The organism is Paenibacillus sp. NAIST15-1 (assembly GCF_001894745.1).
In the GTDB taxonomy this organism is placed as follows: domain Bacteria; phylum Bacillota; class Bacilli; order Paenibacillales; family Paenibacillaceae; genus Paenibacillus_B; species Paenibacillus_B suaedae.
The window spans coordinates 1-57,671 of sequence record NZ_BBYF01000022.1 but is presented as its reverse complement, the minus strand read 5'-3'; the positions used below and the strand labels follow the sequence as shown (position 1 = coordinate 57,671).

At 47.2% G+C, this 57,671-nt stretch carries 55 protein-coding genes, 1 tRNA gene, 1 rRNA gene and 1 riboswitch (1 of these 58 running past the window's edge); of the genes, 21 read left to right on the top strand and 36 right to left on the bottom strand.

Going from position 1 to position 57,671, the window contains the following annotated elements:
• Window positions 1–1,056 carry the 3' portion of a transglycosylase domain-containing protein gene (locus PBN151_RS27535; RefSeq protein ID WP_072731839.1) on the top strand. 1,014 nt of this gene lie to the left of the window's left edge, so only the last 1,056 of its 2,070 coding nucleotides appear in the window; the start codon falls outside the window, past its left edge; its stop codon occupies window positions 1,054–1,056.
• 210 nt (window positions 1,057–1,266) lie between these two features.
• Here PBN151_RS27535 and abc-f read toward each other — a convergent pair whose 3' ends face one another.
• Together abc-f and PBN151_RS31580 are read right to left on the bottom strand one after the other, a co-directional pair.
• Window positions 1,267–3,249 carry a ribosomal protection-like ABC-F family protein gene (abc-f, locus tag PBN151_RS27530; RefSeq protein WP_072731837.1) on the bottom strand — a complete coding sequence of 661 codons (1,983 nt, stop codon included), beginning with the start codon at window positions 3,247–3,249 and terminating at the stop codon, window positions 1,267–1,269.
• Window positions 3,250–3,353: 104 nt separating this feature from the next.
• Entirely contained in the window at window positions 3,354–3,506 is a 153-nt protein-coding gene (locus PBN151_RS31580) for an RAxF-45 family protein (RefSeq protein ID WP_161627129.1), read from the bottom strand.
• Window positions 3,507–3,762: 256 nt separating this feature from the next.
• Between PBN151_RS31580 and PBN151_RS27525 the strand changes: the two genes are divergently transcribed.
• Both PBN151_RS27525 and PBN151_RS27520 read left to right on the top strand, forming a co-directional pair.
• Window positions 3,763–4,647, top strand: coding sequence for a LysR family transcriptional regulator (locus PBN151_RS27525; RefSeq protein WP_021253452.1), 885 nt, complete (start codon window positions 3,763–3,765; stop codon window positions 4,645–4,647).
• Between the two features lie 186 nt (window positions 4,648–4,833).
• Window positions 4,834–6,042 (top strand): NAD(P)-dependent malic enzyme, encoded by a 1,209-nt coding sequence (locus PBN151_RS27520; RefSeq protein WP_021253453.1) that lies wholly within the window; start codon window positions 4,834–4,836, stop codon window positions 6,040–6,042.
• Window positions 6,043–6,170: 128 nt separating this feature from the next.
• Here the strand turns inward: PBN151_RS27520 and PBN151_RS27515 are convergent, their stop codons facing one another.
• A complete protein-coding gene (locus tag PBN151_RS27515) occupies window positions 6,171–6,671 on the bottom strand; it encodes a YwhD family protein (RefSeq protein WP_021259752.1) in 501 nt (166 codons plus the stop codon).
• Window positions 6,672–6,787: 116 nt separating this feature from the next.
• On the opposite strand from PBN151_RS27515, the gene PBN151_RS27510 reads away from it, so the two are divergent.
• The 3 genes from PBN151_RS27510 (at window position 6,788) to PBN151_RS27500 (ending at window position 10,510) form a co-directional block, all read left to right on the top strand.
• A complete protein-coding gene (locus PBN151_RS27510; protein ID WP_072731836.1) occupies window positions 6,788–8,764 on the top strand; it encodes a M1 family metallopeptidase in 1,977 nt (658 codons plus the stop codon).
• A gap of 4 nt (window positions 8,765–8,768) precedes the next feature.
• Entirely contained in the window at window positions 8,769–9,590 is an 822-nt protein-coding gene (locus tag PBN151_RS27505) for a hypothetical protein (RefSeq protein WP_021253456.1), read from the top strand.
• A 295-nt stretch (window positions 9,591–9,885) separates the two neighbouring features.
• Window positions 9,886–10,027, top strand: a riboswitch (cyclic di-AMP (ydaO/yuaA leader).
• 3 nt (window positions 10,028–10,030) lie between these two features.
• Window positions 10,031–10,510, top strand: a complete 480-nt coding sequence (locus PBN151_RS27500) for a C40 family peptidase (protein WP_072731834.1) — start codon at window positions 10,031–10,033, stop codon at window positions 10,508–10,510.
• Window positions 10,511–10,809: 299 nt separating this feature from the next.
• Here the strand turns inward: PBN151_RS27500 and PBN151_RS27495 are convergent, their stop codons facing one another.
• From PBN151_RS27495 to PBN151_RS27475, 5 genes are all read right to left on the bottom strand, one after another.
• A complete protein-coding gene (locus PBN151_RS27495) occupies window positions 10,810–11,325 on the bottom strand; it encodes a serine protease (protein WP_072731833.1) in 516 nt (171 codons plus the stop codon).
• Between the two features lie 180 nt (window positions 11,326–11,505).
• Window positions 11,506–12,111 carry a response regulator transcription factor gene (locus tag PBN151_RS27490; RefSeq protein ID WP_065292500.1) on the bottom strand — a complete coding sequence of 202 codons (606 nt, stop codon included), beginning with the start codon at window positions 12,109–12,111 and terminating at the stop codon, window positions 11,506–11,508.
• The gene (locus tag PBN151_RS27485) at window positions 12,108–13,289 is read right to left on the bottom strand and encodes a sensor histidine kinase (RefSeq protein ID WP_072731831.1); all 1,182 of its coding nucleotides are present in this window, start codon (window positions 13,287–13,289) and stop codon (window positions 12,108–12,110) included. The genes PBN151_RS27490 and PBN151_RS27485 overlap by 4 nt, the downstream gene beginning before the upstream one ends.
• Entirely contained in the window at window positions 13,290–14,024 is a 735-nt protein-coding gene (locus PBN151_RS27480) for an ABC transporter permease (protein ID WP_072731829.1), read from the bottom strand.
• Between the two features lie 69 nt (window positions 14,025–14,093).
• Entirely contained in the window at window positions 14,094–15,008 is a 915-nt protein-coding gene (locus PBN151_RS27475; RefSeq protein ID WP_072731828.1) for an ABC transporter ATP-binding protein, read from the bottom strand.
• A gap of 336 nt (window positions 15,009–15,344) precedes the next feature.
• On the opposite strand from PBN151_RS27475, the gene PBN151_RS27470 reads away from it, so the two are divergent.
• From PBN151_RS27470 to PBN151_RS27460, 3 genes are all read left to right on the top strand, one after another.
• On the top strand, window positions 15,345–16,709 hold the full coding sequence (locus PBN151_RS27470; RefSeq protein ID WP_072731826.1) for an ABC transporter substrate-binding protein: 1,365 nt from the start codon (window positions 15,345–15,347) through the stop codon (window positions 16,707–16,709).
• Window positions 16,710–16,804: 95 nt separating this feature from the next.
• A complete protein-coding gene (locus PBN151_RS27465) occupies window positions 16,805–17,389 on the top strand; it encodes an RNA polymerase sigma factor (RefSeq protein ID WP_072731824.1) in 585 nt (194 codons plus the stop codon).
• Window positions 17,370–18,515: a DUF4179 domain-containing protein gene (locus PBN151_RS27460; RefSeq protein WP_072731823.1), complete on the top strand. Its 1,146-nt coding sequence runs from the start codon at window positions 17,370–17,372 to the stop codon at window positions 18,513–18,515. The genes PBN151_RS27465 and PBN151_RS27460 overlap by 20 nt, the downstream gene beginning before the upstream one ends.
• Before the next feature lie 49 nt (window positions 18,516–18,564).
• Here the strand turns inward: PBN151_RS27460 and PBN151_RS27455 are convergent, their stop codons facing one another.
• Window positions 18,565–19,311, bottom strand: a complete 747-nt coding sequence (locus PBN151_RS27455) for a YggS family pyridoxal phosphate-dependent enzyme (protein WP_072731821.1) — start codon at window positions 19,309–19,311, stop codon at window positions 18,565–18,567.
• 259 nt (window positions 19,312–19,570) lie between these two features.
• Here PBN151_RS27455 and PBN151_RS27450 point away from each other — a divergent pair, with 259 nt between their 5' ends.
• Both PBN151_RS27450 and PBN151_RS27445 read left to right on the top strand, forming a co-directional pair.
• Window positions 19,571–19,861 carry an ArsR/SmtB family transcription factor gene (locus PBN151_RS27450; RefSeq protein WP_072731820.1) on the top strand — a complete coding sequence of 97 codons (291 nt, stop codon included), beginning with the start codon at window positions 19,571–19,573 and terminating at the stop codon, window positions 19,859–19,861.
• Entirely contained in the window at window positions 19,858–22,338 is a 2,481-nt protein-coding gene (locus tag PBN151_RS27445; RefSeq protein ID WP_072731818.1) for a DsrE/DsrF/DrsH-like family protein, read from the top strand. The genes PBN151_RS27450 and PBN151_RS27445 overlap by 4 nt, the downstream gene beginning before the upstream one ends.
• 104 nt (window positions 22,339–22,442) lie before the next feature.
• On the opposite strand, the gene PBN151_RS27440 is transcribed toward PBN151_RS27445, so the two are convergent.
• From PBN151_RS27440 to PBN151_RS27430, 3 genes are all read right to left on the bottom strand, one after another.
• Window positions 22,443–22,994 carry a GNAT family N-acetyltransferase gene (locus PBN151_RS27440; protein ID WP_072731817.1) on the bottom strand — a complete coding sequence of 184 codons (552 nt, stop codon included), beginning with the start codon at window positions 22,992–22,994 and terminating at the stop codon, window positions 22,443–22,445.
• A gap of 274 nt (window positions 22,995–23,268) precedes the next feature.
• The gene (locus PBN151_RS27435) at window positions 23,269–24,708 is read right to left on the bottom strand and encodes an alpha/beta hydrolase family protein (protein WP_072731815.1); all 1,440 of its coding nucleotides are present in this window, start codon (window positions 24,706–24,708) and stop codon (window positions 23,269–23,271) included.
• Between the two features lie 126 nt (window positions 24,709–24,834).
• Complete coding sequence (locus PBN151_RS27430; protein ID WP_072731813.1) at window positions 24,835–25,422, bottom strand: NAD(P)H-dependent oxidoreductase; 588 nt, start codon at window positions 25,420–25,422, stop codon at window positions 24,835–24,837.
• Window positions 25,423–25,546: 124 nt separating this feature from the next.
• On the opposite strand from PBN151_RS27430, the gene PBN151_RS27425 reads away from it, so the two are divergent.
• A complete protein-coding gene (locus PBN151_RS27425) occupies window positions 25,547–25,984 on the top strand; it encodes a MarR family winged helix-turn-helix transcriptional regulator (RefSeq protein WP_072731812.1) in 438 nt (145 codons plus the stop codon).
• Window positions 25,985–26,089: 105 nt separating this feature from the next.
• Here the strand turns inward: PBN151_RS27425 and PBN151_RS27420 are convergent, their stop codons facing one another.
• Entirely contained in the window at window positions 26,090–26,506 is a 417-nt protein-coding gene (locus PBN151_RS27420) for an NUDIX hydrolase (protein ID WP_072731810.1), read from the bottom strand.
• A gap of 162 nt (window positions 26,507–26,668) precedes the next feature.
• On the opposite strand from PBN151_RS27420, the gene PBN151_RS27415 reads away from it, so the two are divergent.
• From PBN151_RS27415 to PBN151_RS27405, 3 genes are all read left to right on the top strand, one after another.
• The gene (locus PBN151_RS27415; RefSeq protein WP_072731808.1) at window positions 26,669–27,595 is read left to right on the top strand and encodes a phosphotransferase family protein; all 927 of its coding nucleotides are present in this window, start codon (window positions 26,669–26,671) and stop codon (window positions 27,593–27,595) included.
• An 89-nt stretch (window positions 27,596–27,684) separates the two neighbouring features.
• On the top strand, window positions 27,685–28,590 hold the full coding sequence (locus tag PBN151_RS27410; RefSeq protein ID WP_072731806.1) for a Gfo/Idh/MocA family protein: 906 nt from the start codon (window positions 27,685–27,687) through the stop codon (window positions 28,588–28,590).
• A gap of 677 nt (window positions 28,591–29,267) precedes the next feature.
• A complete protein-coding gene (locus PBN151_RS27405) occupies window positions 29,268–29,798 on the top strand; it encodes a hypothetical protein (RefSeq protein ID WP_139295438.1) in 531 nt (176 codons plus the stop codon).
• Window positions 29,799–30,032: 234 nt separating this feature from the next.
• Here PBN151_RS27405 and PBN151_RS27400 read toward each other — a convergent pair whose 3' ends face one another.
• Window positions 30,033–31,139, bottom strand: a complete 1,107-nt coding sequence (locus PBN151_RS27400; protein WP_083545356.1) for an alpha/beta fold hydrolase — start codon at window positions 31,137–31,139, stop codon at window positions 30,033–30,035.
• A gap of 93 nt (window positions 31,140–31,232) precedes the next feature.
• Window positions 31,233–31,823: a TetR/AcrR family transcriptional regulator gene (locus tag PBN151_RS27395; RefSeq protein ID WP_072731803.1), complete on the bottom strand. Its 591-nt coding sequence runs from the start codon at window positions 31,821–31,823 to the stop codon at window positions 31,233–31,235.
• Between the two features lie 233 nt (window positions 31,824–32,056).
• Here PBN151_RS27395 and PBN151_RS27390 point away from each other — a divergent pair, with 233 nt between their 5' ends.
• Both PBN151_RS27390 and PBN151_RS27385 read left to right on the top strand, forming a co-directional pair.
• Window positions 32,057–33,007 carry a sigma-70 family RNA polymerase sigma factor gene (locus tag PBN151_RS27390; RefSeq protein ID WP_072731801.1) on the top strand — a complete coding sequence of 317 codons (951 nt, stop codon included), beginning with the start codon at window positions 32,057–32,059 and terminating at the stop codon, window positions 33,005–33,007.
• 71 nt (window positions 33,008–33,078) lie between these two features.
• Complete coding sequence (locus PBN151_RS27385; protein WP_072731800.1) at window positions 33,079–33,519, top strand: VOC family protein; 441 nt, start codon at window positions 33,079–33,081, stop codon at window positions 33,517–33,519.
• Window positions 33,520–33,691: 172 nt separating this feature from the next.
• On the opposite strand, the gene PBN151_RS27380 is transcribed toward PBN151_RS27385, so the two are convergent.
• Window positions 33,692–34,144, bottom strand: a complete 453-nt coding sequence (locus PBN151_RS27380) for a GNAT family N-acetyltransferase (RefSeq protein WP_072731798.1) — start codon at window positions 34,142–34,144, stop codon at window positions 33,692–33,694.
• Window positions 34,145–34,639: 495 nt separating this feature from the next.
• On the bottom strand, window positions 34,640–35,491 hold the full coding sequence (locus tag PBN151_RS27375; protein WP_072731796.1) for a sulfurtransferase: 852 nt from the start codon (window positions 35,489–35,491) through the stop codon (window positions 34,640–34,642).
• A 210-nt stretch (window positions 35,492–35,701) separates the two neighbouring features.
• Between PBN151_RS27375 and PBN151_RS27370 the strand changes: the two genes are divergently transcribed.
• The gene (locus PBN151_RS27370) at window positions 35,702–36,223 is read left to right on the top strand and encodes a GNAT family N-acetyltransferase (RefSeq protein WP_072731870.1); all 522 of its coding nucleotides are present in this window, start codon (window positions 35,702–35,704) and stop codon (window positions 36,221–36,223) included.
• 98 nt (window positions 36,224–36,321) lie between these two features.
• On the opposite strand, the gene PBN151_RS27365 is transcribed toward PBN151_RS27370, so the two are convergent.
• The 5 genes from PBN151_RS27365 to PBN151_RS27345 form a co-directional block, all read right to left on the bottom strand.
• Window positions 36,322–36,615 carry a hypothetical protein gene (locus PBN151_RS27365; protein ID WP_072731795.1) on the bottom strand — a complete coding sequence of 98 codons (294 nt, stop codon included), beginning with the start codon at window positions 36,613–36,615 and terminating at the stop codon, window positions 36,322–36,324.
• Window positions 36,616–36,999: 384 nt separating this feature from the next.
• Complete coding sequence (locus PBN151_RS27360; protein ID WP_072731793.1) at window positions 37,000–38,259, bottom strand: acyl-CoA dehydrogenase family protein; 1,260 nt, start codon at window positions 38,257–38,259, stop codon at window positions 37,000–37,002.
• Between the two features lie 133 nt (window positions 38,260–38,392).
• Window positions 38,393–39,205, bottom strand: a complete 813-nt coding sequence (locus tag PBN151_RS27355; RefSeq protein ID WP_072731792.1) for an ATP-binding cassette domain-containing protein — start codon at window positions 39,203–39,205, stop codon at window positions 38,393–38,395.
• Window positions 39,206–39,311: 106 nt separating this feature from the next.
• Window positions 39,312–40,112 (bottom strand): ABC transporter permease subunit, encoded by an 801-nt coding sequence (locus PBN151_RS27350; RefSeq protein ID WP_072731868.1) that lies wholly within the window; start codon window positions 40,110–40,112, stop codon window positions 39,312–39,314.
• A gap of 205 nt (window positions 40,113–40,317) precedes the next feature.
• The gene (locus tag PBN151_RS27345) at window positions 40,318–41,442 is read right to left on the bottom strand and encodes a sulfonate ABC transporter substrate-binding protein (RefSeq protein ID WP_083545354.1); all 1,125 of its coding nucleotides are present in this window, start codon (window positions 41,440–41,442) and stop codon (window positions 40,318–40,320) included.
• A 407-nt stretch (window positions 41,443–41,849) separates the two neighbouring features.
• Here PBN151_RS27345 and motA point away from each other — a divergent pair, with 407 nt between their 5' ends.
• Together motA and PBN151_RS27335 are read left to right on the top strand one after the other, a co-directional pair.
• Window positions 41,850–42,641 carry a flagellar motor stator protein MotA gene (gene motA, locus PBN151_RS27340; protein WP_021253492.1) on the top strand — a complete coding sequence of 264 codons (792 nt, stop codon included), beginning with the start codon at window positions 41,850–41,852 and terminating at the stop codon, window positions 42,639–42,641.
• Window positions 42,634–43,470 carry a flagellar motor protein MotB gene (locus PBN151_RS27335; RefSeq protein ID WP_021253493.1) on the top strand — a complete coding sequence of 279 codons (837 nt, stop codon included), beginning with the start codon at window positions 42,634–42,636 and terminating at the stop codon, window positions 43,468–43,470. The genes motA and PBN151_RS27335 overlap by 8 nt, the downstream gene beginning before the upstream one ends.
• A 94-nt stretch (window positions 43,471–43,564) precedes the next feature.
• On the opposite strand, the gene PBN151_RS27330 is transcribed toward PBN151_RS27335, so the two are convergent.
• The gene (locus PBN151_RS27330; protein ID WP_072731791.1) at window positions 43,565–45,907 is read right to left on the bottom strand and encodes a PAS domain S-box protein; all 2,343 of its coding nucleotides are present in this window, start codon (window positions 45,905–45,907) and stop codon (window positions 43,565–43,567) included.
• Window positions 45,908–46,331: 424 nt separating this feature from the next.
• Between PBN151_RS27330 and tadA the strand changes: the two genes are divergently transcribed.
• On the top strand, window positions 46,332–46,820 hold the full coding sequence (tadA, locus tag PBN151_RS27325) for a tRNA adenosine(34) deaminase TadA (RefSeq protein WP_072731789.1): 489 nt from the start codon (window positions 46,332–46,334) through the stop codon (window positions 46,818–46,820).
• Between the two features lie 161 nt (window positions 46,821–46,981).
• Here the strand turns inward: tadA and PBN151_RS27320 are convergent, their stop codons facing one another.
• The 13 genes from PBN151_RS27320 to rrf form a co-directional block, all read right to left on the bottom strand.
• Window positions 46,982–47,362, bottom strand: a complete 381-nt coding sequence (locus tag PBN151_RS27320; protein ID WP_175560814.1) for a GntR family transcriptional regulator — start codon at window positions 47,360–47,362, stop codon at window positions 46,982–46,984.
• Window positions 47,363–47,542: 180 nt separating this feature from the next.
• Complete coding sequence (locus tag PBN151_RS27315) at window positions 47,543–48,601, bottom strand: hypothetical protein (RefSeq protein WP_072731788.1); 1,059 nt, start codon at window positions 48,599–48,601, stop codon at window positions 47,543–47,545.
• Between the two features lie 147 nt (window positions 48,602–48,748).
• Window positions 48,749–49,753 (bottom strand): YitT family protein, encoded by a 1,005-nt coding sequence (locus PBN151_RS27310; RefSeq protein ID WP_021253498.1) that lies wholly within the window; start codon window positions 49,751–49,753, stop codon window positions 48,749–48,751.
• 201 nt (window positions 49,754–49,954) lie between these two features.
• Complete coding sequence (locus tag PBN151_RS27305; RefSeq protein ID WP_028532403.1) at window positions 49,955–50,107, bottom strand: small acid-soluble spore protein P; 153 nt, start codon at window positions 50,105–50,107, stop codon at window positions 49,955–49,957.
• 21 nt (window positions 50,108–50,128) lie between these two features.
• A complete protein-coding gene (locus PBN151_RS31575; protein WP_162833944.1) occupies window positions 50,129–50,299 on the bottom strand; it encodes a hypothetical protein in 171 nt (56 codons plus the stop codon).
• A gap of 11 nt (window positions 50,300–50,310) precedes the next feature.
• Window positions 50,311–50,667: a hypothetical protein gene (locus PBN151_RS27300; protein ID WP_021253500.1), complete on the bottom strand. Its 357-nt coding sequence runs from the start codon at window positions 50,665–50,667 to the stop codon at window positions 50,311–50,313.
• Window positions 50,668–50,773: 106 nt separating this feature from the next.
• A tRNA-Ser gene (locus tag PBN151_RS27295) sits at window positions 50,774–50,862 on the bottom strand.
• A gap of 78 nt (window positions 50,863–50,940) precedes the next feature.
• Window positions 50,941–52,221: a serine--tRNA ligase gene (serS, locus tag PBN151_RS27290; RefSeq protein ID WP_072731787.1), complete on the bottom strand. Its 1,281-nt coding sequence runs from the start codon at window positions 52,219–52,221 to the stop codon at window positions 50,941–50,943.
• Window positions 52,222–52,380: 159 nt separating this feature from the next.
• Window positions 52,381–52,974, bottom strand: a complete 594-nt coding sequence (pdxT, locus tag PBN151_RS27285; protein WP_021253502.1) for a pyridoxal 5'-phosphate synthase glutaminase subunit PdxT — start codon at window positions 52,972–52,974, stop codon at window positions 52,381–52,383.
• A gap of 120 nt (window positions 52,975–53,094) precedes the next feature.
• Window positions 53,095–53,976 carry a pyridoxal 5'-phosphate synthase lyase subunit PdxS gene (pdxS, locus tag PBN151_RS27280; protein WP_021253503.1) on the bottom strand — a complete coding sequence of 294 codons (882 nt, stop codon included), beginning with the start codon at window positions 53,974–53,976 and terminating at the stop codon, window positions 53,095–53,097.
• 137 nt (window positions 53,977–54,113) lie between these two features.
• Window positions 54,114–55,508 (bottom strand): D-alanyl-D-alanine carboxypeptidase family protein, encoded by a 1,395-nt coding sequence (locus PBN151_RS27275; RefSeq protein ID WP_072731785.1) that lies wholly within the window; start codon window positions 55,506–55,508, stop codon window positions 54,114–54,116.
• 122 nt (window positions 55,509–55,630) lie between these two features.
• The gene (guaB, locus tag PBN151_RS27270) at window positions 55,631–57,094 is read right to left on the bottom strand and encodes an IMP dehydrogenase (RefSeq protein ID WP_021253505.1); all 1,464 of its coding nucleotides are present in this window, start codon (window positions 57,092–57,094) and stop codon (window positions 55,631–55,633) included.
• Between the two features lie 334 nt (window positions 57,095–57,428).
• Window positions 57,429–57,545: ribosomal RNA gene (gene rrf / locus PBN151_RS27265) — 5S ribosomal RNA — on the bottom strand.
• Between the last annotated feature and the right edge of the window lie 126 nt (window positions 57,546–57,671).

Below are 57,671 nucleotides of genomic sequence, written 5' to 3'. Positions count from 1 at the left end.
TATTTGAAGGCGATGGTTGGCGGCAAGAATTACCGGCTAAATCAATATAATCGTGTATTCGCCAACACGCGCCAGCCTGGATCATCCTTCAAGCCGCTGGTCTATCTAACAGCACTCGAGAAGCGAGCCATCACAGCGGCGACTCACTTCGTCAGTCAGCCGACTTCATTCACATATGACAATGGCAGACAGCAATATAAGCCAAGTAATTATGGCGGCAAATATTATGGCGAGATCGATCTGCGCCGCGCCATTGCTGTGTCAGACAATATTTATGCGGTAAGTACCATTATGCAGATTGGCCCTGAGCAGGTGATCTCCCTTGCGCGGCGGCTTGGCATCGACAGTGACATGAAGCCACTCCCCTCTCTTGCGCTAGGTACATTCCCAGTAAGTCCACTGGAGATGGCATCCGCATACGGTGTGTTCAGTAATCAAGGCAAGCGTGTGATCCCCCGCTCCGTCTTGAAGGTCACCGACAGCGGCGGCAGTGTCCTATACGAGGCTCCACCGATTCAACAAGAGCAGGTAGTCAATCCAGCAGATGCGTATGTGCTCACCAGCCTGATGGAGAGCGTATTCGAAACCGGTGGAACAGGCAGCCGCGTAGCGACCAGCATGAAACGCCCTGTCGCTGGCAAGACAGGAACGACAGATACGGACGCTTGGATCGTCGGATATACGCCGGAACTCTCAACTGCCGTCTGGGTCGGCTATGACAAGGACAGAATGATATCCGTTACGGAATCTCATAAGGCAGCGCCTATATTCGCTGAATATACCGAACAGGCATTGTCCAACGTCCCACCTAAAATATTTGCCGTTCCAGACAATGTAGTTAGCGTCTATATTGATCCGGATACTGGGAAGCTCGCAGGAGATAACTGCCCGAATAAACGTCTGGAGACATTCGTAAGTGGAACCGAGCCCACCGCTTGGTGCGATCTTCATGTTCAATCCCCGACAGACCAGAGGAAAGACGAAGAGAAGCGACCAACGAAAGAGCTTGAGAAACGTTCGTGGTGGCAGCACTTGAAGCGCTGGTGGGGGGATTAAGGAACGGTATCTATGTGAAACGAGGCTGTCCCGGAGTCCCAGCAATTTGATGACCTATATCGATAGGAACATGTATGAAAAAAAGACGCTTCCCTTCCCACGAATCCAGTGGTTTAGGAAGCGTCTTTCTATTTCTAGTGGGCTGATTCCATTGTTATTGACACTGTGGAACAGCGGATTCCATTGTTTGTTGATTTCTAGGCAAATCCACTATTCCTCCATAGATAACCACCCAGCATACAACTCTTCCAGTTGCTGCCGCAGTTCTTGCTGCTTGGCCATCAATAGCGTCCAATCTACCTCCTGATCGGTCTGCATGGACAAGGCAGCCATCTCCTCGTCCAGTTGTCGCAGCTGCTCCTCTACTAGCGCAATGTCCCGCTCCCATTGGGGTGCAGTCTGTCCCTTCCGCGTCACTTGCTTTGGAAGCACGTCATCTGCATGTCTCTTAGCAGGATCGCCTGCCTTCGAATCTTGCTGCTGCGACTTCCTCTCTACCGTGTTCACATCCGTATGTGCACCAGTAGACACCGCCCCCAGCTGTCGTGAGTGATCCATCCAGGTCTGCAGCTTATCCCGGCATTCATCATAGTTCCCAATATGCACAGACAATCTTGCCTGCTCCAGCACCCACAGCTTGCTTACAACCCGATTAATGAAATAACGATCATGCGAGATAACTAGAAGTGTACCTGGAAAGTTCTCCAACGCTTCCTCCAATGCTTCTCTGGAGTCGATATCCAAATGGTTGGTTGGCTCATCGAGCAGGAGCAAATTCGGCTTCCGGTACATGAGCAGAGCCAATCGAAGTCTGCTCCATTCTCCTCCTGACAGCTGCGCAATTCGCTTGAACACATCCGCTCCATAGAACAGGAATCTAGCCAGTTCTCCCCTAGCCTCTCCCTCTTCCATGGCCACTTCCTCACAGAAATATCGAAGAACCGTCTTATTTTCGGAAGGCGGAGCTTCCTCCTGCGCCAAATAGCCAACCTCCACACGCGAACCGACTCGGAGATCTCCGCCATCTGGATCAACCTGGCCAAGCAGCATCTTCATCAAGGTACTCTTCCCAGCACCATTGCTGCCAAGCAATGCTGTACGCTCGCCGTACAGCAGAAGCCCGTTCACCCCGCTAAGCAGCTTGCGCTCCCCATATGCCTTCGTAACCCCATCCAGCACGAGCACTTGCTTGCCAGAACGATCCTCCTGCTTCAGCTTCAAATCCATCGTCTTCCGCTCCAATATCGGACGCTTGAGCTTCTCCATACGATCGAGCGCCTTCTGCATCGATGCTGCCCGGCGATGAAATCCTGGATTCGGCGGATTCGCACGATTCCCCCATTCGATCAGCTGCTTAATTGTATCCTGCATCTTCTTAATCTTCTTCTGCTGCTCTTGATAGCTAGCGAATTGCTGCAGCAGCCGTTCTTCCTTCTCCTTCTGATAGCCGGAATAGTTCGTATGATAAATGAACGCTTCCCCATCTTCGATCTCAATCATTTTGCCTGCAACTCGATCCAGGAAATAGCGATCATGCGAGACAATCATTACCGCCCCCGAATAAGCCAGCAGGAAGGATTCCAGCCATTCGATGGCCGCCATATCCAAATGATTCGTTGGTTCATCAAGCAGCAGAATGTCAGGCTGCCTCAGCAGCAGCGCTGCCAGGCCGACCTTCGTCTTCTCTCCCCCAGATAACGAGGAGAAGGGGCGGCTATATTGCTCTTCCGCGATCCCGAGTCCTGCACTGATCCGCCGAATCGAGGCCTCCATTTCATAGCCGCCTGCCCGCTCGAATTGCTCCATCATCTGTCCATACTGCTGCAGAATATGGTTCAGTTTCTTCTCATCTGCAGAGATAGCAGGGTCGGACATGGTCACTTCCACCTGCTTCATTTCTTGCTCTAGGCGGCGCACTTCCGCATAACTCTCAGCAAATACATCATATACAGAAGCGGATTCATGGGCAGAAGGTACCTGATCGAGCAATCCAATTGTCGCGCCTTTGCGGATAAACAGATCCCCTTGATCCGGTGTGGATGTCCCGCTTAGCATCTGCAAAATTGTTGTCTTCCCCGTTCCATTGCGGCCAATCAGTCCAACCTTTTCTCCGTCTTTTACTTCAAATGACACATCTGAGAGCACCAAGTTTGCTCCGTAATATTTTTTCACATGCCATAGGCTAATGATCATGTCGATATCCCCCTCGGGGCGTGAGCAAGACGCTGCCTCCCGGTCTGGAACAAAAAAAGGCTGCAGGGAAAAATCCCTACAGCCCTAAATAAACCTAAATCCGATCAGGTTAAGGCAGGAGAGTCTTCACGCCGTATTGTCGTATTCGTATTAGTAAAAATGGACACACGTATCCCGTTGAGAGCTACATCATGGGTAATTCCAAACATTGCCATTGGCAGTTGGCTAATACGAATGTTCGGCGTATTGAAATTCATCTCCTACCTCACCTCCTGTTCCTGTTCTTCAGTCCGAAGAACATGTTATTCATATATATTACCACATTTTAGAATATCGGTAAAGGGACAGCTGGATACCCTGCCCAACCCCTACTTGCTTCCCTTAGGATCATCTTGATGTACAATGGTTATACCTAAGTTCATTCTTTTGTAATCTTTATCCATCGAAGAACGTCTTCGTTTCTTGTAGAATAGGACTCGCATCGGATTATCATATCGGAGGGAACCAAGCATCATGAATTTGCGGGAACTTGAATATTTCAAGGCCGTTACTGAACAGCATAGCTTTACAAAAGCAGCTGAACAGCTGTATGTGTCCCAGCCTTGCATTACAGCCGCTGTAAATCGGCTGGAGGAATTTCTAGGTGTGCAATTGCTCGAACGCAATAAGAAAGAGAAGGCTGTGCATGTCACGCCGCAGGGGGCGTTATTTCTAGCCAGAGTCGATAACATTTTGTCTGAAATTGATGAAGCTATTGTAGAGGTTCGTAATTATAACAGCTCCAACATTCATTTTGGCTTGCCGCCAATTATCGGAGCCTATCTGTTCCCTTCCATGTTCGCTTACATAAGGAAGCGGTATCCGCATGTGCAATTTAAAGTAACCGAGTACGGTTCTCGCATTACAACAGAGCTGCTGCAAGAGGGTAAGCTGGATTTAGGCATTATCGGACAGGCAGATCAAGAACCAATCTCCGATCTCCATTCTGTGCTGCTCTATGAGGATCACTTAAACGTGTGTGTGCCTGACACTCACCCACTCGCGACTCGAGAGTCCATATCCATTGCTGAACTCAAGCATGAACATTTTATCGTGCTGACGGAAGCTTATGTACATCATGAACAACTGATGCTCGCTTGTGGAACATACGGATTCAAGCCGAATATTGTATTTGAATCAGATGAAATTCAGACCGTTAAGTCGATGGTAGCCAGTGGGGCAGGCATTTCCCTAATCGTCTCTATGGCGGTCAAAAATATGCCTGGTCTTGTAGCCATACCACTTGAGGATCCGTTGTACTTCTATATTTATTTATGCTGGAAGGAAGGACATCATCTGTCGCAAGACTGCCTCAGCATGATCGAGTGCATGCGCCAGCTCCCACTTCAAGAAGCATAACGCCGAACGGATAAATAACAGAGGACATAACTTCCATTTCGTTACTATAAATAAAATTTATTAGCTTATATGCGGAACGTATTTCCCTTTTCCCCACTAACGTAGCACAATGGTAGCATGGGGCTTGCGGGGCTTATGTTCAGCAGCGAGTCTCCTTGGAATGATAAACAGGGAGCTGATTGTAGTATGCCAGTCGCACTGGACATCAAAGAAGAGTCGTTACAACTTCATAAGAAGCTGCACGGCAAGATTGAAGTGACTAGCAAAATTGAGGTGACATCCCCAGAGGATCTGAGCCTTGTATATACACCAGGGGTGGCTGAATCATGCCGCCTGATTGCAAATGATGCGAATGCTGCTAACGAGTATACGTCACGCGGCAACATGATTGCCGTTGTGACAGACGGTTCGGCCGTTCTCGGCCTCGGCGACATCGGTCCCTATGCGGCTATGCCGGTCATGGAGGGCAAGTGCATGCTCTTCAAGCAGTTCGGCAATGTCGATGCCTTCCCAATCTGTCTATCCACGCAAAGTGTAGATGAGATCGTGAACATCGTCAAAAATATGGAGCCTACCTTCTCCGGTATTAATCTGGAGGACATATCGGCACCACGCTGCTTCGAAATTGAACGGCGCTTAAAGGAAGAAACGAATATCCCCGTCTTCCATGACGATCAGCATGGCACTGCTATCGTGCTGCTCTCTGCGTTAATCAATGCACTGAAAGTGGTAGATAAGCAGATGGAGGACGTACGCGTTGTCATCAATGGCGCCGGCTCTGCAGGCATTGCCATAGCGAAGCTGCTGTTGAAGGCAGGCATTCAGCATGTTGCCCTAGTGGATCTGAAGGGCGTAGTATGCGAAGGCGAGGAATGGATGAATCCTGCGCAGGCAGACATGGCGAAGGTAACGAATCGCGGACATCTACGCGGTACGCTGACTGATGTTGTACGCGGAGCAGATGTATTCATCGGGGTATCCGCACCGAAGGTGCTGACGCAGGAGCATGTGCGCTCCATGAATGTGAAGCCGATCGTATTTGCAATGGCGAATCCAACGCCGGAGATCTTCCCGGACGAAGCGCTTGCTGCTGGAGCGGCAGTAGTATGTACAGGTCGTTCGGACTTCCCGAACCAAGTGAACAACCTGCTCGCTTTCCCTGGCATCTTCCGCGGCGCACTCGATGTTCGTGCTATAGATATTACGGATGATATGAAGCTGGCGGCAGCCCGCGGTATTGCGGCTATCGTTACCGATGCAGAGCTCAGCCCGACGTATATTATCCCGAACCCGCTCGATAAGCGTGTCGTGCCTAGCGTTGCATCTGCGATTGCTCAGGTTGCGATCGAAACAGGAGTCGCACAGGTGAAGAAGATGCCTGTATATCGCGTCTAAGTCACCTTGTTGTAATGAGTCGCTTGCTAGGTATGAGTAGGAACAAAACTCATCTCTATAATAATAGAAGGCCGCTGCACCGATCACGAGATCGGAATAGCGGCCTTCTTTAGATGTAAATGATTATGCTAGGCAAGCTGTGCCTTCACTTCTTCTGGCGTACGCTCCCACCACTCAGCATTGTGCGTCATAAGCAGCTCACGCAGCGCTGCCTTGTCTTCTGTATTCAGCTCTTCGACGAGCACGCGGCGCTTCATTGCATAGTCCATCCGATTGACGTGGTCTGCGAGCATCTTCCAGCCGCGCTTTGCCTCCGTGTCGATCAGCATTTCACAAGCAGCCAAGCCGCCGTAGAACGCACCTTCCGCAGAACGATCGACTGCCACCCATACGATCCAGCATTGGCGGCCATTCGGAACATCCTCTTTATTCGTAGAGAACTTAATTCCACGCTCCACCTTACTCTTCGCATGCATCGCGCCTAGATCGATGTACGCCGTTCCTTCATCGATGATGACGGGCGACACGTTGTTCAGATCGATACTACCCGAACCAAATCCTTTATGCTTACCACTGCTCATTACGTTCAATGCCAGCGGCTTCTTTACTTTCTTATCTGAAGATTCCATTTCGTCATGCGCTCCTTCCTTACCACGTACTCAAAATCATTTTCATTTTAGCTAATAATCTGCAAAAAGCCAACATATACATGCTGTAGATGCTTGTCAACGGGAGGTAAAAACGTATGATCCGAAGCAATGTATATCGCCGGCTTCTATTCACTGCCTTGTTCCTAGCCGCCTGCAGCTTCCTCCTCGTTCGGTTCTGGCCGTCTGGATCCGTTCCGTCCCTTGGACCCGAGGTGAACAAGCAGGCGGTTCAGGAACCCATTACGCAGCAAGCCGTGGAGACCCCCAATGCGGAGGTACTGAGTGAGCGTATTGCCGAATACCATATTGAAGTTAAACTGGATGAGTCTACACATACCCTTATCGGCAAGCAAACCGTAACTTGGACCAATCCTGGGAGATCGACTGTCAATGAACTGTTCTTCCACATGTATCCGAACGCTTTCCGTTCGCCCGATACCACCTTCATGAAGGAGTCTGGCGGAAAATTGCGGGAAGACAAGTTCCCTGCGGATGGATATGGCAGCATGACGCTAAAATCGTTATCCACGGTTGACGGTATGTCCCTGATGAACCGGGTACAGTACATTCAGCCAGATGACGGAAACGCGAAGGATGAGACGCTTCTGAAGCTGCGTCTTACCAAGCCAGTACGAAGTCAAGAGAAAGTCACACTTCGCATGGATTTTGAAGTAAAACTGCCGAAAATATTTGCACGTATGGGATACGCCGATAATTTCGTGATGGCTGGCCAATGGTTCCCTAAGATTGCTGCCTATGAAAAGGCAGGGGTACGCGGCCGGGCATCAGAAGGCTGGGATCTGCACCAATATCACGGTAATTCCGAATTTTACTCCAATTACGGCATTTACAGTGTACGCATTCAAGTACCCGACAATTACATCGTAGGCGCTACAGGCTTTCCAACGAAAACCCCTACGATAGCAGACAGAAAGAAATTTTATCAATTCTATGCGGATGATGTTCATGATTTCGCGTGGGCCGCATCTCCAAACTTTGTCTATTTTGAAGAGCCGTTCTCTTCTAGCCAAGTACCAGGGGTTCGTATCAAGTTATATTTAGACCCGAAGCATAAAGATTTGAAGGAGCGTTATTTCTACGCTGCGAAGACGGCTCTGTCCAAGTTCAGCGAATGGTACGGCAAATACCCGTACTCTACCTTGTCCATTATCGTGCCTCCTAAATTGGGCAACGGAGCTGGAGGAATGGAATACCCGACCTTGATTACAGCATTCGGTGCAGAAGATGAGAGTCCAGGTTACGATTTAGAACGTACCGTCGTTCATGAGATTGGACATCAATACTTTTATGGACTTCTCGCCTCAAACGAATTCGAGGAAGCATGGCTCGATGAAGGGTTCACTTCCTATGCAGAAGACAAGCTGATGGAGCAAGAATTCGGAGTACTTCCAAATAACGCAATACAAGCCAGCTACATCACAGATCCAGCTCCACTGAAGCTGAATGCATGGCACTACAAAAATCAAAATCATTATGCGGAAAATGTGTACATGCGTGCCAAGCTGGTGCTGCTTGCAATCGAGAAGCAGGTCGGGGAAAGAATGATGAGCCGCATTATGAGAACTTATACGCAGAAGTACCGTTTCAAGTACCCAACTACATCAGACTTTCAGCGAGTTGTTGAGCAGGTAACTAACCGCAAGTGGAATGATTTCTTCCAACAATATGTGTACAACGGCATGATGGCAGACTTCGCCGTGGAGAACATTGATTCACGTACGATTGAATCGGATGGGTCTACCCAATATGAAGCGACTGTCCATATCCGCAAGCTCGGTGCCAATTATCCATCCATTCCGATCGTATTCGGATTCTCGGATGGCACGACGACTCGCAAGGGATGGAATGGAGAGGGAGACCGCATCCAATATACCGTCACCCATAAAGCGCCGCTCAGCTGGGTCATGGTTGATCCTCTATATTCGATTGTCGTTGAGAACAAGCACATCAATAATTATATGCGTGCTCATGTCGATGAACCTGTCCGTACACGAGTTAATTTATCCGTCATCAAGGTAATCGAAGCTGTTACGAACATTTTGGGGTGGTGATAGTGTGAAGGCTTATGTGCGTTCAGGCTGGAATTGGTGCAAAGAGCACATCTATATATGGGTCATTCTATTCTTGTACCAACTGTTATGGGGGTTCTTCCTCTATCGCTTCGTCGATGGAGTGGTAACACCTATCCTGCGCCGTTACCCAGATCCAGCACCTACCGAGATGAGCAGGCAGCTCTTTCTGACCGAAAGCCAGTTCTATCTAATGAAGACGAATGACTATTTCCCTTACTTATGGGCTATCCTCGGATTCGTTGCCGTCCATATGCTGCTTACCCCCTTCATTCACGCGGGTGTATTCCATGCGATGTCACGGCCCAAGCAGCAGGGGCTTGCCTTCTTCCAAGGGATCAAGCTCGCTTGGAAGCCAATGCTTGTCCTCTATCTACTCGAGACACTGCTCATTATCGCACCAGCTATATGGTTCGTTCCTTATGCGGCGCATGCCCTGTCCACATCGGCTTCTCTATCTTCCTTACTCGTGGCAGTGGCACCGTTCGTAATCGCTTGGTTCATTGGCGGCTGGCTTGTTCATCAATTGTTCTTATTCCTTAACTTCGGCGCTGCCTCAGAAACACCGTTAATTCGATCTGTGACAGCCGGAACTCGTCGCTTGCTTCCCATTCTAGGATTGTCACTTCTCTTTATTGGTATCACGATTGGCGTAGGCATATTGTCCACAACGGCGGCGGCCGTGTTCACCGGAATTACCGCACTCATTATTCAACAGGCATTGCCTGCCATTATGACTATACTTAAAATGTGGGGATTGTCTGCACGCCACGCTGTCTGGCAGGAAGCAGAGCAACAGATGAAATAATGAGGGTTCTGATTGAACGCAATTTAGTTACAGAGTTACAAAGTTACAAAGTTACAAAGTTACAAAGGGTTACGATGATATTGAAGCAGCGTAACCTAACAAAATGAATTAAAAAACTTGTCTATCAGCGAAAAAAACGCTGATATGACAAGTTTTTTTCGTGTCAAGGACAAAAAATATTTGTCAAAGGAATTTCCGTCTGTTACAATAAATCTAGATTTATTACAACTTTGTCATGAAAGCGGCACTAACTCTTGCAAAATTGTTACTATCGCACGCAGCAATACATAATCCTAAAACCAGAATGCCGAGTTTCCGGGCGGACCGGAAAGCGGGGGAACCAGTTTTTACGGGTGAATTGATCTTGTAACACAGGGATCATAGGGGTCCTTCAACCGAACCCTCCAGCTAACCTCGCAGGCACGGAAGGAGCTTTCCCTTTGAAGAAGAAGCTAGTTACAGCGGTGCTCGGACTGAGCGTTCTGTTTACTTCGTTCAGTGCAGGCAGCACATTCGCAGCATCCAAAATGGACAACACGATTGAAGGTTTGCTTGGCATTTCGTACAAGTATGGTGGTACAACAACGAAAGGCTTTGACTGCTCCGGATTTACGAAGTACGTGTTCAACAAGTTCGAAATTGATCTTCCTCGCACATCTTCGTCGCAATTTGACTCTGGTGAGAAAGTTAGCAAAGACGAGCTTCGTCCAGGAGACCTGGTCTTCTTTGACACAAGCGGCGGCAACGGTGTATCGCATGTCGGCATTTACGTAGGCAACAACAAATTCGCACACGCTTCGACAAGCAAAGGTACACGCATCGACAGCCTTAGCATGGACTACTATGAGCAGCGCTATGTTGGTGCTCGTCGCGTAATGAGCGAAAATGACTTTTCTTCTATCGCTACAGACAATCAATAGGTTGGAAGTTTCCTGCACTCTTATAATGATATGAACGACTACATAACCCGATGAGAAGCGCCCCGCGCCTTTTCGTCGGGTTGTTTCATGCTATCCCCTTTATCCCCGCTCAACTTCAGCTTCTTTATCCTATGCATCTCTGCATGTCAACGATTCATGCTTTTATCTATCTTTACGAAATATTTCTTTTTCAGTTTCAACCAATTTCATCGCCATTAAACAACACAAGGACATGCGCTTGTGCGCATGTCCCGATATCTTGTCTGGATATTCACTATTTTCGCATAGACGCTTCTAATTTACTTGACTGACCCATTCGATTCTTGAAATTTCGCCTTAATCTCTTCTGGTGTGAGCCCATCCGCCTCTGCTCGATGCTTTTCTTCCTCGTGCTGAAGCTGAGTCTGACGATCCTCGACATGCTTCCCATTATTGTGATGTTTCTCGTGGAACAGTCGTCCTTTTATGCCTAATTTCTCGCGTAATTCCTGGTGAATTTGCTTATTGCTTTTGCCTTCTGTCGAAATTCCGTGTTTCTTAGCGAGCAATTGAATCTTCTTCTCGCGCAGCTGCTTCATCTCTGCACGAATCTCCTTCATTTGTGCCTGTACTTGTTCTAATTGCTTATCCGTCTCCGTGCTCTGCTGATTCGGCTGTACTACAGCTTGAGATGAAGTGACCACTCGTACAGCAGCTTGCTCTCTGCTCTTATCTGTTGCAGCATCTAGCGCAGTTCTGCTTTGCGCTGCTGCAGGTGAAGCCATCAAGAGAAGCATTAGGCACGTCCACGCTGCTACGGTTGAATTGCGTTTCATAGGTTCCACCTCCTTATGTAAGGGATGGCTATAGTATGTTCGTAATTCCTGAAATGAAACTGAAAATAAGCTAAATATTCACTTAGAGAGAATGAAGCACTTATCCATTTATATTCTGGATGCTAATTGAGCCGACAATTCTCTATCAAGTATCTTCTGCATATATTCCAGCAGCAGTTCTTAATCCAGCCAGCCCTTCTCCCTGGCAGTTCGAATCGCCTCAATGCGCGTACCCGCTCCTACTTTGCTAATCGCATCCGACATATAGTTGCGCACCGTCCCATAGGATAAGAACAATTTGGCGCTAATATCCTGCATGGACAGTCCGTTCTCAGCAAGCAACAGCACTTCCTTCTCCCTCGGGGATAACGGACAAGGGTCTTCCCACGCAGCCAACGTTAATTCGGGACTCATCACCCGCTTGCCTGCATATACCTGGCGAATGGCATCCGACAATTCGTCGCTTGGGCTGTCCTTGAGTAAATAACCGCCTACACTGGATGCCATTGCACGCTGGAGATAGCCTGAGCGAGCAAAGGTCGTCAGCATAATAATCCGACAGTCCAGCCCCTTCTTCTTGACTGCATCCGCGACATCCAGCCCCGTCATAAGCGGCATCTCAATATCCAATACCGCGATATCCGGCTGAAGTTCCTCTATAAGCGACAGCGCTACACTGCCATTCTCGGCCTGTCCAATCACTTCGATATCATCCTCAAGCGACAACAAGGTGGCGAGTGCACTTCGCAGCATCTGTTGGTCCTCTCCTAATATCACTCGAATCATGATGAACCTTTCCCCTTCCCATCGCGGATTACACGCGGAATGACTAACGATAATGCCGTTCCCTTGTGGGCACCAGACTCTATAGCAAGCGTCCCGTCCACAAGCTGAAGCCGCTGTTTCAGTCCGGCCATGCCTGTCCCACTTGATTGCTTAAGCTGGTGCTCATCAATTCCGATGCCATCATCTGCAATCTCCAATCGAACCCTTGCCTCTTCCACCTCAACCCGAACCGAGCAATGCTTCGCCCGGCTGTGCCTGACGACATTCGTTAAGGTCTCCCGGAAGCACATGGCGAGAATCGTCTCCTGCAATGCTGATAACGGCAAACGGTTCACAATGCTTGGGCCTGCTGCTGAAGGGCTAATTCCCTCGCTGCGTTCCTGAAATTCCAGCTCAATTCCTGCGGCAGCGCATAGCTGCCTTCCATGCTCATATTCCTCTGCAAGCTTGACGATCTTCATTTCAGTTACGAGTTGACGCATCTGCTTCAGCGCAGCACGCGAGGTTTCCCGAATTTCCCTCGCTTCAGCAATTGCCCGTTCCGGATTACGTGTAATCAGCTTTTCTGTCACTTCACTCTTAAGCGTGATCAAAGACAATGTATGTCCAAGCGTATCATGCAATTCACGTGCAATGCGCTGGCGCTCTTCCTGCTGGGCCATCCGCTCAAGCTGTGAGGTCGCTGCCTGCAATCGTTCCGCCATCTGCTTGTACTGCCCAGCAGCACGCATGATGAATGGCATGACGAGCACACCGAATAATGGAGGGAGAAGCAGCGTATGAAGGGATGACCATGCGGTTACTGTATCCAAGCGTTGAGACAATCCAATTACGATACCTACCGCCATGACGGCAGCTGTTCCTAAAATAATGGAGGTCTTCTGCCTGCTTATCATCTGGGCGATCATGAACACCATATAAGCATACATAGGGTGATAGAAAAGGATGAATACGAGAATAATTACAGCCTGAACAGCCAACCACAGCAATGCCTGCTTCTCGTGCTGGTACTGCAGCCAAAATGCGATCACTAGAAACAGAAGCAGCGTGAACCCCACCAATACCTTGGTCGGAGTCTCACGCAGCAGGAAAAAAATAGGCACGCATAAGTTGACGAGGGAGATGTAAGGCTCCGCTCCCTCTTTTTCGGGAAATAATCTCTTCTTGACTACGTTCACTTACATCGCTTCCCGTCTGTTAAAGATATAACTCGATATTACCATGAAGATCATGCCACAGCCCAGAAGAATTACCCAATCCAGCAGGGCAGGACTCCCCCCAGCGAGCATACTCCATGCACCATGTGCATAGCGGTAGGATGGCAGCCATTCTCCAATGACTTGCATCCAGCTTGGCAATGTCTTCAGCGGCATCCACAAGCCTCCCATGATGGCAAAGCCCATGAGCAAAATGTTCGCGACCGCAATGGAGGCATCCGCGCTCTTCATCGTTCCTAAAATAGAGCCGATCGCCAGGAATGGAATGCTTCCAAGCCACAGCCACAATCCGCATGTCACCCATTGTACAGCAGTCAACTCAATGTGATAGGCAAAGTAGGCAGCAGGGAAAATGATAAGAATGACGAGCAAATGAACCAACATATGCGATACGATCTTAGCGCCAATCCATACCGACGGAGATAGTGGTGTCAGGCGAAGCAGACGTGTCCATCCGTCACGACGCTCGTAGGCAAGGCGAATACCGAACTGGCTCATTGCCGTTCCGATCAAGCTGAATGCTGTCATAGACATAAGTGAGAAGGCGCCATAGGTGGTCGATTCAATAGACTTAGATGCGCCATTTAAACTAGCGAATAAGAAATAGAAAGCGAGTGGCATGACGAGTGAGAACAGCAAGAAGAATGGACTGCGCATAATTCGTAAACTTTCTGCTTTGATTTGTGCTTGTAACATCGATCAGTTCCCCCTAATATGTGATGATTAAGGCACTCTCTGCCTCTATCTTTTATTTTCAGTCCTCAACTATACGCTTGCTTGAGTACGTGCAGCCTCATGAGATTTTGTTATTGATCGGAACGCATCCTCGAGCTTAGCGGATTGGATATCAATATCGCTGACTCCCCATCCGGATTGCAGGAGCACGGACAACACTTCGTCTGTATTGCGAACGTGAAGACGAACCCGACCCGAAGCACGTTCGACCTTCACAACACCCGGAAGCTGCATCAACGCTTCGTCCTGCTGTTCGACTTGGAGACGGAAGGACACTGTCCGCAATGCCGTCTGTGCCTTGAGCTCCAGTGAGGTTCCGCTGGCCGCCACTGTACCTGCCGCAATGATCGCGATATGATCCGCCACTGCATCTGCTTCCTCCAAGTCATGCGTCGTAAGCACAACCGTCCGTCCATCGTTCGACAGCGCACGAACCGTATCCCAGAAGCGACCACGCGCCTCCACATCCATGCCAACCGTCGGCTCATCAAGCAGGACAAGCTCTGGATTGCCAGCTAAGCTCTGCGCGAAGGCCAATCTCCGACGCTGCCCACCGGATAACGATGTTGCGCGCCGCTTCGCTTCTCCGTGCAGACCTGATAAGTCAAGCAGTCTGGACAGTGGAAGTGGGTTGCGATAGTAGCTGCGGAACAGATTCAATACCTCTGCAACATTCAAGCCATCAGGAGCTTGCACATCCTGCATGAGCGCCCCTACTCTGTGGCGCAGTTCCCGTGTTCCTGCGGGCTGACCAAGCACCTTAATCTCGCCTGATGTCGGCTTTTGCAACCCGAGGATCATGGAAATTGTCGTTGTCTTACCCGCACCGTTCGGGCCGAGCAGCGCGCTGATCTGTCCGCGCTCGAAGCGAAGATCGATATGATTCACGGCGTGGAAGTTGCCGAATTGCTTGACTAGGTTCGTACATTCGATTGCGTATGTCATCTATAATCATCCTTTGTCATTAAATTAGGAATCGTATGTGATTCTGTGATGCGGTCATTGTGTTATGTACAGCTTTCGGCTAATTAGTTCAATCTTTCGAGATAAGCTGAACGATGCTGCGCTGCTCAATCTCGGTTGTCCGTTGCCGTACTGCTTATGTTTGTATTGTACGGCAGGCACGCTTGAGCCAGTTAGTGTACGATGTCACCAACTACATATGACAAATGTCAGAAATGAAATTAGCAGCATTCGGATTATTTCCACCCCATAATTTTTGCTACCCCCGTCACAAAACAGCAAGTCTGTCCGTTGTATAGGCAGAAAAGGAGAGATAGCATGAAAAAGAAGTGGCGGCTTGGAATTGCACTGATCATGATCATGTCTTTGCTAGGTGGTTGCTACGGGGAACAAGAACAAAATGAGAGATTAGAAAGTGGAAAAATCAAGGTCATGTACTATGATGAACAGTCGTTCTACAACGATTACGGGAATCTCTTCAAGATGAAGTACCCAAAAATCGAATTCGATGTTATCAACATGAATAACGCCCTCGCAGATCGCGAACAAAATGGCACTTGGGACTACAATACAGAATTAAAGAAATTAATTGAGGTACATAAACCTGATGTGCTGCTACTAAACGAGAATTTGTTCGAAGATTATGCGCGGCAGGGACGGCTGTACGACGTCGAAGGTATGATTGCGAAAGACAAGTTCGATATCGACTCAATTTCTCCCGGACTTATCGACATGATTAGAGATAAAGGAGACGGCAAGTTATACGGATTAGCTCCGTCTTTTTATGCGGATGTCCTATATTTCAACCGCGATTTGTTCAAGCAGCATCATATTGATATGCCGACGAACAAGATGACCTGGAAGCAATTGTTTGAACTGTCGAGAAGATTCACTAACACGGGCACTGGCGAAAAGAAAATAGTTGGATTATATCAGGACTACGGTGTGGAGCAGATGTTACAGGAGATCGCGTCTTCCTCCGGGTTACGATTACTCGATGCAAAGGCAGACAGGCTGCTTATCAACTCAGACGGTTGGAAAGAAGCAATCAAACTCGTAACAAATGCCGTACGCGGTAAATTTATCTACCTGCAGGCTTCAAATCAAAATAGTGAGGAGAAGGCCGAAGCCTTTTATAGAGGTCAGGCTACGATGACAATTAATGGGCCTTGGCTTGCAAAAGAATTGAAAGCACGAGCTCTCTTCGACAGTGCATCGAAATCGTTCGAATGGGATATCGTCACCATGCCTGTTGACCCTTCCTCCCCAGATGAATCGGCAAATGTACATGTCTCGGAAATTTATGCGGTAGCCGGAGATTCACCAAATAAGCAGGCGGCCTGGGAGTTCGTCAAGTTCGTAAATAGCGCGGACATGGCTTCGGCCGCTTCACGGACGGCAAATGGAAAATTGCCTGCACGCCCTGGTGTGCTCAAAGATATTGAAGGCAAAAGCACGGAACCTTTCTATCTGCTTACTCCCAAAACAACGCCTTCTTTTGAGGAATCTCTAGGCAGTACAGCCGCTTCTAAAGAGTTCAATCAATTATTCCAACCTGTCTTATCAGAGGAACTGCAAGCGATTATTGATGATAAGCAGACCGTCGAGGAAGCGATAGCCGTGTTGGAAGTGAAGGGACAAGAAGCACTGCAAAAAGCAAAAAGCAAAAAAGCCGAAAAATAATGTACTAAAAAAGTGCTCTTATCACCCGAAAGTGAAGTTATACAATAAAAAGGTGTTATTAAGCCGGGCTGTATGAAAGGAGGATCCATACGGCTATGCCATCCAGCTCAGAATATCAAACTGTTGGGACTTTAGAACATGCCATTGCTCAAGTCAAGTGCGGAGATAAAGAAGCGTACACCTTTATCATCCATCGATTTCAGAAACAAATTTATTTATATTGCTACTATTTGTTGGGCAGCAAGGAAGAAGCCGAGGACGCTGTTCAGGACATATTTATTAAAGGCTTTCAACGTATACACCTTTTCGAGCCTCAGGTATCTTTTTCAGCCTGGATATATAAGATCGCCTACAATTATTGCTTGGATATTTTGAACCGTAGAAGCAGGCTCCGAAAAATACTGTTCCTGCTGAAACGAGATCAAATCAATGATCAAGAACTTCCGTATGAAGATCTGGTTTATCAATTGCTGGACAAGCTTTCTGCAGAAGAGCGGCATATTTTGTTGTTAAGGGCCGTGGAAGAATATAGCTTCGATGAAATTAGCGAGATTATGGATTTAAAGCCATCGACAATTCGCAAAAAATATGAACGTTTGCGGAAAAAGCTGCTTCGCTATCAAGCCAATCCATTCACAGAGGAAGGAGGTCTTCATAAGCATGTCATCAAGCCATCGTAACGGTGTAGATAGTGAACAATTAGAGGCATGGATTCGCCAGACGCCGACAAATCCTGATTTTACGGGGCAAATTATGAGCCGATTGGACACTGGGTCTCTATTTGTTGATGCCTCACGTACAACACGTCGTAGTACAGCAGTTCGTTCCATTGTCACATCGATTGCTGCAGCAGCCGCAGCATTCGTCTTATTAATAGGGGGCTCCTTTCTGTCTCCCACGGTAGCCGAGTCAATGAGACATGTGCCGGGCGTGAGCAGTCTTTTTCGTTTTGCGGGAGATTTAGGTCTGCAGGCGGCCGACGAAAAAGGACTTGTCACCTCATCCGGGCAGAGCGTGACCCATCATGGTCTAACACTTTCGATTCCGGCAGCAGCCTATGACGGAGTACGAGTGGCAGTTGGCATTGAACGATCGGGCCTATCGGGGTTGCAGGAAAACAGTAGCCGCAATACCTTGATGGAATCTTTGAGTGATATTCAACTCCTTATTGATGGAAAAAGTATTGCCGACTATGCATACAACCAGCACTCGGTTGGCATCATTACTGTCCCAGGGGAAAATGAAAATTCGGCAATCCTTATGTTCTCTGATATGCGAAATCAAGAAGGAATATCCTTGCCCGACAAGTTCGATTTAACGGTAAAGCTTACCGTGTCAGACATACAGGAGCCCTATCAAATGACGATTCCCGTTTCCATGCAAACAAATGATTCAGTCGTCATGAAGCCAAACATTTCGAAATCTAGCAGTCCATTCACCATCAAGTACAATAAAGTAGAATTGACGCCGATTACGACGAGTCTTGCTGCAAGGCTGGAAATATCGAAAGACGATCCGCTTACGGCCAACGATCTGCCGTTTGGATTCGAAATCTACGATGATAAGGGGCGCACAGTCAAATTGCTAAACGGTTCAGGACTACATGAGGATAACGGGAAAACGATCCTGTTCAATTTGCTTTATCAGCCGTACGACCCTATTCCTACGTCTATTACGATCAAACCTTATATAAGTCTTATCAACGAGCATGATAAATCCCAATTCAAGCTTGGAGCAGACGGCCAACCACTCATCAAATATATCCCCGAGCTCGAAGTTACATTACCCGTTGAAACTTCAAAATAGAAAAGGAGAGAGCCCCACTGCTCTCTCCTTCCATCCTTATTTCATACATTTATTCGGATTTCGAGTTTTCATTCCAATAATGACTATCTGGATAAATACGTTTGCCGAAAATTGCCGACCCAACCCGCACCAGTGTCGAGCCCTCCTCGATTGCCGTCTCGAAGTCTCCGGACATCCCCATCGACATAACTTCCATGCTGACATTCGGCAATGCAAGCTCCTCTGCTTCACGACGGATATTTTGCAGCAGCTTGAAGCATTTGCGCACCTTATCTTGATCGTCAGTGAACAGCCCAATTGTCATGAGCCCCTTAATGCGGAGCGTGTCCAACTTGGCTACCTCTTGAATTAATGCGAGTGCATCCTCTGGGGCAGCACCGAACTTGCTATCCTCATACGACGTATTCACTTGGATAAGGACATCCATTGTGCGACCTTCCTTCTGCAGCCGCTCATGGAGTGCCGTTGCCAGCTTTATGCGATCGACGGATTGAACGCATGTTGCGAATTTAAGAACATCCTTGACCTTGTTTGTTTGCAGATGGCCGATAAAGTGAAAGTCTAGCGATGGATTAGCCGAAGTAAGCGGCTCCCGCTTCTGCAGCCCTTCCTGCACTTTATTTTCCCCAATTAAGTTCTCCCCTGCATCTAATGCCATCTGAATTCGTTCAACCGGAACTGTCTTCGTAACGAGCATCAGCTTCACTTCCTCGGGATTGCGCCCACTGCGCTTGCATGCCTGCTCGATACGCTCACGGATCACTCGTATGTTATGTTCAATATCGTTTAATTGCATCGTTATCACCACATTATTTTAGTATTTATGTCCATTCTAGCATACCTGTTCGGGTAAGGCTGTCACCTTCTGCACAATATAACGCTGAATCCGACACCTCCCTTTCCATTTATTAGTTTCAACTTCTTCTGTTGATTTTATTTCCCTTATATATTAATATCGTAATATAACGATATAGCGATTTATTAAGTGCATGAGTTCATGTACAAAATGAACCATTCCATCTTTTCACTTTCCTATAAATCAAAGGAGACATGATATGAATAACGACTATGAACGTTTTAATGATACTGCCGAGCTGTTAAAAGCTCTGGCACATCCTGTTCGCCTCTGTATCGTGAAGGGGCTGCTGGATAAGGGAAGCTGCAATGTATCCTTCATGCAGGACTGCCTAGGCTTGCCGCAATCGACGGTATCCCAACACCTGCAGAAGCTGCGCAGCATGGGCATTGTAGCCACACATCGCAACGGCCTAGAAGTGAACTATCGGGTAGAGAACGAGAAGGTAAAACAGCTCGTTGAAGCATTTTTCGGGGAGGAGACATCATGAGCAAAAAGGTACTGATCGTTGGAGGAGTAGCTGGAGGGGCTTCTGCCGCAGCACGTCTGCGCAGACTGGATGAGGATGCCCACATCGTCATGTTCGAGAGAGATGCTTATGTATCATTCGCCAACTGCGGGCTTCCCTACTATATTGGAGATACGATTCAAGACCGCAACAAGCTGTTCGTACAAACACCAGAAGCAATGCACCGCCGGTTCAATATCGATGTGCGCGTGCACAGCGAAGTCATCGGCATTGATACGCAAGCAAAAAAGGTACGGGTACGCAGCAAAGAGATAGGGGAGTACGAAGAATCGTATGATTCCCTAATTCTGTCCCCTGGTGCGAAGCCGGTACGTCCGCCGCTTCCCGGTATTGAGAGCGAGCGAATTTATACGCTTCGCAACATTCCGGATACGGATCACGTGAAGACGCGCGTCACAGAAGAAGGCGCACGTTCTGCTGTCGTCATTGGCGGTGGGTTCATCGGGGTAGAGATGGCCGAGAATTTGCGTGAAATTGGGCTGGATGTCACGTTAGTGGAAGCTGGACCAGCGATTCTTGCTCCATTTGACACAGAAATGTCCGGTATTCTGTCTAAGGAGATGGAGCAGCACGGTACATCCATTATTGTGAATGACCGCGTTCAATCATTCCGTGATACGAACAGCGGGATTGAAACACAACTGGCCAGTGGCAAAGTGCTCACAAGCGACATGGTCATTCTCGCAATCGGGGTAGCACCTGACACGGGCTTTATTCGAGACAGCGGTATTGAGCTAGGGCCACGAGGTCACATCATTGTGAATGATTATTTGCAGACTAATGTAGAAGACGTTTATGCTGTAGGAGACGCGGTTGAGGTTGTCGATTTCGTCAATGGGACGAAGACAGCGATCCCGCTTGCAGGGCCAGCCAACAAGCAAGGGCGTATCGCAGCAGACAATGTGAGCGGAATTGGCACTGCCTATAAAGGCTCGCAAGGCACATCTATCCTGAAGGTGTTCGGATTAACGGGTGCTGCAACAGGGAATAACGAAAAAACATTGCAACGATTAGGTTTGCCGTACAAGGTAACTTATGTGCATCCAAATTCCCATGCCGGGTACTATCCAGGTGCCAAGCCAATGACAATAAAGCTGATCTTTAATGAGGAAGGCAACGTACTAGGCAGCCAGATTGTCGGCTATGACGGCGTGGACAAACGGATGGACGTCATTGCTACGGTTATACGCTTAGGCGGCACCGTCACCGATCTTACGGAGCTTGAATTGTCCTATGCACCACCGTATTCTTCCGCCAAAGATCCCGTGAACATGGCCGGGTATACTGCCGAGAATATATGGACAGGAGCTGTGAACGCGTTTACGCCTGCCGATCTGGAACAGCGCGACCCACAAGCTACGATGCTTGTTGACGTGCGTACGGATATGGAGCATCAGAACGGTCATATTCCTAACTCCCTGTCTATTCCTGTAGATGAGCTAAGAAGCCGTCTGAATGAGCTCGATCGGGAGAAGGAAATCTGGGTATACTGCCAAGTTGGTTTGCGCGGTTATACGGCGTCACGCATCCTAAGTCAGCATGGCTTCAAGGTGAAGAACTTAACGGGTGGATATAAGACATACCAGCATGCACAATATACCCCCGGACAGGTTACGCCGCCTGCTAGGCCTGACCAAGACACGTCTGGCAATCCAGTAAAAGAGAGCAACGAACTGAAAGATACGCAGTATTCCTTCGATCGTACCTTGGACGCATGTGGATTATGCTGCCCAGGGCCGCTCATGCAAGTCAAGCAGCAGATGGATGTGATGCAGGAAGGTCAAGTGCTGAAAGTAAATGCATCCGATCCCGGCTTCTATGAGGATATTCAAGCTTGGGTGGGCATGAGCAAGCAGGAGCTGCTGCATGTGCAGAAACACACGGATGGGACGATTGAAGCCCATATACGCAAGCTGCCGCCTACCTCCGCGGAGGATTTGCAACAGGCAGACAATCGCAGTGTATCATCGGATCGCAGTACCATGGTCGTGTTCAGCGGCGATCTCGATAAAGCAATCGCCTCCTTCATTATTGCGAACGGAGCTGCTGCTTCGGGAAAGAAAGTGACTCTGTTCTTCACCTTCTGGGGTCTGAATATTTTGCGCAAGCCGAACAAGGTTCCCGTCAACAAGAGCTTCATCGGCAAAATGTTCGGTGCGATGATGCCACGAGGAAGCAAGAAGCTGGGGTTGTCGAAGATGAACATGATGGGCATCGGGCCAAAAATGATTCGCTCAGTGATGAACAATAACAATGTATCTTCACTAGAAGAGTTGATTGAGTCTGCGATCCAGCAGGGTGTCGAAATCGTTGCCTGCCAGATGTCGATGGACGTCATGGGCATTGCCCATGAGGAGCTTATCGACGGCGTTACCATCGGCGGCGTAGGCTACTATTTAGGCAAGGCTGATCAATCAGGCATTAATTTGTTTATTTAAAAATAAATACACAACATCAAAAAGCCATAGAGCGCTGCCTTCCACAAGCGGACATTCTATGGCTTTCCTATTTATCTTGAATTGCATCTATACAGTGACCAAGTTCATTCCTGCATCGCATCGTATTCACTGCGCACTAAGCCATAAATGAGTTCATCGTGATACTTCCCCTTCGTAAAGACCATATCTCTCAGTCTCCCTTCCTGTTGGAACCCTAGGCGCTCGTGCAGCGCGATTGATGCCTCGTTGTACGCATATACATGCGCAATCACCTTATGATAGCGCAGCTCTTCGAAATAGTAGCGGAGCAATACCTGGATTGCATCCGATGCATAGCCCTTACGCCAATGTTCTCGGAAGATCGATACGCCGTACTTGAACGTGCCATTCCGCTTATCTACGCCATGCGTGTTCATTCCGCCTACCATTTTACCCGCAATCGTCTCAATGGCAAACCGAAATTGATCACCTTCCGGCACTGCAGCTGCCCGCTGGTCTGTCCATATTCGGGCACCCTCTTCGGATCTTGGAAAATGAACCTCATCGCATAATCGGGCAGTTTCCGTATCATAGTCATTGTTGTGGAATTTCTCCCAATCGCTTGAGACTATGGCGCGCAATCTTACTTTTTTTCCTTCCCAAATATGAAATACCATATTCGCTCCCCCTCAATATGTGATGTTCACTTGTTCCCTCATACGAGGGGGGAGATCTTGAGCGCGGTTCAACCGTATTCTTCTCGACAACTACATCGTTCTCATTCCTTCCCTAATCATGGATTATATCACGCCCTTTATATTTGGTAAATTAATGAAGAACCTTTGGTTTCTTATCCTTACACTGGAAAAAAAACGTAGCCCTGTAAAAGGAAATCCCCTCATGGAAATTACTTCTCCATCATCTTGTTCATACATACCGCTTTAGTTGTTCTTAGCCTCTCTCCAGTGTAAATTCCGGATTGTCCCCAAGATTTTGTTCCATCTTCTCGAAAGGTTGCCCCTTTAAGTAATGGTTAAAGAAATCAAGCGAGTATTCATTAATGAGGCGATGTACAGGGCGTAAATTTACCCCTTCAGCCTTCTCGAGTAGAGGCGATAGCAGATAGAAGTCGCAGAAGGCTAAGTGATCCATGTTTTTAATTTTCATCCAGTAGTTTCCTCCCTCTGCAACATGCTTATATCGTTCAAATATGTCACCGAAGTACTTGTATAAAGCTTTTCTCGTTGTGCCTTGGGCAGCTGCTAGCTGGTTTGCACCGGCAAGCGTTCTATCCGCACTCATCATCAACAACGGCTTCTTCACCCCGCCGTCCGGAATCCGGAGCTGACCAAATAAGCCGCCGTCCAAATTAATAGCTGCCTTAATTCTTGCGTCTGACATCAGCATTTGAACACTGGTTGCTCCACCGTAGGAATGACCGAACATACCGACGTTCTTCAAATCCATTCTTCCTGTAAAGCGATGGTCTGGATCGCCCTGCGCCAGCTTCCCCACTTGATTGAGTACAAATTTGGCATCCTCCACCCATACCTTGTTCAGTTCATCCAAGTGCTCAACTGACGGATCCTGGGGAATAAAATTCGCAACGCGGCCATCATCGAACACCGATGCAATGCTATTATACGTGTGATCAATACCCACAACGATATACCCATAACTGACCAATTGTTCGATCTGGAAGGTGTTATGGCTCTTATGCCCACCCATTCCATGAGAAAACAGCAGTACTGGGTAAGCAGCTTCTTTACCGGATATCTCGGCATTTTCGATCGCATGTGTCTTGACGAATTTCATGCTTGTAAAAAACATTTTAGGCATATCGAAAGTTTGGCTGTACGCATTTACGAACACATCTGGATTAGGTACATAAGGTGCGGTTTTCCCCTGTGCACTCGAACTAGCTGGATACCAAATTTGCACCATCAGTTCGCGCTTGTCGCCCTTTGCTGGGGTAAGTGTTTCTTCACGCCGCTCATCCTTCCAATCATACGTTACTGTCCCAATCTTATACGGACCTGTAGGATCCTCGAATGTGAACACCGGGAACAAGAGAGGCAGAAACACAGTGATAAGGGAATACAGCACTGCCAGCATAGCCACGAGAATTTGCTGAACTATGGACTTCTTTTCCTTCTCTTCCTTCGATCTGAACAGATATCGTGCTGCAAGGTTACAGATCGGCAGAAACGTTATCACATAGACCGGAACCATCTGCCAACGCAGCCCTTCGATAAGTCCATGCAGCAGCACGAATATGGCAGATGTGCAGAAACTAATGAATAGTATCTGCTTTGTCTTGTTCCTTGCAAATAGCAGCCAACCAAGCAATAAAACATGAATGACGACTAACAGCAGTTCAAACGATCTCATAAGAATTGAACCCTCCCCATTTATGGCTTACAGCGGTGAATTTCAACACTAGATCCGTCTGTAAGGAGACATTCAAAACTTATAATTTATTCGTCATCCTCAACAATATGAACCCTGCTCAGGTGTTTAATGATACATAAATTTGAAATAATTGTAAATATTAATTGATTTTCTGTCGTGCTTGCCCTTCGGACTTTCCATGTTCCCGAATTCAAAGAACTTCACTTTTTTGATACCTACATACTGAAACAAAGCCCTTTTCATCAACACTTTATGCACATTGCGATAAAAGAAAAATGGATACAGGGTAGGACCCTTCATTGTAGATATACAAACAACCGATTTCCCTTTCAGTAGCCCTTCAGGCAGCAAGCCTCCGTTGTCTCGATAGGCGAAGTCAGAAGCAAATAACTGATCAATGTAGCCGAGCAGCATCGCAGGCGGACGCAGCCACCAGATCGGATACACAAACACCAACTTATCCGCCCAGCGTATCTGCTCACGATACTTCTCCAGGGTCGGATCGAGGTGCATATCTCTCCTCCGCTTCGTCTTGTGGAACACAAGTACTGGATCGAAGTCCTCCTCATATAAATCAAGAACCTGAATTTCTTCCACGTTCTTATTCTCTGTACACCCTTGTATGATTTGTTGTAAAAAGGCGTAACTCAAACTACTATGATTCGGATGCGTATATACGATTAACACCTTCATCTTCCCACCGCCATTTAGTTATCATTTGATAACTAAAAGATACCAACCTACCCATATAGTTGTCAAATGATAATTGTTTATTGATAATTGATTTGTTATCGTGTTCTGGTAAGAGGTGATTTTTGTGGACAAGAAAGCTCTGTTTCATCAATTTGTGAGCTTTACAACCTCCGTGCACGAAGTGACGCATGAATTAACGAGGGACATTAAGCCAGAGGATATTACACCCGTTCAATATCGTATTTTGGAATATATCGCGGTCAGCCAACCTGTTACCTTAAGCCAAATTAGCGATTGCATGCACATGTCTATGCCAAATACGAGCCGGGAACTGAAGAAATTAACGGAAAAGCATCTATGTGAAAAGCTAGAGTCCACGGATGATCGACGCAAGCAGCTGATCCAACTTTCGGAAGCTGGACAAGCTATGATGGATGAGGCTTTTGGACGGATTAGCGAGCGTTTCTTCGAGCGAATTAAGAATTCCTCAGAAGAAGACTTGAAGGACATACAGCGGGCATTAGAGATTCTCCAATCCCATGTGTTCGATGTCAAGATGTAAGCCACAGCACAGCTTTTGTGAATAGGAGCAAATACAAGCTTGGATTCTAGTATAGAAAAAGACGAAGGAACACGCCATGTAGCGCCTGCCTTCGTCTTTTTCATTTCAATCACCTAATATCGTATCCTTGAACATATTCACCTGCTCGATCATATGACCGATATTGCCTTCTCCTGCATACAAGGTCATGTCGAAGAAATCGTGGGTCAGCTCCGACCAGTACAATTCATTCTCATCGCCATGAATCGCGACGTCATGCTTCAACTTGCCCACATAGACTTCCACATAACATTTTTGATAGTGGTACGTGAAGTCCATCAGGTGGTGCAGCGTGATATCCTCTTTGGAAATGCTCGTTTCTTCCGCCAGCTCTCGATAAGCACTTTCGATTCCTGCTTCGCCAGCCTCTATTTTACCGCCGACTAGATTACTTAGTCCTTTGTACGGTTCTTTTAATCGTTTGCACATCAATAATTTGTCGAGTTCTTTATTGTAAACCATGATGACATTATAGCCCTGCATCTCTTCATCTCCCGATTCACAATTAACAAAAAATGGGTCCCGAAAAGTATCGAGACCCTATTCAACATCATAGCAAACCGGTCATTATAAGTCTATATTTTTTTGGGTTTTCGTGTAAAATTCTCCTCTGTAAGATGAACCCAATCATTCAGGAGGAAGCACATGATTCCAGAACGTCTATCTGCCTATACTAACAGAATCCCTTTGTTAGCTGAAGTAACCGAGTGGGCACTTTTACGAAAGTGGGCGCTATCCGAAGTGTATCGCATCACTTTACGTACAGGTGAAACTCGCATATTGAAATGGGGCGGCAAAGAAATGGCTCAAGAAGCCGCCATTTACCGTCACCTCGTGAAACCTTTGCACATATCAGCCCCTCGCATTTATGAATATTATGAATCGGAACGTAGTGCGGTCATGATTATGGAGGATGCCGGGCAGTACAATTTGGAGCAGCGCCCCAGCTCAGCGCTCTTTCTGGAAGCCGCAAGAGCGTTAGCTAGGATTAGAGATACAGCTGCAATGCATATCAAGCAGAATATTCCGAGCAGTCTCATTCATCAATGCACCGAGACAGCTGCCGATTTCCTGGCTCTTGCGAAGGATCTCCTTCACTCGCCTCGTCTAATGGCCCATCCTGCCCTCGGCAAACTGCAGGACATATTGCCGCAACAGCTGGAGAGACTGTATCGCACTCAGCCCCTTACACTTGTACACCATGATTATCATGCGAAGAACTTGCTCATTCAGGGGACCCAGATTATGCCGATTGACTGGTCGATTTCGTATCTAAGTCCCCATTTAGGCGACTTGCATTGTCTCATTGATGAAGCTCAAGAATATAGTCATGTCCCTAGGGAAGAGATGTTGTCCGCCTTCCATAGCGCAATGGGGCAGAATTGTTCGATGGATCAGCTTGAATGGCAAGTGAACGTCGGCGGGATATGCTGGCTTATAAAAACACTGAAATGGCTTGTCTATGGCGGAACCGATACAATCCCAGGTTCAGATGCGTGGATTCCGGATTTGATGGATGAGCTAGAGCTTCTCGTGAATAGGATAGAGCAGCCTCCTGGGCGCTTAGTCTAAAACATATAGCCTGAAACCTGTGTCTTAGGCTATACTGTACTCAATCAAATGGAACAAACGGAATCTATGGATATGAAGGGGGAAGCAACATGAAAATCGGCATGATCGGTATTGGTGATATCGCACGCAAAGCATACTTGCCTGTACTAGGAACCCGATCGGATATTGAACTATCCATTGCCAGCCGCAATCAAGAAGTGGTCGATGAAGTTGGTCGGCAATATCGTATTCGCAACCAATTCTCTACCGTGCAGGAATTGATCTCATCTAACATCGATGCCGCTTTCGTACATACTTCAACGGAATCGCATGTGGATATATTACGTCAGCTTATCACTGCGGGAATTCATGTATTCGTAGACAAGCCCATCGCCTATACGCTGCATGAATCGGAGGAAATCGTTTCTCTGGCTCAGCAGCATAATGTGCAGCTCATGGTCGGATTTAACCGTCGATTCATGCCGATGTACAAAGGTGCAAAAGAAACCATTCCGGCAATCGAAACTGCCTTCATGCAAAAGAATCGAATCGGCCCCTTGTCGCCAATCCGGCAGACGGTTTTTGATGATTTCATCCACGTGATAGACACGCTGCTATACTATGTAGGCGAACCAGAGACGATGACGGTCAACGGCAAGGTCGAGGATGGCTTATTGCATTACTTAGTCCTTAACCTGGTGGGCAAGAAGACGACTGGGCTCGCAATGATGAACCGACAAACGGGAATAACGGAAGAACGACTGGAAATTATGGGGTGCCAGCAGAAGATCGTTGTCCATAATTGCGTTCATACGACAACGTATGTCAACAACACTGAACAGCTGTCCACATTCGGGGATTGGACTCCCGTTCTCTATCGCCGCGGGTTTGTTGATATGATCGACCATTTCATCAGCTGTGTGAAGAGCGGAGACGAGTTTCTATCCAGTGGAGCGAAGTCACTGCTGACTCATCGCATCTGTGAAGATATCACGCAACAGTTAGAGATATTATGATTCCCCTTTGTACCTGTAGCATCAACTGCCGCATGAACTTATATGTTGAGTGATAACAGGGAACCCGTTGGCCCCTTAGGTTAAAGACATACTATACGAAGCAGTAGCAAATCTGTATTGAGCCATTTCACATCCACCTTACTCGTGTGTAGTCTCGACAGCTACATGTTATGTAAGAGATATGAACATGGCTCTTTCCGCTGCCTTCCTCCCTATCTTCTTCATACTGCAATACATCCATCATTTAGTAGGAATATGACCAGACGCCAGATTCACGTACCTCAAATCAGCTTTGAGCCCAACCGCAACTTAAAGACCACCCCATTTCCAATCCAAAAATGGAAATAATACCTATTTATGAACTTGATGTTGAAAAGAATTTATCTAAACTTCTTTGAAAATTGTCCTGTATGGAAATTGTGGTAATAAATGGCTTCATTTCAATCGCCGACTGTAATATATTTGGTTATAACTGCCGATAGACGATGTAGATAATGGACAATTTATCCTTCATGGCAGCTCCATCTCTTCTGAACAAAAATCGGGGAAATCGAAAGATGGCATACCTTTGTATGCGGAACTAGGGTAGTAGAATGGCTTTAAAAAAGAAAAGATATGAAATGGGGTCATGAGAAGTGAATGCTGTCAAAGTAATCGTCGCCCTGGTCGCAAGTATTGTGGCTGGAGGCGCTTATGCCTGGGTAACTAACCAATGGTCAGATCTTGTCCCGGTATACCCGTTAATTTTAGCTGGATTGCTGTATCTGCTTATACTATGGGTATCCAAAAAGAAAAGCACCGTGATCTCGCTCGGTGTCCTGCTCGGCATTGTAGCCATTGCTGCTAATCTGTTCATCGGCATGGAGTTATTGAAAAAAGATCTCCAGACCGATCTGACAAAAGCAGGCATCCTCACTGGTAGCGATGCGGAGATTAAGAGTGCGGTCAATGAATTCCTTGATAAACACTTGATGGAAACGACTGGATACAAAGGCATCATCGGGTATACCATCAACCTGACGAGTGGTGAGATCACAACCAAGACCGGAAAGACCGTCGGCGATGAGGATGAGTCGTCTCCAGCCGGAGTAGTCTTCCAGGTCGCTAAGTTCGGTATCATACTGCTAGGGCCGGCCATTATGGGCTGGAGAAGAAAAGAAGAAAATCAAGAAGAGATTGCCGGCGCTGAGGTATCCAACAACGCCTAATCGTTCCGGCAGCCCTATTGACCAGAGCGTCTATCCAATATAACGCTCTGGCGGATTCCCCTACACCTGAATAAGGTGCGAGACGGCCTTACACATGAGGCGAGATTTGTCATGTCTATCATAGCGAGCTGCCCTCGGCAGCGCGGCAGCAATACGTTTAAGCGGTGGAGCTATATACTTCACCGCTGCTTCGTATGCCGGTTACACCCATCTCTCCCGAAATGTAATTTTGACTTACTTCGTCGTCACCATACTATTCGCTCGCTCCAAAATATCAAATAACGCCTCGTTGAATATCTCCTTTCGTTCAAGCATGGCAATATGCCCCGCATCCGGAATGGAGTAAAATTGCTTGAGCGGTGCTTTAATGGTCGAATAGAATTCCCGTGCCAGCGGATAAGGTGTTTGCCAGTCCCGCTCGCCATGTATATAAAAAACAGGGACTTCGAATACAGCACCCATCGACGCCAAATCGAACGACTCCATTAAATACTTCCAAATATGACGTTGTCCATCTCCAAATGCCCCAGAGATAAAGAAATAGCGCATATCCTTGAATGTATAAAACGGAGAGCTTAAAGCATTGCCAATCAACTCAATTGTTGGGCCAGCCGCTAACTTATATTTACTTTGAAATTTACGAACCTTTTTAAGCTTCCTAATCATTTCACCATCAAATGTATTTGGAGGGTAGGGCTTCAAACGAAGTAAAGCTCGAACATCGTTTTCGTTGCCCGCTTCTTTTGCCGACTCTAGTACTTTTTCGTAACCGACACGTTCATTATCAATCATATTGACAATCTGCCCGACACCGATATAAGCCTGTACAAGCTCAGGGTATTTTTTAGTGAACAGGCTACCTAGTACCGATCCCCATGAATGTCCCAAAATGATAATCTTCTCTTTGCTGTACTTATTTTTTAAATACTGTACAACCTCATAAGTGTCCTGAACGATACGATCAACCTTGGTTGTCGGCGTGACTTGTTTCGGATCATTGTTGAAATAGGTCTTGCCACAGTTCCTTTGATCCCAGTGCACAACTGTAACGTGCTTCTCCCATGGGATCTGAAACTCTTGGGCAAATGGCAGTATCGGCTCCCCCGGTCCACCGTGCAAAAATAACATCACAGGATTGTCAACGTCCTCGCCCCGGTGATGCAAATATTGCGAAATTCCGCCGATCGTTACGAACTCCCTACAATCAATGCCATTACTCGTGGGAGCAATCCGAATTTGATTGGCCTTCTTCTTTTTCTTGTACTGGACAAGCAGAACCAAGCAAGCCGTTCCTAACATGATAAGCAGTCCGCCTAAAATAACGCTCAATAATATGATCATAGCTGCCTCCGATAATCGATATGACCTTGCCTCTGCTCGAAACCATTGTGGACAATCCCATATGACGGTCTACAGTCTTTTCGAATTCTCTCATTACCTGGCTTCCCCGGCCATGTAATCAGCAATAGAATGCACGAGTATATCCAGTGCCTTCTCTTTACCCCGCTCACCAAAAGTTATATCTGCCGAACCGATATAATGGAGTGCATTCATTAAATAAGCTAGCACATCCATCTCGCATTCTGATTCATCAATGCTGCAAAGCGATAGTGTCCTGCTAAAATAGTCATTTGATTTCAATGCCTCCCAGTCGGACACCTCATCCGGAAGCTTGCGAAGCAGATACTCGAAATCCGATGGAGACACGTAGTGAACTATACTATCCGCCGCCAGATAAATCTCCTTCAATGCCTTTACAATCTTCTCTTTCACATTTACCTTTTCAGATAGAATGGACTCTACTCTCTCAAACATTCGATTCTCGTTCTGTTTGATAATCGTATAAAGGAGTTCTTCTTTGGAATGGTAGTAGGAATAAAAGGATCCTTTACCGATGTTGGCCGCTGTGGTGATGTCCTCCACCGTCACTCGCTTTATCCCTTTTTTGCGAATCAGCTCGATCCCTTTTGTGTACATCGCTTCCCTTACCATTTGTTTTTCATGCTCGGTGACAATCTTAGGCATAATCCCCCTCCTTTTTAATGACTATAATTTCATTATTCGGTCAATAAAATATTAAACTAATCCCCTAAATATTACAATGCCGTTTTGTAACTTCTTTTATAGTCTTGAAAACCCCGCGTTTAACCACACTTTGAAAAAATACAGGTTGATTACTTTCCCCAATATTTCCATGATATATTTGGTGGAAACGGTCTACATGGGAATGTGTATGTCTCAATATAAGGGGGATTAGCATGGATAAAGATAAGCAGGAGATCGATATTCATCAATACATAATCGAGGCTAAAAACGGCGATTTCGATGCCTTTCGCCAGATCGTGCTTCAATATTCTAACGCTATGTTATCCGTTTCCTTCAGCATTATCGGGGACTTTCATGAAGCGCAGGATGCGGCACAAGAAGCTTTTATGAAATGCTTTCGTCGACTACACACCCTAGATGATCCTTCGAAATTGGGCAGTTGGTTATATACCATTGTTTATCGAACAAGTCTCGATTTCGTAAAAAAGAAAAAACAAACCGTGCCTTACGAAGATGCGATTTCTCCCTCTATTAATAATGTCGATACATGGTTAGATCAGCATATGACGAAAGAAACGATTTGGAATGCCATGCAACATTTAGAGCAGACAAGTAAAATGGCCATCATGCTGCACTATTTAAGCGAATGGCCAATGAAGGAAATCGCTCAGTTCCTGAATATTTCCTTGTCCGCCGTGGAAAGCCGTATTCGACGGGCCAGAGCAGCGCTAAAGCGTCAGCTCTCCGGCGACTTTGAGTCTCATTTCCGCATGCAGCGTCTAGATCAGATATTCGAACAGAAAGTCTCGGAACGAGTATTAAAAAGCACAGGGCATTTCTACATTCCCGTACTTCATCGAGAGCGGATATTAGACTGGTTCGTCCGTCATTTTCAACTGGGAATCAGCAGACACGGTAATCTATTAGTAGAGTCTGGACATGAATTGTATTTACTGGAATGTCATACCCATCTACCAAGCGATTTGCCCTTATTGGCCTTCGAAGTGTCCGATATCGAAGAACTTTGGCATAAGCTGCAACATGACAAAGTCAAGATGGAGTCGATCAATACAGACCATTTTATCGGCAAATACTTCATTTTCTATGACCCTGACGGCAACTCGTATCATGCGGTTGAACATAAAGAAAAAAGGAAAGCTTGAGGGCGACGGCTTTGATGAAGTCAGATCGTCTATATATAGAAATGTAAATTATGATGAGAGGTGGAACTTTCATGGCCGAAAAAGAATCAATCAAAACAGAGGAGCAACAAGCAACACAAACACCGATGTTAAAGAGAGTCTCTCATAACTACTTACCCGTATCTAACGTGGAACTTGCATCCAAGTGGTACAAAGAGACATTAGGACTTACAGTAAGACCCCGTGGATCTGCCGAAGGTGCCATCCTTGTGCTCGGTAACGGGCAATGGTTGTTCCTGCTGGAAACGAAAGAGAAGAAAACAGCAAACTTCATGACAGATCAATGGGAAGGCGACCAATATGAAATGTTCTCTCTGACATTCGAGGTTGAGAATATCGTAGAGGTCCATAAACGACTTCGCGAAAGCGGCGTCTACGTCGAACCGATAAGCGACCAAGGAAGTTGTGGTTTGCAATTCACATTCAAAGATCCGGACGGAAACAAGTTCAATGTATGGCAGGATGCGGAATAAACTATCCATAAGGCCGAATCCCCTATGTGTGGAGTTTCGGCCTTTTCGCTTTTATTTAATGAAATACACACGCTCGCTCGGGAGCCTCATCGTAAAAATTATTTCAGTAGCCACCAATGTACCATAACGCCTTCACCATTTGGGTATTGAATGATTGTCTCGTGTAATTGATTTAAAGTTTCATTTTTAACCCTTCATGAGTCGCTTCAAATCCTAACCTCTCATAAAAGCGAAATGCATCTTCTCGCTTTTTGTCAGTTGTTAGCTGAATAATATGGCATCTTCGTTCTTTAGCGCGTTCAATTGCCCATTGGATTAACTTGCTCCCAGTACCTTTCCCTCTTTCTGAAGATGCCGTCCGAACCCCTTCAATCGTAGCTCTCCAACTACCTTGATGTGTAATATAAGGAGTAAAGGTAATTTGTAAAACACCAATAATTTCTTCACCGAGGCACGAAACAATCAGTTCATTGTTTGGGTCTGAATCAATTGCTTCAAACGCTTTTAAATAGCTCTCAGGAAGGGGAAGCTCGTATCGTTCTCTCATTCTGCCCAATTCATCGTCGGCAAGCATTTGAACTATTTTATTCAAATCTTTTACTGTAGCAGTTCTAAAGATAACCATAGTACTCACCCCACTTAATGTCGCTGGTACTCCCCTAAATGTTTATTTTCTACAATACGACTAGCGGTAGATTCATCCGTTATCAGCATATTTGTGTATCCACCTCGTAGAGCTGGTAGGATGCAATCTTGTAATTGTACAGAACATTTGTAAACGGAAAACAGAACAAGACTGACAGAGGTCGGATCTGGACGTTGGTTTGGCCATATCGCAAATCCCCTTTTGAATGCACTTTAATATATTCCTTTGATTGATTAGATCAGTCAATTCGGGAATAAAACAACACCTATTTATTGTCAATGGACCTTGGGGCAATCCTTCAACAACCACCAGACCCGACTGCTCTGCTGCGACTGGTCCAGGGTTTCTGGTATGGCTTTCGATGGGTTCTTGTTTGCAAGCAGTTCCTCGGAAAATCAAAATAGGGCTACAACAGGTTTCTTACCTAAAACCTGTCGCAGCCTCAAAACCTGGGCCCGATGCGTCCCCCAGCTCTTATTCCTCCACCGTTGCAATCGGATTGCCCGCGTAAGAACTCCAATCGCTCCAGCTTCCTGCATACAGCTTCGCACCCTTAATTCCCGATTGCCACAAGGACAAGAGGTTCGGGCATGCCGTTACGCCAGATCCGCAATAGACGATGACTTCCTCTGCGCCCTGCACGACCGGCTCCCATTGCTCACGCTGCGCTTGCACAGTTAGCCAGTTCCCTGCTTCATCGAGGCGATTGCGCCAGAAGTGGTTCACCGCGCCTGGGATATGCCCCGCCTTCGCATCAATAGGTTCAATGCGTCCCGCATAGCGGTCAGCCTCGCGAGAGTCAATCATAACGACACCCGGTCTTCCGAGTCGCTCCCGAATATCATCAACATGAAGAACAAGCTCCGGACGAACCTGCGGTTCATAGCTGCGTGTTGCAATTTCAGGGCCTTCTGCCGATACAGGGTGTCCCGCTTCCACCCACGCACTGTATCCGCCATCCATTACATAAATATGGCCTTCATGACCGAAATATTGCAGCAGCCACCACAGGCGGCTTGCCATGGCTCCACCTTGGTCATCATAGGCAATTACCGTCGTAGTACGGTCAATGCCGCTTGAACCAAGCTTCTGTGCCAATTCGCTAATCTCTGGCAATGGGTGACGTCCGCCATGTACCCCACGTGGTGATGACAGATCCCGATTCAAATCAAAATAAACGGCCCCCGGAAGATGTCCTTCCTCATACGCTGCCTGTCCACGCTTCGGCTCTGTTAGCCAAAACCGGCAATCCGCTACTGCCGCTTGCCCTTCTTCAATCAGCTTCGCTGCTTCTTCCACAGATACAATTACCGTATACTCCTGCATGTCCCTATACCTCCCGAATCCATTTGTACTTTGCTTATGTAATCCAGCCATTGTCGTTCAAATCGTAAGACACCCGTTTGCCAAACTCCCCTTCCCATGTCACAATGGGAGAAAATCCACGCGATAACGTCTTGTATCGCCGCGAAGGAGGAGAACAGACCAATGAGTTCGCCTCATGATCCATCATCATCACCTAATCATAATCATTCGATGTCCGGCCATCACCATCCTGCACAGCCAGAACCATTATTTCACGTTCACCCCATGACCGAGGAAGAGGCGCAGGACATCTGCACCTGGAAATATGAACCGCCGTATCAGCTATATGGATTCCTTCCCTGGGAACAGATGAAGGCGCTGGGCATTGAGATGGGCGATCCCGACATTCGCCGCAAGCAATATGTATCCGTCAAGAACCGGAACGAGGAACTTATCGGCTTCGCGCAGTATTTTCCGCTGGTCGGAGTTACGCGCATCGGATTAGGCATGCGCCCTGATCTGCTTGGTCATGGAAAGGGGACTGCGTTCGTACAAGCCATCGTGAGTGATGCCGCACGCCGTCACCCCGAGGATGAAATCGACCTCGAGGTGCTTACCTGGAACCATCGCGCAATTCGCGCTTATCAAACAGCCGGATTCCTCATTACAGATACGTATGAACGGCCTACGCCAGAAGGAATGGGGGAATTCCACTGCATGGTGTATCAGCCCGAAGCGAATCCAGCAGAGTAGTCTACCTATATGATGCTTGGCTGTTCCATGAGCAATCCTTCACCTATGAACAATAAGAGCTGCCCGGTACGGGCAGCTCTTCGTTTTTTTGCGAAATTTTAGATTAGAGAAATCGTGGCCACCGTATCGCTCTCCACCACAATCTCGATGTTGTGGAACTGGGGATCATACTGTACGCTGCCGCTTCCGATGAACAACAGCCGATCCTCTCCCAGCCCATAGAACACATCATCTGCGAGCGCTTCCAACACTTCTTTGCGTTCTGCTTGTCCAAGCTCAGCCCAGTCTTCTTCGGTCATTTCGAAAAACGTATACCCGTCCGGAATCAGTCCTATTGCGTTCGTCAATTCTTTTAAAATATCTTCATATGGTCTCCCGAATGAAACGCCCATCTACGCTGCCCCTCTCGAATCAACTATGTCTTCCGTATTGTAGCATAGAACGTCTATTCACTCGAATAGCGATTGCACCAGAAACCTAATTATTCCCCCACGAACTGGCTACTGCTTCAATCAGTTCTTCCGCTGTCAGAGCGGTATGCGGAAGCTTCAACTGCTGGCCTAATTAAGTAATACATGGCGTATCCAAGTACGCTTGTCTCGGCAATTCTGCTGCAAGAACACATTCCTCCTCCCCCCAATCAGCAACAGAACAAGGAGCAGACCTATTCGATCTGCTCCTGCCGATACTGATGCATATCTCAATGGCAATCACCTCTCCTTGCTCAAAAAGTCTTCACCGTTCACGTTCATATCGTGATCCATCCAACGGTTCAGCTAAGACTGATTTCTCGCTTGCCATTGTTGAACCGATGCGCGCGCAAGCTGTGTCAGCGCGACATCCTCCATTGGGGGATTATGGAGCCCGAATCGTACATCGCGGTACATCCGCTGCAGCGGATGATCCAATCGGAGGCTATGTGCACCGACGATTCGCATGGCCTTATCGACAATCGATTGTGCAGCCTGCACGACGAATACCTTGGCAGCCGCAAGGTCGGCAGCTCGCAATTCCGCTCTCTCAGTTCCGCCCGACTCCCATGACTTCGCAACGCTATATAGCAATCTTCTGGCTGCAATCCATTCAAGCTCTATCTCGCCTAATTGCCGTTCCACGTTCGGCGTACTCACAATAGGCTCCGACAACGACGGAGGCGTATACGAGGTAGCGAAGGCAATCGCCTCGTCAACGGCAGCTGTCGCAATGCCCAGGTAGCAAGCTGGGATATGAAGCAAATAAGGGTTCAGCAGCGAACGATCTCGCTGATTATGCTTATATAGGAACGCATCCTTTGATACTCTCACCTGTTCCAGCACAAGATCATGACTTGCTGTTCCCCGCATACCTGCCATATTCCATGTCCATTCAATGGACACACCCGGACTGTCGTGCGGGATAAGCAGTTCAATAACTTCCTCACTGTCCTCAAGTGTTGCCGTCACAATAAACCATTCCAGCAGCGGCGCGAAAGTTGTGAACGTCTTGCGTCCGTCCACCACATAACCACCACCAGGGATTGGCTTGACTGTTGTGCGCGTCTTGCCCCCACGGGAAGGACTGCCTCCCCCCACCTCCATGACGGCGCGATTCAGCAGCCCTCCCTCAAGAGCAATGCGGCGGCATACGTCTGCAAAGGTTGCCTCCGGCCAAGTTCGACGCTCTGCCAACTCATGTACAATACTCATATGCCATCCCATGCCAAGCGCTACAGAAGGATTCGCCTGAGCAAGCAGCTCCTGAGCCTTCAGCCATGCGGTAAGCGGCATGGCCTGACCGCCATACTCTTCCGGCACATTCCAAGCTGGATAGCCGATTTCCTTCAGCTTCGCTACATGATGCGCAGGCAGCCCGTGCTTCGCATCCAGCTCTGCTGCATCCTCATGCATATGCTTCACAATTTGTTCCACCTGCAGCAAACCACGCTTTACTTTGCAATCCGGAGCCACCGTCTGCTTCTGGAGATGTTGTTGCTCCGTTTCCACGCCATTTTGTTCATCTCCCCGTTCTCTTAGCGTATGTCCTGCACCTTGTGCCACACTTGTTCCCCCTCCGTCACCTTATCTCTAACTCCCTCATAAACAATTGCCAGCAATCAAGTAATGCAAACAGCAAAAGAAAATAAGGAAAGGCCTATTTCCATCCGAGTCTTGCCAGACAGCTACTAAACAACTAAACAGCTGTGCTATCAGCAAAAATCCGTTCCAATACTCGCCGCTCCAATGCTCCAAACTCCTGATCGGTTACCTGTCGCGGTCTTGCGCATGGATTGGCAACATCCAGCGCAATCCGCCCCTGATCAATAAGCACGATACGATCTGCAAGCCGTACAGCCTCATTCACATCATGCGTAACAAGCAGAGTTGTGAACCGCTGGGTTCCCCAGAGGGAGGCAATCAGCTGCTGCATCTCCAGCTTCGTCAACGCATCAAGTGCACTGAGTGGTTCATCGAGCAGCAGCAGCCTTGGCTTCCGTACCAGCGCTCTTGCCAGCGCTACACGCTGCTTCTGCCCGCCAGAGAGAGTGCTAGGCCAATCGTTCTGGCGACTATCGAGTCCGACCTGCTGCAGCGCTTGCTCCGCTCTTCCTTTCCAATCCCCCTGCAAGCCAATTCCAACATTATCGATCACCGTCTTCCACGGAATGAGCCTGCTCTCTTGGAACATCACCGTAGTGCTGCCCTGAATGCCATGGATTGGCTCACCATCAATCAGTAGTTCGCCCTCCGTCACTGTCTCCAGCCCTGCCAGGAGACGAAGCAGCGTACTCTTTCCACAGCCACTGCGACCAACAACTGCAACGAACTGCCCCTCCGTAATTGTTACATCGATATGATCAAGAACCTGATGTTCTCCAAAAAATTTACTGACCCCACTAATCCTAATCTCTGCCCCTACTGCAGCAGCCTGATCAGGTGCGGTCTCATTCGCTTGGAGCGGCCATCCTGTTTGCGCTAACGGGCGCATGGCTTGATATCCTCCCATTTCTCAAACGCCTCCTTCTCTCCACATTCAAGCATGCTCCACACCTAATGAATCTCATCAGCCTTACTTCCGATACCTACTGCAAGCGGGGCTGCTTCGTTCAACCTCACGTTCGTTGCTCTGCATTCCAACGAAGCGACTTGCGCTCCAACAGCTTCGCAATCACATCGGCTGCTTTGCCGAATACCGCATACAGCATGATGCTCAGAATAATGATGTCTGTCTGCATGAACTCTCGTGCGTTGAGCGCCAGATAACCTACACCAGCATCCGTAGCTATCGTCTCTGCGACAATTAACGTCAACCACATTACGCCAAGCCCATACCGCAAGCCGACAAATATGGATGGCAGTGCACCGGGCAGTATAATATGCCGAAATAATGAGCCAGATCGCAGCCCATACACTTTCGCCATTTCCACAACGCCTGGATCAACGCTGCGAATGCCATGGTACGTATTCACATAAATCGGGAACATGACGCCTAGGGAGACGAGAAAGATCTTAGCCCCTTCATCAATACCCAGCCAAATAATAACGAGTGGGACAAGTGCCAAATGAGGAATATTGCGCAGCATCTGTATCGATGTATCGAACAATCGATAGAAAGCCAAATACCTGCCGCTAAGTACGCCAAATAGAAAGCCGATCCCTCCACCAATAAGGAAACCTATAAGCGCCCGCTGTAAACTAACACCAATATGATAGGCAAGTGTTCCATTTGAGGTCAGCTCCCATAAGGTATTCAGCACCTTCATGGGTGTAGGCAGCAGCTGCGCCGACACGATCGCTGACGAAGCTGCCCATTGCCAGAACGCTAGGCATAATAGGGGCAGCAGCCATGGCACAATGGCAGAGGCGAGCTTGCTCCCCCATTTCCATCCACTTCGCTGATTCGTTCCGTCCAATTGGCCTAACCGCTTCGTATCCGCTGTGCCCCGCACATCAGGGGATATTGATCGAACGGTACGTGAAGACTGTTCACGTCTTGTGGACCCCACTGACCGAACTGAATCGGTGCCAACAATATTCGTCCCTAAAGGTTCTACATCTCGATTGGCCGGATTGATGGGTGAAGCCGCATCTGTCGTGCGCATTGTATATCCCTCCTCATCACTTGCTGGCAACAGGGCCTTTCACAGCCCACGGCGCATCCAGCGGCATCCGTTCCGCCACCTTGATCGGACTCGGTATCAAGCCAATCCGATAATACGTATCCGCCAGCTGCTGCTGTGCGTCGATAATAGCAGAATTGAACAGTTCCACTCCGTACGTGCGGCGCTTAACGGCAAGTTCGATAGCCTCTTTTTCAATTCCCTGTGTTTCCGACAATAGCTTAATCACTTCGTCCTTGTGTGAGTTCGCCCATTCATCAGACACTTGGATCTCCTCAAGAATGGTACGGATTAGTTCAGGCTTCTCCTTAGCAAAGTGTTCATTGGCATAATAGAACGTACGATTCGGCGAGTAACCTTGGCCATCCGTGAGCGTCAGCGGCTTCAGATCCGTCTGTACTGCTGCAAAAAAGGGATCCCAGGAACCAAGTGCATCCACCTGCTTCGTCTCAAATACAGCTCTCCCTTCAGATGCATCCTTGACGTATACGAATTGGACATCCTCCAATTTCAGCCCCGCCCTCTCTATCGCCAGCACTGCCAAGTAGTGATGATTGCCTCCCTTGGCTACTGCGAGCTTCTTCCCCTTCAAGTCGGCAATCGACTTGATTCCTGACTCCGGATGCACCACAATGCCTATCCCTTCAGGATTCGGAAGATCATTGCCTACATACACAAATGGTTTATTGCCCGCTTGAGCGAAGACACCAGAGCCATCCGCTGCATGCCCGAAGTCAATGCTGCCGCTGCTCAATGCCTCAAGCAAGAAGTTCCCTCCAGCAAATACCTTCCACTCGACATCATAGCCATCTGCCTTCAGCCGCTTTTCCAGATTGCCGTTCACCTTGAGTACGTTCAGCGTGTTGCCCTTCTGATAGCCGATGCGAATTACTTGATGAGATTTCCCCTTATCGCTGGCAGAACCATTGGCTTCTGCTCCATTGCCGCCTACTGTCCCAGTTCCACCCGAAGTGCATCCTGCCAGTATCGCCATCAGGCAGATCCATGAAATAAGAAATTGAATTCCTCGTAAGCGAGGATGCCCATTCGCATGATATTCAGATGACTTCACTTGAATCTCCATAACGAAGTTATCCAATGCATATAATTGGGTTTTAGACATCGTAAGTCCCCCTTTCACAATGAAATTCAGCAAGCAGCAGTTCCCTCTCGACGAATATCACTTCAAAGATGTTTGACATAACAGGCCATATCATTAACCACACACCATCTCTTCCCCGCAATACCGAGCGCTCACGATGGTAGACTACCTCCTTCCAATCCCAATAACCACATAATCCGATTAATTTACTAAGTATTTAGAAGACATTTTATTCCTCGCGCCTCTTTCCTGTCAATCCTATTTTTCCTCCATCATTTGAACTAGAGATATATCGTTTCATTAAATAAAATGGCCTCTTTTGCCGATAAAAAGAATATTGCATCTTTTTTTCACGTATTTCGGCTCACGCTGTCGAATACGCACGCAGGAAGCACCATTATACTCATGGATGAGGTGTGTATGGAATTATGGAAAAATCTACGATCATTGGTCTCGTGCTCGGCCTTGCTGCCGTCACGCTAGGGATGTACTTTAAGGGCGCGCCTATCTCCAATCTCGCCAACCCAGCAGCCATTATGATTATTTTCGTTGGTACTGCGGGCTCCCTGTTCATTGCCTTTCCGATGAAGGAACTGAAGAAATTTCCGAAGCTAATCGGCCTTCTCTTCAAGAAGCAAGATTTAGTTGACCGTGTCGAATTGATCTCGCTCTTCATGGAGTGGGCGTCGATTACACGTCGCGAAGGCTTGCTTGCCTTGGAAACACGCATTGACGAAATTGAAGACGAATTCCTCCGCAACGGAATGCGGATGATTATTGATGGTAATGATCAGGACTTCGTTCGTGACGTGCTCATGGAAGACATTCACGCAACTGAGGAAAGACACCATTCTGGCGCTCTTATTTTCTCCCAAGCCGGCATGTATGCTCCAACGCTGGGGGTATTAGGTGCCGTTATCGGTCTGATTGCTGCCTTATCGCAAATGTCTGAGATGGAACATCTGGCAAAAGCGATTGCTGCGGCCTTCGTTGCTACTCTGATGGGTATTTTCTCTGGTTATGTGCTGTGGCATCCAATTGCCAATAAGCTGAAGCGATTGTCGCACAGCGAAATTGAAATCCGTCTCATGATGGTTGAAGGGCTCTTGTCCATCCAATCGGGTGTATCCACGATTGCAATTAATCAGAAGCTCTCTGTCTTCTTGACTCCACAAGAGCGTTCTCTTATGAGTACTAAGGAGGGGGCAAGCGTTGAGTAAGAAACTGCGTACCCCGCCGAAGGAAGAGCATACCGATGAGACATGGCTCATTCCTTATGCCGATATATTGACACTGCTGCTCGCCCTTTTCATTGTGTTGTACGCCATGCAAGCCGTTGACGCGAAGAAGTTTGAGCAAATGAGCCAAGCCTTCAGCTCAGCGCTGAACTCTGGCGGTGGGGGGGCTGGAATCTTAAATGAGTCAGCAGTCATTCGATCAGATGGATCAAAATCCAGCATGGTTGATGCGACGCCTAAAAATTACACGAAATCTCGCAATCGTGAACGAGATGAGTATATGCTGCATGCCAAGCAGGAGCAGCAGCAGCTTGAACAGCTTCAGAACAAGATGAACCAGTATATTGCCAACAATGGCCTAACGGATCAGCTGAACACGAAGCTCAATCACTCTGAATTGAAGATTACGATCAAAGACAGCGCACTCTTCGATTCCGGTAAAGCGGACTTAAAACCAGATTCCAAACAGCTGGCGGCTACTGTCGGCGACATGATGAAGCAGTATCAAGGCTTCTCCGTCGTCATTAGTGGGCATACAGACAATCGCCCTATCCGCAACAGCCGGTTCGATTCCAACTGGGACTTGAGCTCGGCACGGGCACTCAGCTTCATGAAGGTTGTCCTCGAGCGTTCTGGAATCGATCCAAAGCAATTCCAGGCAGTTGGGATGGGTGAATACCACCCTGTAGCCGACAATGATAGTGCCGAAGGTCAAGCGAAGAATCGCCGTGTAGAGGTATCTATTCTTCGCAAGTATACAGACAAAAATAATGCTGCTGCGAACGCAAATGAACTTACCGATCAAAACTGATCGGTGGAAGATAGGATAACGCAGGCTGCAAATAGGGGTGCCCTGATCTAGACGTAAATGTCACTGATCAAGGCACCCCTTACTATTATAATCCTTATGAGGAGATTGCGGTTAATGCTGGCTGTGACGCAGCATCATCTCCGCCACCTGCGTCCTCCATCCCAATGGCGGGTAGCGAGATGGTTACTTCTGTTCCACAGTTCTGCTCACTTGCAATGTCTATCAACCCCCGGTGATTGTGAATAATTCGTTGACTCACCATCAGTCCAAGACCTGTTCCACATTCCTTGCTCGTGAAGAATGGATCACCTAGCTGCGACAAGTGCTCCGCTGGTATACCGATGCCATGATCCCGAATCACCACGACGACCTGCCCCTTGTACCGTGATTGCACAGCAATTTCGACCATGCCGCCTTCCGGCATTGCTTCCATTGCATTCTTCATCACATTGATGAATACCTGCTTCAACTGGTTCTCTTCACAGTTCACTAAGGGCACGAACTCATCGAACTGGGTTGCAAAATACACATTATTCAACTTCGCTTGACTGTCCAATAAAGTGACGACGTCCGTAACAATTCGGCGTACATCTTTCGGCTGAAACTGAATTGCCTGTGGCTTAGCCAATACGAGAAACTCGCTTACAATTAAGTTGATGCGCTCCAGCTCCGCCAGCATCATATCCATGTGATTGTCATTCAGAGCTCTTGTACGCTGCTGTAGCTGTAAGAATCCCTTCAACGTCGTTAGTGGATTGCGAATCTCATGCGCAACACCTGCTGCCAATTGACCGACCGTCGTCAGCTTCTCAGAACGTCGCAACAGCTCTTCCATCCGCTTGCGGCTGGTCATATCTCGCGTAATGCTTGCCCAAGCGATGCAATCCCCGCCCTCGTTGTACATTGGTGAGGTACTGACACTAACATCCAGGATTCGCCCATCCTTCGTTAGACGCGTCGTCTCCCAGTTGCTCACATATTCGCCATGACGCTGTGCTTCATGAATTTGGTGCTCTTCCTCCACTTTGTCCTCTGGAATATTGCATAGTTGCTTGCCTAGCACCTCTTCCGAGGTCCAGCCAAACATATCAACGAACGCTTGGTTCACTCGCTCAATTTGTCCCTTCAGATCTGTCACATGAATAGCATCATTCGATTGGTTAATGAATGATTCCAGATGCTCTTTCATGGCGCGGTTCTCCAAATACGACATGCGCAGCCGCTCTGTCGAAGCATCCAAATTCCGCGCCATCGTATTAATTCGCTGAGCCAATATTCCAAGCTCATCCTTACGATCAATATTCAATTGCGTATTGAAATGGCCTACCGAAATCATATTGATTTTGTTCAATATCGATTGAAGTGGACGTATCAATATGCCGGACAGCATATAGCTTCCGATAAGAACAATCTCCAATAGCACAATGCCTACCGCGACATTGCGCATCAACTGATCATGGAGTGCCTCTACGACCGCTCTTGCATCCATGGATATGTTCAATACATAGGAAGTCGCCCCGATGATTGGAATGAACCCTTTAATGATGGTTCTACTGCCAAAATCACTTTCATAGAACAGAGGCTTTCTCCGCTCCAGCGCATTTCGAATATATTCTTCATCACGCTCATGATTCAAGGTGTATTCACCGTATAAGACACGGCTCTTGCTCTCGTCAACCACCTGTACACCATCGCTGCGAACTTTGAATGTGGGTTCATCTTTAAAATTGTTAATATTAAGAGCTGCGATTTCCACAATATTGGATTGAGCACTCAATGTCTGCTCAATTAAGATATTCGGCTTTGTCAGTTCGAAGAAGGTTTCAACCTTATCATCGCGAATAAACGGATTAATTATATAATCCCGCTTGCCATCGTAATAATATCCCCATTTATCAAGATGTTCAGGGTTGGATGAAGACACATCAAACGGACCTGACCAAAAATACTTGCGCTTCTGCCCTTCCGCAATCCATACTTGCTTATCCTCAAATAATTGAATGAAAGCTTGATACCAATACCCCCACTGTCTCGTCGACATGCCGATTTCTTTCGGATCAGAGGAGCGATTAATCGTGATATCGTCACCGTTCGGCGTCTTGTGCAAGAGAGAAATGTGGGATATTCCAATATCAGCGCTTATTTGCTGCAGTTGCTCGTTCGTTATGCTATCAATTCGAGACGGGAGCTTATCCGCAGCATACATAGACGCAATGTGCAGCTTCTCTGCCAACTGCTCTTCGAATGAATTCGCCGCCATGCGGGATTGCTGTACGGACACATTGATCTGCTGAGCAATCGCATTCATTCGCTGCTGAATTTCCTCAACAAGCTTATCCTTGGTTATGTTGTAAGTGAGGATCATATGAAGCAGAAGGACGACAAACACGATACAAGCTATAGAAATAGATAATTTCGCTTTGATGGAAAGTCTCATGCTTCACCTCTATCAGGCCTATCCATCAGTATCAGAGTAAACATACGGAGATAATGTCGGATATCCTGACAAATGTTGGATTTCGTTGGAGTATCTCTTCGAATCATATCGTAATATAGGGCGATTTGTCCATTGTTTTGGCGATTATTGTGGGAAGAAGGTATAATAATATCGATTAAGTTCGGACCCCTGCTTCATGTGTATAACATATGGTTATCAACAGGTTATGCACATAATGTGAACAGTTTTGGATAAGATGTGTATAATACTGTGTACATCCATATAGTTATCCACAATTTTATACACACACTGTTAACAACGAATATTTGTTCGATGAATAACGACTAGACTTTTACACATATTTGCGTCTAATACAAGATCGCTGGATACCATAGAGGCAGGGATACGAGAAAGGAAGCTGAAGTTGGAAATACAATCGATTGAACCTGAACAAATCAGCCAGCACGAATACTGGATGCGTAGGGCCATTGAAGAGGCCCTCAAGGCCGAGGCAATTGGAGAGGTTCCCATTGGCGCTATTGTCGTCCATCAGAATGAGATTATTGGACGCGGCTACAATTTGCGAGAGACATCGCTTGACTCTACTGCACATGCCGAGATGATCGCGATTCGAGAGGCGAGTGAGCATCTTCAAGCTTGGCGGCTGCTTGATTGCACTTTATATGTTACTTTGGAGCCTTGCCCGATGTGTGCCGGGGCAATCGTTCAATCCCGAGTGCCTACCGTTGTATACGGCACGACCGACCCAAAGGCAGGCTGCGCAGGCACACTGATGAACCTGCTTCAAGAGCCCCGCTTCAACCATCGTGCAGAAGTCATTGAGGGCGTGCTGCAAGAAGAATGTGCATCAATGTTAACGCAATTCTTCCGCCGTCTGCGCGGCAAAGCTTAATCAATAAGCATAAAGAAGCCGCAGAATCAACGAAGTTGAGCAATGCGGCTTCACTGCTTCCGTTCTAGAATGAAATCTGCACGGTTGATAAAGCTCCTATCGCTCACGATTATAAGTCCTTTCTAACAAATTCTATTTATTGTCACTCTCTCCTTTACGATTCATTCACTCTCCTCATAGACCAATCGAATATGCTCCATTAATTCAGACAAGGATACGTTCAGTGCCTTAGCGTCCTTCACCGCTTCTTCGATCATCATCTCCATCTGATGCAGACGCTGCTCACGTATCAGCTGTGGATTTGCGCCCGAGATGAAGGATCCCTTGCCAACCATGCTGTCAATAAACCCTTCCCTCTCCAGTTCCTCATAAGCACGCTTCGTTGTAATGACACTAATTTGCAAATCCTTAGCCAGTTGTCGTATAGAAGGGAGCGCATCTCCAGGCTTAAAATCACCACTGAATATACCAGTTCGTATTTGTCTTGCAATCTGCTCGTATATCGGCTCGTCAGTCGATGATTCGATACGAATGTGAATCATTGTGGCCACACACCTTATATATTGTATATGTAAACCATATACATTACAGAATGAAGCGTCAAGTCATGTCTTGCCCATATTAGATCCCATTTGCATACCTCCTCCTCTTCTTCTAACTATTCCGCGCATAACAAAAGACCGCCACTCTCTAGGAGCGGCGGTCTTGCTAATGACTATATCTTAATATCCACCGAACATTTGCTGCAATTGTTCCATTGTCAGAACATCGGTTGGTACAGGCTTGAATTCAACCTTCTCGTTGATCTTGCTCAACTCAGTCGTAACGCGAGCGGCAACCTTCGATTTCACACCATCGTCGCCAGTCACATCCAAGTTGGCTACAATTACTTGATATGCAGGATATTGATCTTTGTTAATCGCTGTAGTGACGCTCAGTTCGTTAATCTTCAGCGACTTTTTCATTTCTTCGATATCCTTTTTCAGTTCGCTGTCATCTGTTTTCATTTCTTGCTTCATTTTCTCAACTTGGTCTTTTTCCAATTTAAACAGCTTGCTGTACTCTTCCTTACCCATTACATCTGCTAGTGCAGGCAATGCCTCTTTAACAAGGGTTGTAACGAATTGCTCCAAGTTCTCATTGGTAACATTGAACTTCACAATTTGCTTTGCATCTACATTTTCAGGAAGACCAGCGTCTTTTTTCTCTACTGTAGAGAAATACATTTTCTCATCGAACTTGCCGAGGAATGCTTTGAACATATCATTCGAGAGGTTCTGCATTGCCTTCATATCCTTCGCAGAAGGAAGCTCTTGGCCGGATTGCTCTGCCATTTTCTTTAAATCGATCTCAATTGTTTTGCCGATCAACTCATCTGGAATTTGGCCCGCCAACATCGGAATATTCGGGATTTTTACCCACATTTTATTTTCATCCATAGTCAATGGGAGAGAAAATTTCATTTCCATATCGCCTTTAAGGCTGATTTCGAGATTCGCTTCCATCTTCATAGGCTCTTGTTGAACTACACCATTTACACTAAGCTCAGCATTTTTAAGCATGTTCAAGACCATCTGTGCATTTGGATCCATTGCTCCACCATTATCCATTTGAAGATCTTCAAGCTTAATCGATGTATTGAATGCATAGGACTTCATATCGAAGGACTTGCCTAGAGAACCTTCAATTAATTCCTTCGGACTAGACTTGGCTCCACAACCCGTAATAATTAGTGCTAAAGCAAATATGAGTGCTAATGCCCCTTTTAAACCTCTCTTCAATCTCTTCAACCCCTATTCATCATAATAAGTGAGCTAAAATTACCCAGTATATATTAACTTATACGTATGATAATGAAAATAGTTCCTTTGAAACATATTTCGCGACCCTGTACATAGAATTATGAACTTCGTCCTATCTTTCACTGCTTAATGAATGTCCTTTTTCTTAAATCTGCCACCCTTAACGTCATGAATGTTGCCGATTGCAAGAAACGCATGCTCATCATGCTCCTCTACGATCCCCTTGAGCTTCGCTTCCTCCAATCGGGTAATGACGGTGAAAATCACTTTCTTCTCATCTCCGGAGAAGCCGCCCTCGCCTTTCATATACGTAACGCCCCGACCGAGACGTCTAAGCAGCGCATCGCCGATTTCCTTGTGATTGTCACTAATAATCCACACCGCCTTCGAATCGTTCAATCCCTCAACGGTAATATCGATCATTTTATATGCAATGTAATAGGCAATGAGGGAATACATCGCACGATCCCAGCCAAATACGAAGCCCGCACTCGTGAGTATGAACAAATTGAAGAACATAATGATCTCGCCGACGGAGAAGGGAGAACGTTTGTTAAGCAAAATTGCTATAATCTCTGTACCGTCCAAAGAACCACCATAGCGAATGACGAGCCCCACGCCAATACCGAGAATAATCCCGCCAAATACGGCAGCCAGGAACGTATTTTCTGTAAATGCACTTACATCGTGAAGCAGCGTCGTGCTGAGCGACATCACTAGGACGCCGAGTAATGTGGATAGGGCAAAGGTTTTGCCAATTTGTTTGTAGCCGATAATCAGGAAGGGCAAGTTAAGTAGAAATAGAAATACACCGAGTGGCACTGAGGTTACATAAGACAAAATAATCGAAATGCCGGTTACTCCACCGTCTGTAATTTGATTCGGAACAAGAAATAGCTCAAGTCCGACACCCATTAAGACTGACCCAATGACAATAAAGATAATTCGCTTGAGAAGCTTGATTAGGCCGATCTTCGTGTGCTGATACTGCTGCACACTGGCAATAGCTGCAGAATCGAGTGCTCCCAATTGGGCAATTGCCTCAAACTGATCCATATCCTGCGAAGCCGATGCATGATTCCCCTTAGAACTGTTGCTGTCTGCACTGGTGTTCGTTGTCAGATGCTCCACCGCGTTCACCTCTCTATATAAGCCTTAAATACACTACACTCATTATTATATCGGAATTCACTTCCTTGTTGGACCCTATTGGTAAATATTAATAATAATAGTACTAATTCGAACTTCAACATACCCTATTTATTTGCATAAAAAAACACAGACTCTCCTCACTCTTGCAAGGAAAATCCGTGTTGCTTGTACCCGGTTATCTTATCCCTCAGGATTGTTGTGGCTGACATGATTCGCCATCTTCGTCTTCTTAGACCCTGACAATGGCTCTTGCATCGCATTCCGTTCATTACCTGCTTGATGCCGGCTGGATTGCTCCTGGTTAGGTACAGGGACTGCTCTTGGCTTGCTCATTGCACGCACACTCCTCCGTCATTATAAGTGTTCTAAGTCCGTCGGCTTATCATGATTCAGTGCATCCTGATGGCGTCGATCATTGTGATCCTGCTGTAACTGCTGGGCATGATGACTATTGACCGGTGCCTGCTCCAAGTCCTTGACGACATTGCTCAAATTTTTGTCCAGACCATCCTTTGCTTTCGTCACCTTCATCCCTCCTACTGTAAGCCGTGATGGGTTACATCATGCAGCGCTTGCGCGCATTCATGAATATGACGCACATAATTCTGTACAAGCTCCTGCACAACCTCAGTCCGCTCATCGATATGAACCCCACTCTTCTCGACATCGATGAGATTGAGCTCCACCTCGCGCGAATCCACATAAGCGCAATGGAAATCGAATGAGTACATTTGGCGGCCGGCTGTATCGATATGAATAACGAGTGCCTGTGGATTGGCGCCGTCAGGCAGTACTGTGGCTTTATCGCCAGGCTCAAGCTTCGCCGGCAACGTTTGCTGCCATGCATCCACAAGCCTCGATTGATCGACTTGCGGTTGTTCTTCCTGATTCATAAGAGCTACACCTCCACTATTCAATTACAGTTTGCGGCCAGCAGAGGCATTTTATACAGCAAAAAACCCACATCACCAAGGATGTGGGTTCTACATGTAAAAGTTATGGCGGAGAGGGTGGGATTCGAACCCACGTGAGCTTGCACCCTAACGGTTTTCAAGACCGCCCCGTTATGACCACTTCGGTACCTCTCCATATTCGACTGCCCGAGTCGAGTCGGACAGTCTTTATTATATCATAGGCATTACAGCAATGCAACTATGATCTTTCAATTATTTGCGGCGAATGGATTCCAATCCGCCCATATAAGGACGCAATGCTTCTGGAATCACAATGGAACCGTCTTCTTGTTGGTAATTCTCCATAATCGCAGCGACAGTACGTCCAATCGCAAGGCCAGAGCCATTCAGCGTATGCACGAACTCAGGCTTGGATTTCGTATCGCGGCGGAAGCGAATGTTCGCACGACGCGCCTGGAAGTCCTCAAAGTTCGAGCAGGACGAAATCTCACGGTACGTACCGCTGCTCGGCAGCCATACTTCCAAATCATACGTCTTCGCAGAGCTGAATCCAATGTCTCCTGTGCACAATGCCATCACACGATACGGCAAGCCAAGCAGCTGCAGAATCTTCTCTGCTTGGTTCGTCAGTGATTCCAGTTCAGCATAAGAATCCTCTGGCTTAACCATCTTCACCAGCTCAACCTTATTGAATTGATGCTGACGAATAAGTCCGCGTGTATCACGGCCAGATGCGCCTGCTTCAGAACGGAAGCAAGAGCTGTAAGCTGTATAATAACGAGGAACTTGCTCGTCCGTCAGAATCTCATCGCGGTGGAGGTTCGTTACAGGAACTTCTGCCGTCGGGATGAGGTAATACTCCGTACCTTCCAGCTTGAATAGATCTTCCTCGAACTTCGGCAGCTGACCTGTACCGATCAAGCTGTCACGGTTCACGATAAGCGGAGGGAGCACTTCTTCATATCCATGCTGCATCGTATGCACGTCCAGCATAAAGCTGATTAGGGCACGCTCCAAGCGAGCTCCTGCCCCCTTGTAGAATACGAAGCGAGAGCCTGTAACCTTCGCAGCTGATTCGAAGTCCAAGATGCCGAGATCCTGCGCGATATCCCAATGCGCCTTTGCTTCGAAGGAGAATGCGGTAGGCTCGCTCCAACGGCGAACTTCTACGTTATCGTCCTCTGATCTCCCTACTGGTGTACTTTCATGAGGTACATTTGGAATGGACAATGTAATCTGCTCCATTTGTACTTCAATACCACGAATTTCTTCATCGAGCTCCTTAATCCGATCGCCTACTTCACGCATTTGCGCAATAAGTTCGTCGGCTGACTCGCCTGCTTTTTTCTTCTTCGCTACATCTTGAGACACGACATTGCGTTGATTTTTCAACTGCTCGGTCTCTTGCAGCATTTCGCGGCGACGTGCGTCAAGCTCCGGGAAGTCCGCGATCATTTCTTCCGATTTACCTCGATTTTGGAGTGCTGTTACTACACGTCCATAATCACTTCTTAACAATTTGATATCTAGCACCGATTGACCCTCCTGCCAGAAACGGATGAACACCCCTCACGATATACGCTGGGCTGATTTGATTCGATCCGTATCATACTATTTCACTATTATACCGTATATCCGAGAAAAACACCTTAACTCTCCTAGCATCAGGAGAGTCAAAGTGTTTGTTATTCTTTATCCTGCTACATTTGCAGCCTGTTTAACCATATCAACGAAATAGCTGTGCAGGCTAATATCTGATGTCAGCTCCGGATGGAACGAGCAAGCTAGAAGCGAGCCTTGTCTTGCTGTTACAATCTCCCCGTTCACCTCGCAGAGTACATCAACACACTCACCGACCGATTGGATAAGCGGTGCGCGAATGAAAACCGCACGTACAGGCTGCTCGATCCCTTTCACATCTAAATCTGCCTCGAAGCTTTCACGCTGCCGTCCAAATGCGTTGCGCATTACCGTCATATCCATCAGCTGCAAATGCGGCTCTTCTGAGCCTTGATGGCCTTCCACTCGTTCCGCCAAGCAAATCAGTCCCGCACATGTGCCGAAGATCGGCTTGCCAGCTGCTGCAAATGCCTGAATCGCCTCGATAAAGCCGTACTTCCGCATCAACTTGCCAATGGTTGTACTCTCTCCACCGGGAATGACAAGCCCCTGAAGCTCATCAAGCTGTTCTGGCCGCTTCACGGCTACCGCATGGGCTCCTGCCGCCTCCAAGCTGCGCATATGTTCTGCTACCGCGCCTTGCAGCGCCAATACTCCGATGTTCATCCGTGAAGTCCCTTCTTTCCCCTGAGGCTATACTAATACACCTATAGATAGGATACAGGGCGCTTAACGCCGACTAGGAAGCACCGTCACGGTGCTTCCTCAGCTGCCCTGCTTCTATAATTACCAGCCGCGATCCTGCATACGCTCAGATGGCGCAAGCTTGGAGATTTCAATCCCCTTCATCGGTGTACCCAGGTTCTTGGATACGTTCGCAATTAGAGCATAATCTTCATAATGAGTTGTCGCTTCCACAATCGCACGAGCGAACTTCTCAGGACTGTCAGATTTGAAAATACCAGAGCCAACGAATACGCCGTCAGCGCCCAGATGCATCATTAATGCTGCGTCTGCTGGTGTTGCAACGCCGCCTGCAGCGAAGTTCACAACTGGCAACTTACCTGTCTCATGAACATGTAACAGCAAGTCATACGCTACACCCAAGTTTTTCGCTTCTGCATACAGCTCGTCCTTCGACAAACTCTGAACTTTGCGAACTTGGCTAGTGATCAAGCGCATGTGGCGAACAGCCTCAACAATATTGCCTGTTCCCGGTTCACCCTTCGTACGAAGCATTGCTGCTCCTTCGCTAATACGGCGAAGTGCTTCACCCAAGTCTTTAGCGCCGCATACGAATGGGATGGTAAATGTATTTTTGTCAATATGGAATACTTCGTCTGCTGGAGTCAGTACTTCTGATTCATCGATGTAATCTACGCCAAGGGATTCCAATACTTTGGCTTCTACGTAATGACCAATGCGTGCCTTCGCCATAACTGGAATCGATACAACCTTCATAACCTCTTCTACGATTGTTGGATCTGCCATACGAGCTACGCCACCAGCTGCACGAATATCAGATGGGACACGTTCAAGCGCCATAACTGCTGTTGCGCCTGCTGCTTCAGCAATTTTCGCTTGCTCTGCATTCATGACGTCCATAATGACGCCGCCCTTTTGCATCTCTGCCATACCACGTTTTACTCGAGCTGTACCTGTTTCCATTTTCGATTGCCCCCCGCCACTAGTCAGTCATTTTCTATTGTTACAGTTTCATCCCTCTATTTTACATGATCGTCATTCGAATAGACAATTGATTTTGTCACAGACGAAAGCCAATTCCTATGACCAATACTGCGAAACTAGAACAAATTCTTGATAGACTTGAACAAATCTGCAAAGAATTCCCCGATTGCACGGAAGAATAGACGCCACCAGCTGCCCTTCTCCACTTCTTCTGTTGCAATCATGTTCACGGTCTTCTTCTGCTCGGCGCCATTGTCCTTGTATGTGAACGTCACTGTACCCACTTGCTGTCCCTTCTTAATAGGCGCAACAAGCTCATTTGCCGGCTTCAGATTCACTTCTTGTGTAATTTTTCCTTCTGTGGTCGCACCTTTTGGAATTACGAACGAAACGCCTGTTTCAGCAACAATTGGCACTTCCGTATCTACACCTTTTTTGATTGGAGCTGTCTCTACACCTGCTACAGTCTTCTTCGGTGCAATCTCATTCTTTATTTCAAAATGCTCGAACCCGTGATTAAGCAGCTTCGCTGTTTCTTCGAACCGTGCTCCTTTATCTTTCGCGCCCATTACAACTGAGATCAGTCGCATATTATCGCGTACTGCTGTACCTGCGAAGCAATATTGAGCAATATCAGTAAATCCTGTTTTCATTCCATCCAAGCCTTGATAAGCATAACGCTTGAAGTTCACGACATCTTTATTGGCTTCAAGCATCCAGTTCAAGTTGGAGATTGGCGTTTTGTCACGTTCTCTAAACTTATAGGATTGAATCTTCGTATACTCACTGAATTCAGGGTGATCATTAACGATTGCACGCACCAGCTTGGCCACATCCATTGCTGACATCATCGTCTCTGCTTTTTCAGCGGGGCGGAAGCCTTCAGGCATGCTTGCCCAATCCAATCCAGTAGAGTTGATATAGTGTGTCTTCGTCATGCCAAGACGCTTTGCTGTCTCGTTCATGATTTTTACAAACTCAGCCTCAGAGCCAGCAATATGCTCCGCTAGAGCTACCGTTGCATCGTTGGCAGATCCGATTGCCATCGCAATATACAAATCGCGAACCTTATGCGTATCCCCTTCTGCCAAGAAGATGCGGGATCCTTCTGTTACGGACGCATTTTTCTTCGCTACAACCTCGTCGTCGAAGCTCAACTCGCCTTTCTTCACTTTCTCCATGACAATGTACTCTGTCATCATCTTCGTCATGCTTGCTGGAGGATAAGAGATCTCCGAGTCAATATCGACTAATATTTTGCCCGTTGAAGCTTCCATAAGAACCGCGGAGCGAAGCTTCAAATCAAGCTTAGACTTATCCGTAATAACTTGATTGTTGTTCCCCTTCGTTGCCGCTACTTGCTTCGTTTGCGTTTGAATTTGAGCAGCTGCCTCAGCCGCCACCATTCCTGCTGATGGCAATAAGGCGAAGCTTAATATTTGACATGCGGTAACCAAAGCGACCGCTCGTTTCCATTTGTTATGTTTCACTGTTGTATGTTGCTTAGACACTACGTACAACTCCTCTCCTGTTGAGTCCCATAGCTATTCTAACATAGCCAGACACGCAAAAAAAAGACAGGGTTGTAATACCCTGTCTTTCCTTGTCGACATTTTCCGTAAATGCAACACAATTACATGGAATAGTTAGGAGCTTCCTTTGTAATTTGTACATCATGCGGATGACTTTCACGCAATCCTGCGCCAGATATCTTCACAAAATGAGTATCATTTTGAAGCTCTTTCAGAGTGTTCGTACCACAGTAACCCATACCTGCTCTCAATCCGCCAAGCAATTGATGGATCGTATCAGCCAAAGGCCCCTTGTAAGCTACACGGCCTTCAATGCCTTCTGGAACCAGCTTCTTCTCATTGCTGCTGTCTTGGAAGTAACGATCCTTACTGCCTTGCTTCATTGCGCCTAGCGAGCCCATACCGCGGTATACCTTGAAGCTTCGGCCTTGATAAATTTCAGATTCACCAGGGCTTTCTTCTGTACCTGCAAACAAGCTTCCGAGCATAACCGCACTTGCACCTGCAGCGATTGCTTTTGTAATATCACCAGAGTATTTAATACCGCCATCCGCAATAACAGGGATGCCGTACTCACGAGCTACGCTCGCACAGTCGTATACAGCTGTAATTTGTGGTACGCCGATACCAGCAATAACCCGAGTCGTACAGATGGAACCTGGTCCAATACCAACCTTAACTACAGAAGCGCCTGCCTCAATCAAATCACGAGTTGCTTCACCAGTAGCTACGTTCCCTGCTACGATAGTCAACTCAGGATACAAACCGCGTAGCTTGCGTACTGCTTCAATAATATTGATATGATGGCCATGAGCGGAGTCAACAACGATTAGGTCAACACCAGCTTGTACAAGCAGTTCAGCACGTTCGAATGAATCTTGGGAAATACCGATTGCTGCACCACACAGAAGACGTCCTTGAGCATCCTTCGCAGCTTTCGGATATTGGATTGCCTTCTCAATATCCTTAATCGTGATAAGTCCCTTCAACGTGTTGCTTTCATCAACCAATGGAAGCTTCTCGATCTTGTGCTGCTGCAAAATCACTTCTGCTTCTTGAAGCGTAGTGCCAACAGGAGCTGTTACCAAGTTCTCATGTGTCATCACTTCTTTAATCTGAATGCTGTAGTCATGAACAAAACGAAGATCCCGGTTCGTCAAAATACCTATAAGCTTATTTTCTGCATCCACAATAGGGACACCAGAAATGCGATACTTCGCCATTACACGATCCGCGTCTTCAACAGTATGATCTGGAGAAAGCGAAAATGGATTAGTAATAACGCCGCTCTCTGAACGCTTTACGCGATCCACTTCTTCGGCTTGTTGCTCAGCCGACATATTTTTATGAATAACACCGATACCGCCTTCGCGAGCAATTGCAATTGCCAATGGAGCCTCGGTAACTGTGTCCATACCAGCACTCATAAATGGAATGTTCAATTTAACCTTATCGCTCAAAATTGTCGATACGTCTGTTTCCCGTGGCAGTACACTCGATTTACGAGGTACTAACAGCACATCGTCAAAAGTTAAGCCTTCCTTCACAAACTTAGATTCCCACACCAGAAAGTTCCTCCCTTGATTGTATTGGCGCATTCATTGTCCAAACTCCTTATCATACAGGGCTTGTCCTCTGATTAACGTCGTCTCTAAAAATATATTATTGCAATCTTAGCAAAGCGGTATGAGGCTGTCAAGGATAAGCGTCTTGTTTTGGTAATTCGTAATTCATTTGATTCCTATTCATGTACAAACAAATAAATGTCCACTCCAGGCGAACAAATTTATTACTATTATGGATAGTATGAGATTGTTTGTTATTCTCCATTCATCACCTAATCAGCAAGAAATATAAAAAAAGACCACCGTCGAGATGTCTCAACAGTGGTCTTTAATCGCTTGGCGACGTCCTACTCTCCCGGGACCCTGCGGTCCAAGTACCATCGGCGCTGGAGGGCTTAACGGTCGTGTTCGGGATGGGTACGCGTGGAACCCCTCCGCCATCGCCACCAAACAGCATTGGCTAAAGCCAATATGTAGTTCAAGTTTTGTACCTTGAAAACTGAATGCGAAAGTGTCATGTTCTGAATCAATAGGATAAGCCCTCGACCGATTAGTATTGGTCAGCTCCACACATTGC

What these genes read in the sequence shown, in the direction of transcription:
- PBN151_RS27490 (WP_065292500.1), bottom strand. Translation starts at nt 12,111, where the DNA reads ATGATTCGAGTGATATTAGGAGAGGACCAACAGATGCTGCGAAGTGCA.
- PBN151_RS27305 (WP_028532403.1), bottom strand. Translation starts at nt 50,107, where the DNA reads ATGAGCAAGCCAAGAGCAGTCCCTGTACCTAACCAGGAGCAATCCAGC.
- PBN151_RS27320 (WP_175560814.1), bottom strand. Translation starts at nt 47,362, where the DNA reads ATGATTCACATTCGTATCGAATCATCGACTGACGAGCCGATATACGAG.
- pdxS (WP_021253503.1), bottom strand. Translation starts at nt 53,976, where the DNA reads ATGGAAACAGGTACAGCTCGAGTAAAACGTGGTATGGCAGAGATGCAA.
- PBN151_RS27330 (WP_072731791.1), bottom strand. Translation starts at nt 45,907, where the DNA reads ATGAGACTTTCCATCAAAGCGAAATTATCTATTTCTATAGCTTGTATC.
- PBN151_RS27385 (WP_072731800.1), top strand. Translation starts at nt 33,079, where the DNA reads ATGGCCGAAAAAGAATCAATCAAAACAGAGGAGCAACAAGCAACACAA.
- PBN151_RS27515 (WP_021259752.1), bottom strand. Translation starts at nt 6,671, where the DNA reads ATGGAATCTTCAGATAAGAAAGTAAAGAAGCCGCTGGCATTGAACGTA.
- PBN151_RS27480 (WP_072731829.1), bottom strand. Translation starts at nt 14,024, where the DNA reads ATGTTACAAGCACAAATCAAAGCAGAAAGTTTACGAATTATGCGCAGT.
- PBN151_RS27430 (WP_072731813.1), bottom strand. Translation starts at nt 25,422, where the DNA reads ATGAAGGTGTTAATCGTATATACGCATCCGAATCATAGTAGTTTGAGT.
- PBN151_RS27445 (WP_072731818.1), top strand. Translation starts at nt 19,858, where the DNA reads ATGAGCAAAAAGGTACTGATCGTTGGAGGAGTAGCTGGAGGGGCTTCT.
- pdxT (WP_021253502.1), bottom strand. Translation starts at nt 52,974, where the DNA reads ATGAACATCGGAGTATTGGCGCTGCAAGGCGCGGTAGCAGAACATATG.
- PBN151_RS27395 (WP_072731803.1), bottom strand. Translation starts at nt 31,823, where the DNA reads ATGCCTAAGATTGTCACCGAGCATGAAAAACAAATGGTAAGGGAAGCG.
- PBN151_RS27440 (WP_072731817.1), bottom strand. Translation starts at nt 22,994, where the DNA reads ATGGTATTTCATATTTGGGAAGGAAAAAAAGTAAGATTGCGCGCCATA.
- PBN151_RS27465 (WP_072731824.1), top strand. Translation starts at nt 16,805, where the DNA reads ATGCCATCCAGCTCAGAATATCAAACTGTTGGGACTTTAGAACATGCC.
- PBN151_RS27450 (WP_072731820.1), top strand. Translation starts at nt 19,571, where the DNA reads ATGAATAACGACTATGAACGTTTTAATGATACTGCCGAGCTGTTAAAA.
- PBN151_RS27415 (WP_072731808.1), top strand. Translation starts at nt 26,669, where the DNA reads ATGATTCCAGAACGTCTATCTGCCTATACTAACAGAATCCCTTTGTTA.
- PBN151_RS27520 (WP_021253453.1), top strand. Translation starts at nt 4,834, where the DNA reads ATGCCAGTCGCACTGGACATCAAAGAAGAGTCGTTACAACTTCATAAG.
- PBN151_RS27300 (WP_021253500.1), bottom strand. Translation starts at nt 50,667, where the DNA reads ATGAATCAGGAAGAACAACCGCAAGTCGATCAATCGAGGCTTGTGGAT.
- abc-f (WP_072731837.1), bottom strand. Translation starts at nt 3,249, where the DNA reads ATGATCATTAGCCTATGGCATGTGAAAAAATATTACGGAGCAAACTTG.
- PBN151_RS27370 (WP_072731870.1), top strand. Translation starts at nt 35,702, where the DNA reads ATGTCCGGCCATCACCATCCTGCACAGCCAGAACCATTATTTCACGTT.
- PBN151_RS27475 (WP_072731828.1), bottom strand. Translation starts at nt 15,008, where the DNA reads ATGACATACGCAATCGAATGTACGAACCTAGTCAAGCAATTCGGCAAC.
- motA (WP_021253492.1), top strand. Translation starts at nt 41,850, where the DNA reads ATGGAAAAATCTACGATCATTGGTCTCGTGCTCGGCCTTGCTGCCGTC.
- PBN151_RS27460 (WP_072731823.1), top strand. Translation starts at nt 17,370, where the DNA reads ATGTCATCAAGCCATCGTAACGGTGTAGATAGTGAACAATTAGAGGCA.
- PBN151_RS27380 (WP_072731798.1), bottom strand. Translation starts at nt 34,144, where the DNA reads ATGGTTATCTTTAGAACTGCTACAGTAAAAGATTTGAATAAAATAGTT.
- PBN151_RS27355 (WP_072731792.1), bottom strand. Translation starts at nt 39,205, where the DNA reads ATGGGAGGATATCAAGCCATGCGCCCGTTAGCGCAAACAGGATGGCCG.
- PBN151_RS31580 (WP_161627129.1), bottom strand. Translation starts at nt 3,506, where the DNA reads ATGAATTTCAATACGCCGAACATTCGTATTAGCCAACTGCCAATGGCA.
- PBN151_RS27345 (WP_083545354.1), bottom strand. Translation starts at nt 41,442, where the DNA reads ATGTCTAAAACCCAATTATATGCATTGGATAACTTCGTTATGGAGATT.
- PBN151_RS27525 (WP_021253452.1), top strand. Translation starts at nt 3,763, where the DNA reads ATGAATTTGCGGGAACTTGAATATTTCAAGGCCGTTACTGAACAGCAT.
- PBN151_RS27435 (WP_072731815.1), bottom strand. Translation starts at nt 24,708, where the DNA reads ATGAGATCGTTTGAACTGCTGTTAGTCGTCATTCATGTTTTATTGCTT.
- PBN151_RS27375 (WP_072731796.1), bottom strand. Translation starts at nt 35,491, where the DNA reads ATGCAGGAGTATACGGTAATTGTATCTGTGGAAGAAGCAGCGAAGCTG.
- PBN151_RS27410 (WP_072731806.1), top strand. Translation starts at nt 27,685, where the DNA reads ATGAAAATCGGCATGATCGGTATTGGTGATATCGCACGCAAAGCATAC.
- PBN151_RS27390 (WP_072731801.1), top strand. Translation starts at nt 32,057, where the DNA reads ATGGATAAAGATAAGCAGGAGATCGATATTCATCAATACATAATCGAG.
- PBN151_RS27455 (WP_072731821.1), bottom strand. Translation starts at nt 19,311, where the DNA reads ATGCAATTAAACGATATTGAACATAACATACGAGTGATCCGTGAGCGT.
- PBN151_RS27510 (WP_072731836.1), top strand. Translation starts at nt 6,788, where the DNA reads ATGATCCGAAGCAATGTATATCGCCGGCTTCTATTCACTGCCTTGTTC.
- PBN151_RS27495 (WP_072731833.1), bottom strand. Translation starts at nt 11,325, where the DNA reads ATGAAACGCAATTCAACCGTAGCAGCGTGGACGTGCCTAATGCTTCTC.
- PBN151_RS27470 (WP_072731826.1), top strand. Translation starts at nt 15,345, where the DNA reads ATGAAAAAGAAGTGGCGGCTTGGAATTGCACTGATCATGATCATGTCT.
- PBN151_RS27420 (WP_072731810.1), bottom strand. Translation starts at nt 26,506, where the DNA reads ATGCAGGGCTATAATGTCATCATGGTTTACAATAAAGAACTCGACAAA.
- PBN151_RS27365 (WP_072731795.1), bottom strand. Translation starts at nt 36,615, where the DNA reads ATGGGCGTTTCATTCGGGAGACCATATGAAGATATTTTAAAAGAATTG.
- PBN151_RS27400 (WP_083545356.1), bottom strand. Translation starts at nt 31,139, where the DNA reads ATGATCATATTATTGAGCGTTATTTTAGGCGGACTGCTTATCATGTTA.